51 protein-coding genes (1 of these 51 cut by a window edge) are annotated in these 57,671 nt (G+C 35.8%); 33 read left to right on the top strand and 18 right to left on the bottom strand.

Translation table 11 applies throughout. The annotated features are described in order from the left end of the window. The 3 genes in view from M900_RS11300 to M900_RS11290 are tightly spaced (at most 54 nt apart) and all read left to right on the top strand, a layout consistent with a single transcriptional unit that may run on beyond the window. Window positions 1-576, top strand: the 3' portion of a protein-coding gene (locus tag M900_RS11300) for an EI24 domain-containing protein (RefSeq protein WP_021274937.1). 132 nt of this gene lie to the left of the window's left edge; only the last 576 of its 708 coding nucleotides appear in the window; its start codon lies off the left edge, out of view; it ends in the stop codon at window positions 574-576. Beyond that, complete coding sequence (locus M900_RS11295) at window positions 569-1,525, top strand: hypothetical protein (protein ID WP_021274972.1); 957 nt, start codon at window positions 569-571, stop codon at window positions 1,523-1,525. The genes M900_RS11300 and M900_RS11295 overlap by 8 nt, the downstream gene beginning before the upstream one ends. 54 nt (window positions 1,526-1,579) lie before the next feature. Further along, window positions 1,580-2,119, top strand: coding sequence for a GNAT family N-acetyltransferase (locus tag M900_RS11290; RefSeq protein WP_021274928.1), 540 nt, complete (start codon window positions 1,580-1,582; stop codon window positions 2,117-2,119). A 305-nt stretch (window positions 2,120-2,424) separates the two neighbouring features. Here M900_RS11290 and M900_RS11285 read toward each other — a convergent pair whose 3' ends face one another. The 5 genes from M900_RS11285 to M900_RS11265 form a co-directional block, all read right to left on the bottom strand. Next, entirely contained in the window at window positions 2,425-5,079 is a 2,655-nt protein-coding gene (locus M900_RS11285) for a valine--tRNA ligase (protein ID WP_021275013.1), read from the bottom strand. A gap of 82 nt (window positions 5,080-5,161) precedes the next feature. Continuing rightward, window positions 5,162-6,040 carry a hypothetical protein gene (locus M900_RS11280; RefSeq protein ID WP_021274985.1) on the bottom strand — a complete coding sequence of 293 codons (879 nt, stop codon included), beginning with the start codon at window positions 6,038-6,040 and terminating at the stop codon, window positions 5,162-5,164. After that, the gene (locus tag M900_RS11275; protein ID WP_021274861.1) at window positions 6,037-7,089 is read right to left on the bottom strand and encodes a hypothetical protein; all 1,053 of its coding nucleotides are present in this window, start codon (window positions 7,087-7,089) and stop codon (window positions 6,037-6,039) included. The genes M900_RS11280 and M900_RS11275 overlap by 4 nt, the downstream gene beginning before the upstream one ends. Next, window positions 7,076-8,977 (bottom strand): hypothetical protein, encoded by a 1,902-nt coding sequence (locus tag M900_RS11270; protein ID WP_021275033.1) that lies wholly within the window; start codon window positions 8,975-8,977, stop codon window positions 7,076-7,078. The genes M900_RS11275 and M900_RS11270 overlap by 14 nt, the downstream gene beginning before the upstream one ends. Then, window positions 8,970-11,000, bottom strand: a complete 2,031-nt coding sequence (locus M900_RS11265; RefSeq protein ID WP_021274926.1) for a (Fe-S)-binding protein — start codon at window positions 10,998-11,000, stop codon at window positions 8,970-8,972. Before M900_RS11265 ends, M900_RS11270 begins: the two co-directional genes overlap by 8 nt. A 171-nt stretch (window positions 11,001-11,171) precedes the next feature. Here M900_RS11265 and M900_RS11260 point away from each other — a divergent pair, with 171 nt between their 5' ends. After that, complete coding sequence (locus M900_RS11260) at window positions 11,172-12,089, top strand: hypothetical protein (RefSeq protein WP_021275004.1); 918 nt, start codon at window positions 11,172-11,174, stop codon at window positions 12,087-12,089. On the opposite strand, the gene M900_RS11255 is transcribed toward M900_RS11260, so the two are convergent. Next, a complete protein-coding gene (locus M900_RS11255) occupies window positions 12,090-12,944 on the bottom strand; it encodes an Hsp33 family molecular chaperone HslO (protein WP_021274903.1) in 855 nt (284 codons plus the stop codon). Between the two features lie 67 nt (window positions 12,945-13,011). Here M900_RS11255 and M900_RS11250 point away from each other — a divergent pair, with 67 nt between their 5' ends. The 10 genes from M900_RS11250 to M900_RS11205 all read left to right on the top strand — a co-directional run bounded on the left by M900_RS11250 (window position 13,012) and on the right by M900_RS11205 (window position 28,609). Further along, window positions 13,012-15,306: a PD-(D/E)XK nuclease family protein gene (locus tag M900_RS11250; protein ID WP_021274971.1), complete on the top strand. Its 2,295-nt coding sequence runs from the start codon at window positions 13,012-13,014 to the stop codon at window positions 15,304-15,306. Further along, window positions 15,299-18,484: an exodeoxyribonuclease V subunit beta gene (locus M900_RS11245; protein ID WP_021274865.1), complete on the top strand. Its 3,186-nt coding sequence runs from the start codon at window positions 15,299-15,301 to the stop codon at window positions 18,482-18,484. Before M900_RS11250 ends, M900_RS11245 begins: the two co-directional genes overlap by 8 nt. 71 nt (window positions 18,485-18,555) lie before the next feature. After that, window positions 18,556-19,260 (top strand): outer membrane beta-barrel domain-containing protein, encoded by a 705-nt coding sequence (locus tag M900_RS11240; RefSeq protein WP_021274961.1) that lies wholly within the window; start codon window positions 18,556-18,558, stop codon window positions 19,258-19,260. Between the two features lie 10 nt (window positions 19,261-19,270). Next, the gene (locus tag M900_RS11235; protein WP_021274864.1) at window positions 19,271-20,674 is read left to right on the top strand and encodes a hypothetical protein; all 1,404 of its coding nucleotides are present in this window, start codon (window positions 19,271-19,273) and stop codon (window positions 20,672-20,674) included. Then, window positions 20,674-23,508, top strand: coding sequence for a lipopolysaccharide assembly protein LapB (locus tag M900_RS11230; protein ID WP_021275020.1), 2,835 nt, complete (start codon window positions 20,674-20,676; stop codon window positions 23,506-23,508). Before M900_RS11235 ends, M900_RS11230 begins: the two co-directional genes overlap by 1 nt. A 1-nt stretch (window position 23,509) precedes the next feature. Next, window positions 23,510-24,400, top strand: a complete 891-nt coding sequence (locus M900_RS11225) for a tetratricopeptide repeat protein (protein WP_021274929.1) — start codon at window positions 23,510-23,512, stop codon at window positions 24,398-24,400. Window position 24,401: 1 nt separating this feature from the next. Beyond that, window positions 24,402-24,647, top strand: a complete 246-nt coding sequence (locus M900_RS11220) for a hypothetical protein (RefSeq protein ID WP_021275008.1) — start codon at window positions 24,402-24,404, stop codon at window positions 24,645-24,647. A gap of 12 nt (window positions 24,648-24,659) precedes the next feature. Continuing rightward, a complete protein-coding gene (locus M900_RS11215) occupies window positions 24,660-26,591 on the top strand; it encodes an AgmX/PglI C-terminal domain-containing protein (RefSeq protein WP_021274955.1) in 1,932 nt (643 codons plus the stop codon). A gap of 6 nt (window positions 26,592-26,597) precedes the next feature. After that, window positions 26,598-27,356, top strand: coding sequence for an outer membrane lipoprotein-sorting protein (locus M900_RS11210; protein WP_021274900.1), 759 nt, complete (start codon window positions 26,598-26,600; stop codon window positions 27,354-27,356). Next, a complete protein-coding gene (locus M900_RS11205; RefSeq protein WP_021274885.1) occupies window positions 27,356-28,609 on the top strand; it encodes a hypothetical protein in 1,254 nt (417 codons plus the stop codon). Before M900_RS11210 ends, M900_RS11205 begins: the two co-directional genes overlap by 1 nt. Before the next feature lie 27 nt (window positions 28,610-28,636). Here M900_RS11205 and M900_RS11200 read toward each other — a convergent pair whose 3' ends face one another. The 5 genes from M900_RS11200 to trxA form a co-directional block, all read right to left on the bottom strand. Beyond that, on the bottom strand, window positions 28,637-29,149 hold the full coding sequence (locus tag M900_RS11200; protein WP_021274958.1) for a biopolymer transporter ExbD: 513 nt from the start codon (window positions 29,147-29,149) through the stop codon (window positions 28,637-28,639). 8 nt (window positions 29,150-29,157) lie between these two features. After that, window positions 29,158-29,688 carry a biopolymer transporter ExbD gene (locus M900_RS11195; RefSeq protein ID WP_021274866.1) on the bottom strand — a complete coding sequence of 177 codons (531 nt, stop codon included), beginning with the start codon at window positions 29,686-29,688 and terminating at the stop codon, window positions 29,158-29,160. Between the two features lie 23 nt (window positions 29,689-29,711). Beyond that, window positions 29,712-30,365, bottom strand: coding sequence for a MotA/TolQ/ExbB proton channel family protein (locus tag M900_RS11190; protein ID WP_021274858.1), 654 nt, complete (start codon window positions 30,363-30,365; stop codon window positions 29,712-29,714). Window positions 30,366-30,506: 141 nt separating this feature from the next. Then, on the bottom strand, window positions 30,507-31,088 hold the full coding sequence (gene gmhA, locus M900_RS11185; RefSeq protein ID WP_021274966.1) for a D-sedoheptulose 7-phosphate isomerase: 582 nt from the start codon (window positions 31,086-31,088) through the stop codon (window positions 30,507-30,509). Window positions 31,089-31,137: 49 nt separating this feature from the next. Next, a complete protein-coding gene (gene trxA, locus M900_RS11180) occupies window positions 31,138-31,461 on the bottom strand; it encodes a thioredoxin (protein ID WP_021275032.1) in 324 nt (107 codons plus the stop codon). Window positions 31,462-31,622: 161 nt separating this feature from the next. Between trxA and M900_RS11175 the strand changes: the two genes are divergently transcribed. After that, complete coding sequence (locus M900_RS11175; protein ID WP_021274973.1) at window positions 31,623-32,114, top strand: RDD family protein; 492 nt, start codon at window positions 31,623-31,625, stop codon at window positions 32,112-32,114. Here M900_RS11175 and M900_RS11170 read toward each other — a convergent pair. After that, complete coding sequence (locus tag M900_RS11170; RefSeq protein ID WP_021274974.1) at window positions 32,111-32,575, bottom strand: GAF domain-containing protein; 465 nt, start codon at window positions 32,573-32,575, stop codon at window positions 32,111-32,113. The two genes, M900_RS11175 and M900_RS11170, sit on opposite strands and share 4 nt — an antisense overlap. Before the next feature lie 76 nt (window positions 32,576-32,651). Between M900_RS11170 and polA the strand changes: the two genes are divergently transcribed. Next, the gene (gene polA, locus M900_RS11165; protein WP_021275030.1) at window positions 32,652-35,324 is read left to right on the top strand and encodes a DNA polymerase I; all 2,673 of its coding nucleotides are present in this window, start codon (window positions 32,652-32,654) and stop codon (window positions 35,322-35,324) included. A 19-nt stretch (window positions 35,325-35,343) separates the two neighbouring features. On the opposite strand, the gene M900_RS11160 is transcribed toward polA, so the two are convergent. The 3 genes from M900_RS11160 to M900_RS11150 all read right to left on the bottom strand — a co-directional run bounded on the left by M900_RS11160 (window position 35,344) and on the right by M900_RS11150 (window position 38,921). Beyond that, entirely contained in the window at window positions 35,344-36,237 is an 894-nt protein-coding gene (locus tag M900_RS11160) for a hypothetical protein (protein WP_052600810.1), read from the bottom strand. Between the two features lie 136 nt (window positions 36,238-36,373). Then, window positions 36,374-37,129, bottom strand: a complete 756-nt coding sequence (locus M900_RS11155) for a lipopolysaccharide assembly protein LapB (protein WP_021274863.1) — start codon at window positions 37,127-37,129, stop codon at window positions 36,374-36,376. A gap of 16 nt (window positions 37,130-37,145) precedes the next feature. Further along, window positions 37,146-38,921 (bottom strand): chloride channel protein, encoded by a 1,776-nt coding sequence (locus tag M900_RS11150; RefSeq protein ID WP_021274950.1) that lies wholly within the window; start codon window positions 38,919-38,921, stop codon window positions 37,146-37,148. Window positions 38,922-39,121: 200 nt separating this feature from the next. On the opposite strand from M900_RS11150, the gene groES reads away from it, so the two are divergent. Together groES and groL are read left to right on the top strand one after the other, a co-directional pair. Beyond that, the gene (gene groES / locus M900_RS11145) at window positions 39,122-39,412 is read left to right on the top strand and encodes a co-chaperone GroES (protein WP_021274878.1); all 291 of its coding nucleotides are present in this window, start codon (window positions 39,122-39,124) and stop codon (window positions 39,410-39,412) included. Between the two features lie 27 nt (window positions 39,413-39,439). Then, window positions 39,440-41,086, top strand: coding sequence for a chaperonin GroEL (gene groL, locus M900_RS11140; protein ID WP_021274967.1), 1,647 nt, complete (start codon window positions 39,440-39,442; stop codon window positions 41,084-41,086). 191 nt (window positions 41,087-41,277) lie between these two features. Here groL and M900_RS11135 read toward each other — a convergent pair whose 3' ends face one another. Beyond that, window positions 41,278-41,631: a hypothetical protein gene (locus M900_RS11135; RefSeq protein WP_021275023.1), complete on the bottom strand. Its 354-nt coding sequence runs from the start codon at window positions 41,629-41,631 to the stop codon at window positions 41,278-41,280. Window positions 41,632-41,769: 138 nt separating this feature from the next. On the opposite strand from M900_RS11135, the gene lepB reads away from it, so the two are divergent. From lepB to M900_RS11120, 3 genes are all read left to right on the top strand, one after another. Then, entirely contained in the window at window positions 41,770-42,525 is a 756-nt protein-coding gene (lepB, locus tag M900_RS11130; protein WP_021275010.1) for a signal peptidase I, read from the top strand. A gap of 209 nt (window positions 42,526-42,734) precedes the next feature. Next, on the top strand, window positions 42,735-43,694 hold the full coding sequence (locus M900_RS11125) for a hypothetical protein (RefSeq protein WP_021274938.1): 960 nt from the start codon (window positions 42,735-42,737) through the stop codon (window positions 43,692-43,694). A 70-nt stretch (window positions 43,695-43,764) separates the two neighbouring features. Beyond that, window positions 43,765-44,742, top strand: a complete 978-nt coding sequence (locus tag M900_RS11120; RefSeq protein WP_021274902.1) for a hypothetical protein — start codon at window positions 43,765-43,767, stop codon at window positions 44,740-44,742. Between the two features lie 241 nt (window positions 44,743-44,983). On the opposite strand, the gene M900_RS11115 is transcribed toward M900_RS11120, so the two are convergent. Continuing rightward, the gene (locus tag M900_RS11115; RefSeq protein WP_021274980.1) at window positions 44,984-45,799 is read right to left on the bottom strand and encodes a DUF6588 family protein; all 816 of its coding nucleotides are present in this window, start codon (window positions 45,797-45,799) and stop codon (window positions 44,984-44,986) included. 393 nt (window positions 45,800-46,192) lie between these two features. Here M900_RS11115 and M900_RS17740 point away from each other — a divergent pair, with 393 nt between their 5' ends. From M900_RS17740 to M900_RS11065, 11 genes are all read left to right on the top strand, one after another. After that, window positions 46,193-46,375: a hypothetical protein gene (locus M900_RS17740; RefSeq protein WP_157680640.1), complete on the top strand. Its 183-nt coding sequence runs from the start codon at window positions 46,193-46,195 to the stop codon at window positions 46,373-46,375. Between the two features lie 221 nt (window positions 46,376-46,596). Continuing rightward, window positions 46,597-47,040 carry a hypothetical protein gene (locus M900_RS11110; RefSeq protein ID WP_021275028.1) on the top strand — a complete coding sequence of 148 codons (444 nt, stop codon included), beginning with the start codon at window positions 46,597-46,599 and terminating at the stop codon, window positions 47,038-47,040. Window positions 47,041-47,053: 13 nt separating this feature from the next. Next, window positions 47,054-47,542 (top strand): hypothetical protein, encoded by a 489-nt coding sequence (locus M900_RS11105; RefSeq protein ID WP_021274941.1) that lies wholly within the window; start codon window positions 47,054-47,056, stop codon window positions 47,540-47,542. Next, window positions 47,535-48,206, top strand: a complete 672-nt coding sequence (locus tag M900_RS11100; protein WP_021274899.1) for a bifunctional 2-polyprenyl-6-hydroxyphenol methylase/3-demethylubiquinol 3-O-methyltransferase UbiG — start codon at window positions 47,535-47,537, stop codon at window positions 48,204-48,206. The genes M900_RS11105 and M900_RS11100 overlap by 8 nt, the downstream gene beginning before the upstream one ends. Window positions 48,207-48,253: 47 nt before the next feature. Further along, entirely contained in the window at window positions 48,254-48,940 is a 687-nt protein-coding gene (locus M900_RS11095) for a hypothetical protein (RefSeq protein WP_157680636.1), read from the top strand. A gap of 74 nt (window positions 48,941-49,014) precedes the next feature. Next, window positions 49,015-50,691, top strand: coding sequence for a peptide-binding protein (locus tag M900_RS11090; protein WP_232422288.1), 1,677 nt, complete (start codon window positions 49,015-49,017; stop codon window positions 50,689-50,691). A gap of 28 nt (window positions 50,692-50,719) precedes the next feature. Then, on the top strand, window positions 50,720-51,754 hold the full coding sequence (locus tag M900_RS11085) for an ABC transporter permease subunit (protein WP_021275012.1): 1,035 nt from the start codon (window positions 50,720-50,722) through the stop codon (window positions 51,752-51,754). Continuing rightward, the gene (locus M900_RS11080; RefSeq protein ID WP_021274998.1) at window positions 51,751-52,770 is read left to right on the top strand and encodes an ABC transporter permease subunit; all 1,020 of its coding nucleotides are present in this window, start codon (window positions 51,751-51,753) and stop codon (window positions 52,768-52,770) included. Before M900_RS11085 ends, M900_RS11080 begins: the two co-directional genes overlap by 4 nt. Before the next feature lie 15 nt (window positions 52,771-52,785). Next, window positions 52,786-53,571: an ABC transporter substrate-binding protein gene (locus M900_RS11075; RefSeq protein WP_021274951.1), complete on the top strand. Its 786-nt coding sequence runs from the start codon at window positions 52,786-52,788 to the stop codon at window positions 53,569-53,571. Next, window positions 53,568-54,287 carry an ABC transporter ATP-binding protein gene (locus M900_RS11070; protein WP_021274887.1) on the top strand — a complete coding sequence of 240 codons (720 nt, stop codon included), beginning with the start codon at window positions 53,568-53,570 and terminating at the stop codon, window positions 54,285-54,287. Before M900_RS11075 ends, M900_RS11070 begins: the two co-directional genes overlap by 4 nt. Next, on the top strand, window positions 54,284-55,219 hold the full coding sequence (locus tag M900_RS11065) for an iron ABC transporter permease (protein WP_021274897.1): 936 nt from the start codon (window positions 54,284-54,286) through the stop codon (window positions 55,217-55,219). The genes M900_RS11070 and M900_RS11065 overlap by 4 nt, the downstream gene beginning before the upstream one ends. Here the strand turns inward: M900_RS11065 and M900_RS11060 are convergent. Continuing rightward, a complete protein-coding gene (locus M900_RS11060) occupies window positions 55,216-56,295 on the bottom strand; it encodes a S1C family serine protease (protein WP_021274962.1) in 1,080 nt (359 codons plus the stop codon). The genes M900_RS11065 and M900_RS11060 overlap by 4 nt on opposite strands. 119 nt (window positions 56,296-56,414) lie before the next feature. On the opposite strand from M900_RS11060, the gene M900_RS11055 reads away from it, so the two are divergent. Next, window positions 56,415-57,314: a phosphatidylserine decarboxylase gene (locus M900_RS11055; protein ID WP_021275016.1), complete on the top strand. Its 900-nt coding sequence runs from the start codon at window positions 56,415-56,417 to the stop codon at window positions 57,312-57,314. Window positions 57,315-57,671: the final 357 nt, after the last annotated feature.

The following is a 57,671-nucleotide window of genomic DNA, read 5'->3' as shown; positions in this document are numbered from 1 at the left end:
TTTGGAGACCTTTTCAAATTAGGAGAGCAGTATCTTGCTGAAAAGTTCCAAGTTGAGGGTTGGGTCAGTACATTGCTTTTTTCATTAATTTCTATAATGTTCGCAGTTTTAGTAAATTGGACATTCTTTATTTTCGTATCCGTTATTGCAGCTCCATTTAATGATTTAATTAGCTCAAGAGTAGAGAAAATCTATCGACCATCAATTGAAACAAAGGACTCAGAAGGCTTTTGGAAGGGGCTTCCAAAAGTTTTTAAAAACGAAGCAAAGAAAGTTGCATTTGTAATATTTTTATCAGTTATCAACATCATTATTGGTTTTATCTTTCCTCCAGTGAGTTTCTTACTAGGGGCCCTTATTCTCGCAATATCATTTATCGACTACTCTTGGAGTAGAAATAATTTGGAATTTGGACTTTGTTTTCAAAATATGAGACATGGATTTTTATCCTACCTTCTTGGAGGAATCTTATTTATGTTTTTGATTTCGATACCCGTTTTAAACTTATTTTTTCTGCCTTTTGCGGTGGTGTTCTTCACAGTGATATACTGTGAATTGGATCAGAAGAATGCTTAATTTTTTGATTAGACTACATGGTACAGAAGAAGAGATGGTTGCGATATTACCACTTTTAGAGACTATTGTGACAATTCAAAATGATAATCGAGTAAATTTAATTCTCGATGAAAAGAGTGTTTATAATTCTTTCTGGTTTAAGGAAAGGATCAATATTTTTAATATTCCTGAAGAGAAAGAGAAGAGCGTTTTTGGAGTACATCATTTTGCAGCTAATCTTCATGACGTCTTCAATGTTGATTATTTTATTGACTACGTGAATGACTTTCATTCAGCCTTTATTGGACTGGCATTTAAAGCAAAGAAGCGTATTGGTCTTGCAGGCGGACCTAAAAGCTACTTCTATACTCATTCAATGGAGTCATTTTCAGGACTATTTCCTGACGAGAAGAAATTATCAGTGCTAAAGTTTGTTGAAGAATTAAAAAATTCAAAACCAATCAAGATGATAGCAGATACAAAGAAAGAATATCAAAAAATCTGTGTGGACTTAACTCGTTTTAATGAGGAACTTTACCTGGAGAGAATTGAAGCTTTGGTTTCAACCTTTGATGAAGTTGAGAAATACTTCTATGTTCCAGCTCATTTAGAAGAAGCTTTAGAAGAAGATGATCGAGAAATTATTAAAAAATTGAAAGCAATGGGCTTGTTTTTTCAGTCGCATGAAGATGAAATTATCTCAAAACTAGAGACTTTCGATCTTTTTATCTCTTCAAATCTACTCTTTACACAACTAGCTCATCTCAAAGGATGTCGAGCCCTACTGGTTAAGGAAATGGGTTTTAATCTTTCTCCTTGTGGTTACGTGGATAGCTCATTGATGATTCTTAAATATGAAGGTATTGATTTAGTACAATATGGAATTGATGAGGTTAAAAATCTGCGAGTTATATCTGAAGTCTATGATTATATTATAAACTTCTATTCTCTAAGACTTGAACCTTCGTAGATAACTGATATTTACCCTCTTGTCTCAAATAAGGAATATTGATAACCTTATAGTATGAGGTCTGACCAAATACCACCATCCATTGATACCTCTAAAATTCGACAAGCTACCTTCGAGGATATCATTAGTCTTGCCAGGGTTCACGTTGATAGCTGGTGGGAAACCTATAAAAATATCGTTTCAGAAAGTTATCTTTATTCATTGAAATACTCCGATCGTGCACAAATGTGGGCCCGCTTTATCCCGCGCAAAGAGAAGAAGTCCGGTACCTTCGTGATTACAGGTAGTGATGGTGATGTTATTGGCTTTTGCGATTACGGTATAGCAAGAGAACATGAGCACGGGATTGAGGGCGAAGTCTATGCCTTATATCTGTTAAAAAAATATCATGGGCAAGGTATCGGTAAAGCACTTCTTGATGCTGTTAAAAGTGAGTTTAAAAAACATGGAATTAAAGCTTTTTATGTCTGTGTTTTAGCAGCTAATCCATTTCGTGATTTCTACCTTAGGCAAGGTGGTGAATTTATCAAGTCTCAAATGATAGAAGTCGGAGACCGCACGTTACAAGAAGATCTTATCTGCTTTGAGTTGTAAAAAATAATTTTATTTGAAATTTTGTCGAGAGGTTTATATGACGTATGCCCATAGACGCGAAGGTTTTAGGGCATACGCCATACATAACCATTCACTTCCGTGTAAATGATACATAAATCATCCTTGATTTTAAGAGAGAATCCGTCCTCAATTCAAAAAAATGTTGTACTTAAATACTATAGATATTTTCTTGCGATTAAAACTGACAATTACTTACAAGTATTCGTAATTTTTAGGAAAGTTTGTGGATAAGATTTGAAAGAAGCTACCAGTCTACATTTTGTAAACTGATAGCTTTAAAAAAATTATTTGAACATTTGAATATTTTCTTTGATTGAGTTCATTTGGGCTTCAAACTCTGAGGCCTTGCCTTGAACTTCATTTCTAACTTCCTGAGGAGCATTTGCCATGAACTTTTCGTTATTAAGTTTTTTAGCAACTTTGTCGTACTCTTTCTCAACTTTAGAAAGTTCTTTCTCAAGTCTTGAAACCTGCTCTGAAAGATCAATAACACCTTCAAGTGGTATAAAGATTTCAGTATGCGCAGTTGCTTTAACAATAGCTTTACCAGGCTTATCAGCTGATCTTGGCTTAATGATTACTTCTTTAGATCTTGTAAGCTCTTTAACACCAGTCATTGACTCATTAATAAATGCGACAACATCTTGATCGTCAGTAAATAGGTTTAGTGAAATCTCTTCCTTTGGCTTGATGTTAACAGATTGCCTTAAGAATCTTGTATTTGAAACAATTTCAATAAGCTTATTCATACGCTCTTGTTCAAGAGGGAAGTGAAGGGCAGTATCAAACTCTGGGTATTCTTGGATGATCAGTAAGTCTTCGCTTTCATCTTTTAAGTGCGTCCATAGCTCCTCTGTGATGTACGGAGTTACTGGGTGGAGAAGAGCTACAATTTTCTTAAAACAGTATTTAAGTACCGTTACTCTCTTTGCTCTTGCCGCTTGATCATTACCACTTAGAATATTTTTTGAAAGCTCAATAAACCAAGAGCAGAAGCTGTCATAAACAAAAGAGTAAATAGCCTGGCAAGAGTCATCAAATCTAAACTCTTCAATCGATTCATTCATGATCTTAGCAGTGTCGTTAAGCTCAGATAGGATCCATTTCTCTTCAGAGTCAAGGTTTGTTGGAAGCTCATTCGAACCGGCCTCAAGGTGTGGTTGAATAAATCTATAAGCATTCCAAATTTTATTGATGAAGTTTCTATAGCCACCAATTCTTTCTGGATCGAGATTGATATTTCTGTTGTAACCAGAGCCAGCTGCTAGAGTGAATCTAAAAGCATCAGCACCATACTGCTCGATCATATCAATTGGATCAATTCCGTTATTAAGAGATTTACTCATTTTTCTTCCAAGCTTATCTCTTACAATGGCGTGAATATAAACTTTATCGAATGGAATTTGATTTTCAAATTTAAGTCCCATCATCATCATTCTTGCTACCCAGAAGAAGATGATATCAAAACCAGTTACAAGAACTGAGTTTGGATAGAAGTCCTTAAATTGTCTTTCGATCATTCTTTCTTTATTTGGCCATCCAAGTGTCGACATTGGCCATAAACCAGACGAGAACCATGTATCCAGTACATCTGGATCTTGTTCTAGAGTTGTTGCAGAACATTTTGGACATGCTGCTGGCGCGAGTTCTTCATCTGCCCATTCATGCTGACATGTTGTACAAGTGAATACTGGGATTCTATGTCCCCACCAAAGTTGTCTTGAAATACACCAGTTCTTTGGTTCTCTCATCCAAGAGAAGTATGTGTTCTCCCATCCTTTAGGGTAGAAAACAGTCTTGTCAGTTTCAACAGCATCAACGGCTTCTTTCGCCATATCTTTGACATCAACAAACCACTGTTTTGAAACAAGTGGCTCAATAACAGCACCAGATCTTTCTCCATGCCCAACTTGATGTACATGTTTCTCTTCTTTTACAAACTGTCCTAGCTCTTCCAGTTTTTCAACCACAAGCTTTCTGGCTTTCTTGCAAGTAAGACCTTGGAACTCAAGAGCTGTTTCGTTAAGAGTTCCATCTTTGTTTAAAATATTGATGATTGGAAGATTATGTCTCTTTCCAATTTCAAAGTCATTGAAGTCGTGACCAGGTGTAACTTTAAGGCAACCAGTTCCTTTTTCCATATCAACGTGCTCGTCGCCAATGATTGGCACTTCACGATTACAAATTGGAACGATCGCAGTTTTACCAATTAGGTGTGAGAATCTTTCATCATTTGGATTAACAGCGACGGCAGTATCTCCAAGTAGAGTCTCAGGTCTTGTCGTTGCAACTTCAAGAAGAGTGTCTTCTCCCTTTACTTTATAGTGGATATGATAAAAGGCTCCTTGAACTTCTTTGTGATCAACTTCAGCATCTGAGATTGCTGATTGTAAAACAGGATCCCAATTGATGATATAGTCTGATTGATAAATCAGTTTTTCATTGTACATTGTAACGAATGCTTTTCTAACGGCTTCATTCGCTTCTGGGTCCATTGTAAACATAAGTCTTGACCAGTCTGCTGATGCTCCCATGGCCTTTTGTTGGTTGATGATAAAATCACCGTATTCGTTCTTCCACGCCCAGATCTTTTCTAGAAATTCTTCACGAGTAAAATCATGTCTTGTCTTTTTACTTTCGTCCCAAACAAGTTGTTCAACTTTTGATTGAGTTGCAATACCTGCGTGATCGAGACCTGGTTGAAAAAGAGTTTGAAAACCCTTCATTCTTTTGAAACGAATTAGAGCATCTTGTGTTGTAATATCGAGAGCATGACCAGCATGCAGTTTTCCTGTGACGTTTGGAGGAGGGACGATAATGCAGAAGCTCTCAGCTTTTTTACCTTTTCGTGGGGCAAAGTAATTACCTTTTTCCCAAACTTGATACCACTTTTGTTCTACATCTTTTGGTTCGTAAGTTTTCGCCAGTTCGTGATTCATTTCGTTCCTCTATTTTTGTCTAAAATTGATATAATTTTATAACACAAATAGATAGGATCGACTAGCTTTGACGGTGTGCGTTCTAGTCTTGATCACCCCATTTATCAACAGGTTTTGGCAGTACTTTTGGAGGAACGTAGTCGGGGTCTGGCTCAGGGAATAATCGGTCCTTAGTAAGTGGAAGCCCATCTTCAATAATTGAATCATCTACAGGAATCCAGTCGTCAACACCTTGTGGTAATTCCTTTGGTGGAACATAGTTCGGATTCGGTGCTGGAGCGACTTCAAAAGCAAGGCCAGCGATTTCTTCTTTCGCTTTCTCTAGCCCTTGATCGATTTTCTCAATGAACTTTTCTTTTGTGAGGTTTTTAATCTCGCTTGTTCGTGTAATAAATCCCGAAGCCTTCTTGATTCTTTCAAGAAGAGATAAATTTATTTCATTGATTGATTTTGTAAACTCTTCAGGAGTGGACTCGAGAATTAACCTTAGCCATGGAGTTAGCATCCTGATTTTATTTTCGAAAGTTTTAAGACTATTAGTATTTATCCTCTGATTTTGCTTGTATAGAAGAACAAAGTTTCTATATTCAGGATCCGTTAGAAGTTCACCCAAATCATTTAGAAAAGATTGGTATATTGTCTTGGTAAATATTTTTGAGCTTGGTATCTGGTTGATTCTGTCTCTTGCAAGGTCAAAAAGTTTTTGGTCGATCATTTTATATGATTTTTTTAGGTCTGATGATTTTATTAAAATACTTTTTAATAAAAGATTATCAAGAAACGTCAGATCACTAGTGTATTGAGAGAAGATCAAGTTATAGCTGTCGATATCTCTATCGGCTAATTGATTTTCAAAGCAAATTTCTTTGAGAAGATTACTCGTCAATTTAGGAAGTTTTGTGATCTTCACATCAATCGCATTAACATTTAAAAAGAAGAGGAGTGAAATTAGATACTTCATTTAGTACTGACCTCATCTGTTAAAGTCTCTTTGAACTCTTTTGAAATTAACCAGTTTTTTTCTTTGTCTTGAGTAGCATAAATACTTCTTCTAAATGGAATATAGATATTATCTTCAAATTTAAAATAATTTGTCACGAAATCTAGGTCGGAAATTATATATGCTTTTTTCTGGGCCAGGTCGAACATGAATAATTCTGAGTATTCAGAGTTATCTCCAAAGTACTTGATAAAAAACAATTCATTATTTGTACAAGTTAATTGAGTTGCAGAGCCAGACTTTGAATCAAAAAGAAAATTCCTTTTTGCAATGTCCATCTCGTTTAAGGCTAAGTTATAAATGAATGTGTAGCCTTTCTTGTCATAGTTTGTCTCTAGAACATTAATACCGTTGTCATTGCGGCATATCTCATATTTTGTTTGAATAGATTCAGCTTTAGTGAGAACAACACGTTTTTGTGAAGGGAAATCGAGTTTTATTAGTCCCTCAAAGTTCTCATTACTTCTATCTGTATAATAAATATTATTTTCGTCAATGATTTCAACCTGTGGTCTAAAATTCACAATTTTAGAATTTAGTTTTATCTCGAGTTGATTATCTATGTTTAGTATTTTTCTAAAAATAATTCGATTAGATTCTGGATGAAAGTAGCTAATGAAGTTTCCATCTGCACTAAATTTAGGCTGAATGCCTGAACCAAGAGAAAGCAGTTTTTTCGTTTCTGAGTTAAAATAATAAATTGTCCCAGATGCAAGAGGAGTTAGTTTCTCAAATTGATTTGGGAAAGAGTAAATGAGGTAAGTTGAAGACTTACTATTTTTAATTACTCCAAACTCACTTATGTCTTTGTTCTTTAGAATTTCGAATGCCTTATAATTTGTCGACAAAGCGAGCGTGTCACTTCCCTTAAGGTAGAATGTTGTATCATTTTTTTTCGCAGAGTATTTGATATTAAAAATATTTTGCTTTGCTGTATATTCGAGAAGTAAAGACTTCGCTTGAATACTCATTGATAAAAGTATGGAGAGTGAAAATCTAGTTAAGACCATAGAAACTCCATAACTTTAATGGGTGTAATTTTGAGTGTCTTGCCACTGCACTCAGTATATTTGTCCAAGGAACGATTCTTGGAGAATGAACATCATCAAGACCAGTTCTTGTCACGAAATAAGTTTTCCCATCTAGTTCTTTTACTCCATCTACAATAAAAGGCAGAGGAGTACACTGATTAGGGTATTCAGATATGAAGAATTGCGGATAAAGATCCTGAGCACAGCCTTGACCTGCAATTATACCTTCCTTCTTTTTAGTCAGGAAAAATTTAGCACTAGTGAGGGATTGTATTTCTTGTATTTGAATCTGTTTTGTTTCTTCAATCATTTGTAGCAATGAGCGCATCGTCGTATTGTACTTTAGCTTTTCAAAAGGAAAATTTAGTTCTCCTCTTGTGTAAATATTTAGCGCTTCTTTGCCATCGAAGATGATTCTCATCGTGCACTTTTCAGAGGTACAAGACTCTTCGCTTGGAATAATCCAGCAGCCAGATCTAAATTTGAGTCTTGAAGGTTTATATTCATCACTGCTAACAACAGAGCATTTTGTTCTCGTTGGGCTTAGTCTTGATTTGTATAGAATACTCGTAATAACATTATTTTGAGACAGGCTGTAAGAGGGATGGTTTCCTGGAACATAGAGTTCACATACTTCTTTCTTTGTTACGGGATCAATATAGCAAAGACTAAGAGGCCATTTAGATTCCTCTTTAGATTCTTTAAAAATATCGAAGATACTTGCATATGATGGAAATACACAATCATTAATTTCTACTTCTTTTGTAATCTTTCCAAAATGTTTCATGATTCTATATGCCGTCACAATACCAGTGTTGGAGATTGTTGTAGGACAATCATGATAATCAGTTTTAAGTTTACTTAAAACAAGCGCTTCTGAAATCTGTGCACAATTAGGCATCGGAAGAAGTACTTCTCCTGGGAAAGAACCATTTGTTTCACAGATTGTTGGAGTATTTCTAAGTTTACTCATGCAGCTAAGAAGCTCAGGTCTCGTTAGCTTGTCTTTACCTGTAAGTACCTTGCACTTCCAAGAGAGCTTATATTCTGGAGCTTGGAAATTCTCGACCAGTTTCCAAATCTCATTTGTTCCATAATTTGAGCAAAAGAGGCTCTTTGAATGCATCTTACCACAGAACTTATTGAGAAAAGTATATTCTACATCATTAAAGCTTTCTTCGATGGCATCCCCTGTTCTGATCGCTTCATTAAGGGCTGCTCTTTGAGCAATCTCTATATTTGATTGGCTCTTTAAAATTGCTCTTTTGGATTTTGAATCATTTACTTTCCAGATCTTAGCGCATAGGTGAGGGGTGATTAACTTGGTTTTCCAGTTCTCAAGCGCTGCTTTACAACTTTCATCATCGTATGGAAGTTCAATCTTTTCTCTCTCAAGTGTCTTCTTGAGTCTCTCTGTACTCGTTAGCGAGAAGTAGTCATTTTGCTTTGAGCACTTATGTTTAAAGTAGAGTGTTGAGAAAAGCTCCCTCGAAATCTTCTTTTGTTCTTTCTTACCATTTGCATACTTAATATTTACTTCTAGTGCTTTGAGATCAATATCATTTAGAAACTGAACACCTTCTTTTAAAAAGACATAGAGAGAACATGAATTAGACATAAATAATTCAGAGTAACTTTCTGGTGCAAGAATGATGAGGTTTTCTATTTGTGCAGGTGTTAACTCAATTGAAGAAATTTCATTAGCATTATTTAATATTGAAGAAGAGTTTTCCTCAGATGTTAATTTCTTTGTTTTTAAAATAGTGTTTTTTACGAGATTTTCAAAAGAGAGGAGAATGGAATTATTAGAAAAGAAAGATTCTGACCAAGCGAAATTCGCCTGGCCAGAAATATAAAAACTAATCAATAGTTTTAGCAAGAATCGATGCAACGTCTTCAATTTCAAGGTTCTCTGTTCCTGTTTTATCACTAACTCCACCTTTAAAGTTAATCATACAGAAAGAACAAGCTGTCGCCAACTTTTCAACCTTCTTTTCTCCAACATGAGCGAGTCTATTTTCAACAAGGTGGTCTCCCTCTGGAAGTTCGTACCACATGTTTCCCCCACCCATACCGCAGCACAGGGCCGAATCCTTAGATTTCTCCATTTCCTTGATCTGAACACCTGAAGCTTCAAGGATTTCTCTTGGAGCATTGTACTCACCATGGTGACGTCCTAAGTAACATGGATCGTGGAAAGTAAGGTTTTCTTCTACTTTTCTTTCTGGTTTTAGTTGTCCACTCCTTAGAAGATCAGCTAGAAGTTCAGTGTGGTGAACTGTTTCAAAAGCTCCATCTTCAAACTTTCCATACTCTTTACCAATTGTATGTAAACAGTGTGGACAGTGAGTAACAACTTTTCCAAAGTCATATTGTCTCATATTCGCAATATTTTCGATGGCAACTTCATAGAATGAGTACTCGTCACCAAATCTTCTAATCGGGTCACCGTTACACTTCTCAGTTTTTCCCATAACAGCAAAGCTTACGCCTGCTTTCTTTAGAAGTTTGATTGTATCTTTAACAACTTGCTGGTTAGAAGCATCATAAGATCCTGCACAACCTACGTAGTAAAGGTAATCAACTTTTTTACCTGCTTCAATTACTGGAACATCAAGTCCATCGGCCCACTTGAATCTATCATCTTGAGTGATACCCCATGGATTTCCGTTAACCTTGATTTTGTTTACTGCAGTTGCAGCGTCCGCTGGAATGTCTCCAAGAGTTAGAACTTTATATCTCTTGGCTTCCATAATGATATTTACGTGCTCGATATTTGCAGGACATTCTTCCATACAAGCTCCACATGTCGTACATGCATCAAGCTCGTTTGAAGCGTATAGTGGATTTTCCCAAAGATCAGCATCTGCTTCGCCTTTGGCCGCTGTCTCATAAGCAAAGTCTCTTGCTTTTGTAATAATTTTCTTTGGATCAAGAATTTTTCCTGCTCCATTAGCTGGACAAACTTGAGTACAACGACCACATTCAACACATGTTGAAAGATCAAGTTTGTTCTTCATTGTTAGTTCTGAAAGTTTACCTAGACCAAATGTTTCAACATCTTCTGGAAGATTTTCAAAATCGATTGGATTAACTACTGCACCTCTTCTAACTGGAGTAACGAGAGCCGCAAATGGTAGGAAGAAAATGTGTGAAAATTTTGAGTAACCAATTGATGCAACAAAAGCCATTGTGTGGGCCATGTGTAAGAACCAAAGTGTTCTGTAAGTATTTCCCCAGACTTGATCACTTAAAGAAATTTTAGAAAAAATTGTCGCTAGAAACCATCCGACAGGTGACCATGTCGCTTCACCAACTGGCATTCCTGTTCCCATGATTCTTACACCTTCAATAAGGTAACCAATGATAACTAGACCCGCAAGCATCGCGTACATGAAAAGCTCTTGTTTTGGATTTGTTGCTTCTAAGTAAGCAGGCTTGTCGATATATCTTCTCTTGTAAGCAAGTGCTAGACCTGTCAGGACCATTAGACCTGCAATATCTGCGAGGAAAGATATAACGATATACACATTTCCTTTGTATATTTTAAAAGGAGTGTCGGCATGAACAGCAACAAGATCAGTTGCGATCCAAAGAATAAAGAACCCCCAAAAAATTAATCCGTGGAAAATTGCCACGTTCTTAAATCTTGGAACCTTTCCTGTTAAGAAAAGAGTCTTAAAAAAAGCAGACCAGTTTAATTTTTCTGGAAGAACTTTTTTTAGTCCTTTAATTCCTTCACCATTTGTGATGAATAAAATTTTCTTGTTTAGCCCCTTGCATAGAAAAAACAGAGACGTAAAAAATAATAGGTACATTGCAACTTTGAATTCTGATGGAATATTCCAAAAGATCTCACGCGTCGCAAGGTTCGCGATTTCTCCACTCATGATTTGCCCTCACATGTATGAATTTGTTTATTTGTCTTATCTTTATTATTCTATAAGATATAACGTAGATTTAAATATATTTTTCCTTATATCTTACATATTTAATAAGATATTAAGAAGTAAAATTCTTGTATAATTAGTAACATAGTCGGAATTTTAAAAGAGATCTTAATGAACATCGCCAAAAAACTAGTACTAGCGGCACTTTTACTTACTTCTTGTACAAAAGTACCCACAATTAATCTTACTGAGCACCGATTCAACCAGAGTCCTGAAAGGATGGTTGTTGTTCAAATTCCGGGCCTGAAAGAGGAATCGTTTTCCTTTTTGAAGTATCGAGGTCCTGAGGCGACGAAGAAAGTTGCCACAGAATTCTTCGCTTGCTTTGGAAAAATGTGGAAGTTTAATCATTTTGAGATGGAGCCGAGGATTGAAGATTCTCTAGTTTCGCAGATTTCTGGTTATCCTCGTAGTGAAAAGTCGTGCGAAAAATATCAAGACCCAAGGGTTTGGGATGTATTGAATGATATCGGATTTTCCACAGCACTCTACCATCGTGGAAATGATAAATTTTTGGATGAGGCGCTAAGTTGTAATCCACGTTTATTTTATAAGACGAGATTATTTGTATCGAGAGATGCAAAAGCTTTTGAAGGGGAGAGCTTTCATTTTGAAAAATCTCGTTCATATCTGACTGGTTTAAAATATAAAGATGAGAGTTGTTCAAATGGGAAATGTTTTTCAACAGTAAAAGATAATTTCGACCATATTTGGAAGTCGATGTCGCAGACGAGTAAAAAATTAGTTGTTATTCGTGATTTTGACTTACTAAAACCTGGAGTGGAAAAAACTCAGTATATTGAAAACTTAAACCGCTTCCTTTTTTATTTGGTGCATGACTTTTCAATCGCAAACCCTCAAACGACAATTGTTGTTTCTGGAGTACCAACGAGTGCTGATTTATCTCCAGTGTGGGCAAATGGGCCACTTGCTGAAAACTTCTGTGGCCAATTTAATGAATACGATATGTTTAAAAGGTTTTTCTGGAAATCTCAGAAAACTTCAATCCCTCTTGTAGAGGGACTTTAGTTATTGCTTTGAGATTTTAAGGATCTCTTCTATTTCTTCGTAAGTGATGAGGTAGTTTGTATTACAGTAGTCACACTTTGCTTCTAGACTTTTCTTGCCGTCGAATAGATCGTTAAGTGTTGTCCCTCTGGCAACACTTGCGACACCAGTTAGCATTCTTTCTCTCGAGCAGTTGCATTTGAATTCAATATCTTTTGAAGTTAGAAGTTCGAATTTTATTTTTTTAAATTCTGTTGTGATTTTTTCGTAATCAGTTTCACCGTCTTTTAGGAAATTAGTAAGGTGATCCTTGATTGAATTGCTGTAGTCTTCAAGACTGATTCGCTCTGTAGTTTCTTTTTTATTAACATTAAGATCTGGAAGTCTTGAAATTAGAACTGATTGATCAGAGTCATCAGAGATAATAACTTTAGAATTCATCTGATATGAATCTTTTAATACATCATTAACAATCTCTTTAAGTGATTTATTTTTTACAGCAATAATTGATTGGTATGGCGTGTGACTATTTGGCATAAGCTTAACAAGTCTTACGTTCCCAGAAAATGTCTTCGGGTTTTCTTCAAAGTTTGCCGGAAGAAGAAGTGTTCTCATATAGCCATCAAAGTTCATTTCAATTTTTAAACGGAAATATGGTTCTTCAGAATCGATGAAAAATCCAAAGTTTTCTCCTGGCTTAAGGTAGTTGATTAGCTGAAGGCCAGAAAGAACACTGTCACGGAAGAAACTGAACCCATTACCCTTGACGTCATGTATCATCGCAAGCTCTTGGATAACTTTTTGTCCCTCGAGGAACGAAATTGTAAAACCATTTTCAGAATCAATGAAATTATATAAACGACTTTGTGGTAGCATGAACTATTTCTCCTTTCAAAGAATAGGATATACAATAATGACTGAAATGTGTCACCTTGGAAAATAGATGTTAGATGTATTGTTATATGACTCCGCGTTAGAGGATTGTCTAAAAGAAATTAATATAACTAATCAAATAACAGCAATTTGCCCAAGTCCTGCGAAAGCCGATATCTTCAGGGAAATCCTCATCGACTCGGGGCTTGGAAATAAAATTTCTGTTACAACAATTAGTAATTATATCTCTTCAAATCTCATTGAGGAGTATGAAGATAAAATAAGTTCGAAGTCTCGATTACTTATGGAGTTTTGGACTCTTTGGAAAATGAAGATTTCTCATAGCTACAGTGAGTTTCGCCACTGCTATGATTTGTTTACAGATATTCGAAGCTTCTCAGTATCGACTGATATTTTCGATGAGATAAAGGCATATATTACTGAGGCTGAGTACAATGGACTTGAACTCTTTTGGAAATATATCGAGTCGAGTAATATTGTAGACGAGCAAAAATCATATCATTTAATCGATGAAGCAAAGCTTCAAAGTGATGTTTTATTTTGGGGCTTTGATCATTTGAATGCTAATCAGCTGGACTTGGTTAAAGTAATCTCAAACCATGTAAATGTTTATATTCCGATTAATAAGGAAGTAATGTCTCAGTGTAATAACTTCGATTGGCCAACGTGGTTATCTACAGAGAGTGATGTAAAAAAGTCAGATGACAAAAAAGAATTATTTGCAAATACAGTGACGATACCGGAAGGTCGAATCACAAAATATTTAAGTTCATTAGTTGAAAGTGGTTATAAGAATACGTTCTATCTTGGGGACGCAACAGATATTCTACGTATTAATAGTTTAGTTTCTAATAAAACACATTTAAAAACAAATTTTGATTTGTTCTTGGCCAAGAGAAATATAATTTTTGATGAGCTTAGAGAGACTAATCTAGAAAATATTTTAGAGTATGTAGCACAAGCAACACAAAAAGCTTTTAGAAGTAATGATATTGTTCAATTAAAAGTGTTAATTCAGTTGAAAGAACTTGTCGTTGAATTTCAAGAATTATCGACAATAAATGAGAAGCTTGTACTTGATGATCTTCTTTGTTTAAGTGAGAAGTTGATTCTGGATCTTCCACGTGTTTCATTATTGTCTCTAGCAGAAAGAGAAGAGCAAAAAGTCTTAACGGCAGATCTATTAAATTTAAAAAAGAACTATGCTTCCAGTTATGTTTATATCGATAAGGATACAATCTCAAGTTATCAAAATACAGTGAAGTATAGTCCAGAAATAATGAGAGTTCTTGTCTCTTATGGACCAGTTCAGTCTCAGCATTTCCCACTATTGAATGTTCAGAGTTTACTGGCGGGGTATCTCTCTGATGGCCACCTTATGGTTATTGAAGATGGCGCATTTGAAAATAGTGTTGAGTGGGAAGATTTTCACAAGGACTTAAAGACAGAAGAGTCAGCGATCTCACCCGCAGAGAGAAGAGCGGCCATGATTGCCCAACTTGATGTTGAAAATAAGGAAATTCCAAAATCTGCAACGGCCTTTCAAAATTATATGGATTGTCCGCGCAAGTACTATTACTCATATATTGAAAAATTAGATTTACGAGTAAAAGGCAGTGAAACAATTACCCCTGATGTAATTGGGGTTTGTGAGCACGAACTGATCGAAAAGTATGTTACTGAATATGATGAGTATGATGAGAATCTATTTAAATCATGTGCCGAAAGTATTTTAAAAACGAAGCTTGCGGAATATCGAATCGCCCCAAAGAAAACCATGAGAGAGAAAGTTCTCGCAGAAATAGTAGGTCTAACTACTCCGATTTCAACTTACTTAATTGCAATTAAGAAGCTCGATGGTTTTGTATTGGATTTCGAATTCCCAATTAAGAAAATAGACGATAATTATACGGGTAAGATTGACCTTGTTATTAGAACGCCACATGGAAGCTATATATTCGACTTTAAAAGATCTAAATCAAGCATACCTTCATTTAAGAGTTTGAGCGATGTAGAAAAGATCCAACTTTGGTTTTATGCCCATGCTTTAAAAAAACGTGGTGATCAGATTCTTGCCGTTGGTTATATTAATTTATCAGATTTGACGGAATCTTTGATCGTCTCAAACACTGACTCATCTCTTATTCCCGAAACTAAAAACACTACTCATGAAGAGCTGGATCAAAAAATTGTGGACTTTAAAGTGTTTCTAGAAGAGTTAACTGAGAAAATTAGAAATGATAGAACATTTGATATTGCTCCGGCTTCTGCTGGGGTATGTTCATATTGTTTAGCTAATTCGATATGTCCAAAAAATGGTGTTGAAGGAGATAGTGATGAGTAACGCTAATAGTGAACAGCTAAAAGCTATACAACATCATGGTGGAGTTTTATTAAACGCTGGAGCTGGTTCAGGAAAAACTTTTGTTCTTATCGAGCATATTAAATTTCTCATCGATGACTTTTTTAAAACGAAGTCATCGCTTATAAGTAATGAAAGAGCTTTGCAGTTAGAGTTACAAACATATCTTTCTAAGATTGTTCTGATGACGTTTACTAATGAAGCGGCCAAAGAACTAAAGGTGAGACTATATCGTAAATTTGAGGGACTTGAAGATTATCCTCATTCGTTAGTTTATGATTGTTTGAAGTTTATTAATGTTTCAACAATTCACGGATTTTGTCTAAAGCTTATTAAGAGTGGATTAATTAAAAATGTTCCAAGTGAAATAAATCTTGTCGATCAGGCTCAAATTGACTTGAAGGTTGCAAAGCTCGTTGAGAAATGGTTTGAAAATAATCAGGATCTTCAAAATCGTGAAATATTTGTTAAAAATTTTCAATCAATCACAGATGCAATGATTAAAATCTTTTCTTCTCCAGAGTTACGTGCTGAATGGGCAAGCAGTCTAGAAAAAGAGCACGATATACTTGATGAACAACAATATTTTAAAGAAGTATTACAGATCGAAGGGGTGCTTGAATCTTGGGAGAGTCAATTTGACTTGAGCGAGTATGATGACAAGTACTCAGATAAAAATTGGTATAAGCTTGTTCAGCGTGCAAACACTGTTAAAGGTGATCTCTCTTGGAGCTCATTAAAAACGATTATTCTTGCCTATCAAGAAGCTGGCCGTGTAATGCCGCCAAAAATTGCAGAAGTAAAAGAAGAATTAGATTCATTAAAAGCAATAAGAGAATTTGCCAAGAAAAACGAAGAAGATTTTGACTATTACTTTAATAATCAAGCTGATTATCAGACTTGGTTTTCGACACTGAAGTCTTTGTTTAGTTTTGTAGATGAGGCTTATTATAAGTACGAGGGATTAAGTTTTTCTGATTTAGAATACCTTGTTTATCAAACAGTGAGTTTTGATAAGTCTGTATGTGAAGAAATTGCAAAGAAGTATGAGTACTTTATTGTCGATGAGTATCAAGATACCTCTCATATTCAATATGAGATTATTACATCTTGCTTACAGGGAAAATTTGAGAAACTATTTTGCGTTGGGGACAAGAAACAAGCGATTTATGGATTTCGTGGTGGAGAGCTTGGTGTATTCATCGAGACATCTAAGAAGATTCCACTAAGTCTCTCAATGACAAATAATTATCGTTCAGAAGAAACCGTTGTAAAGTTCAATAATGATTTATTCGCAACGCTTTTTCCAATGGGGAAGGACTTTGAGGGGGCTGATAACTTTACTGTGAAAGTAGATGCCCAAACATATCCGGATACAAAAGAAGGTGGTCAGGGGAGTATTGAACGTATTGTGGTTGATGTAACTGATGAAGAGATAAAAAGAATTTCGTCAGGAGAGATTGGAGTTGTTGAAGGTCGATACATTCGTAAAGAAATACAAAAGAAACTTGAGGAAGGCTCGGGAGATGTATGTGTTCTTTACCGAAATCTTGGCCCAAGTAAGTTCTTGATACAAGAGCTACTTGAAAATAATATTCCATTTGAAGCACAGGTAAAGATTCCTTTTAAGGAAGATCCGATCTTTATTATTTTTAGGGCGTTAATCGATGCACTAATTTCATACAAACTAGATGAAAAGATTGAGTCTAGTTTAAAGTATTTAAATTTTTATATAGAAGGTGTGTTATCTCATTACAATATTCAAGTTGAGACAATCTCTGAAGAGACTTTTTTGAAATTTGCAAACGAAGTAGAGACTGTTGGAATCAAGCTTATCTTCTATAAACTTATATTCAAGTTAGGAATAGCAAATTCCCTATTTAAACAGAATTCTGCAAAAGTAGATGAGGCAATAGATATTAATAATGGAAATATCGATAGCATTTGGGATTATATTAAGAAATTTGATTCTGAGAATTATTCTACAAAATTTTACTCGGGGACAAATTCGCGAGTAAAGATTATGACTACTCACGCGTCTAAAGGTTTACAGTTTGATTATGTCTTTCTTGGTGGAATTCATAATAATGGCAAGACAATGCCAAATCTTGAAACTCTAGGGAAGCTCCCTGGGTCTTTTCGCTGGAGTTCTAATCTTCACCGTAAGAAACTTTATAAGTCACCACTATTTATCTACGAAAATTTGGTGTCGAATTTAAAAGAATTCGCTGAATCAAAACGCCTTTTCTATGTAGCCTGTACTAGGGCAGTGAAGTCGATAACTTGGTGTGATCTTTCTTTTAATAATAAATTGGTATCTCTTTCTAAAAGTAGTTGGATATGTGGTCTTAGAAAGTTTGATTCGGCCGATATCGAGATAGAAACAAATCAGGACGTTCTAGGTGAGGGGAGTATTGATGCAACCCCACTATATTTTAAAGATGATCTCGGCGTTTCCTTGGGAAGTGAAAATTTAATAGGATTAATTTCTGAATTATCTGTGACAAAACTTGCAACTCTTGCTCAATGCTCGAGAAAATTCTTTTTAAAGCAGTTGTTGAAATTTGATGAGCAATGGAAAGAGTTTGCTTCTGAGAATGAAATTGAAATACCCTCAAAAATTGGAATTTCAGACAAGGATCGTGGTATTGAGATCCATTATCAGATTGAGAATATTATTAAAGGTAAAGAGTATTCAAGTAAGTATAAAGATGTCATTGACTGGATTCATCCAATATTAACAGAGCTTAAAAATAGTGGATGCGAACTTCGATCTGAGGAAGAAATGAAGTTTTCACTTTTTGGACAAATGATGACAGGTATTTCTGATCTTTATATTGAGAAAGACGGCGAACTTACAGAAATTTGGGATTTTAAAACTGGAGTAATTGATTCAACTGATCTCGAAACATATTTCTTTCAGCTAATGTGTTATGCACACGGTTTACAACAAATACACGACTTAAATGATCAAAAAAATATTACACTTAAGATTTTAGCTCTTGATCTGAAGAAAATAGAGGAGAGAACTTTATCTCTAGGAGAAATTCGCTCTGAATTATTTAAAACCTGGCAAAAATTGTCAGACTTTTCCGCAAATAAAATAAACCATTGCACTGTGTGTGAGTACGGAAATTTGTGCCACCAGGTGACGCAATAATTAAAACTTCCTGTTTATGATAAAATAACCTTGTGTAAATCTAGGTATTTGAATAGCAGGAAGCTTTGTCTATGGTTAGAAAATTTTTAAAATTATCATTATTACTTACGTGTTCATTTGTTTGGGGAGCAGAGTCTGACTTATATGATTTCTCTTGGCTCGACAAAGATAAAGAAGTTTACGTTTTACAAAACCGTAAATTTAAAAAGAAGGGTCGCTTCTCTTTAAGTGCTGGATATGGAAAAACAACCTCTGGAGCTTTTGTTGATGCTTCAGCAATCCAAGGACGCTTTGGTTATTTCTTCACTGAAGAGTTTGGCTTTGAAGGGATATATTCTAAAAACAGTGGTTCTGAAAATGATACTGCAGCCTCTGTAAGAAGCTCTGGGAGTGGCTCTGGGACAATTCCATTTAGAAGGATCGTTGATGGTTATTACGGGGCAATGCTTTTATGGGCTCCATTCTATACAAAAATAAATACATTTAACTCAATCATCTATCTTGATTTTATTTTTGGTCTTGGAGCAGTGACGCTTGAAGAAACAAATAATAGAGCACAATTTGATGACTTCGATTCAACAGCTGCAGATGTAACAGAAACACACTCTGGAGTTATTTGGAACTTTGGGACAAAGTTTTTTGTTAATGAAACATGGAATGTTAGATTTGATATCAATGGTGTTCACTATCAAGCGAAGAAAGCGATTGCAAATGCAACTGGTGATGCTTGGTATGAAAATATTGATATGACGCTCGCGATTGGAATTGATATCTAGGAAGCTTGAAATGAAAAAAATATTATTGCTAAGTCTTTTATCATTAAATAGCTTTTCGATTGATTCTATTTGGACCAATTTAACAGCTAGGGGAAATCATGTTGATAGATATCCTGCGATTATAAAAGAACTTGTAAGTCAGAAGTTATTTCACACTTCTGTACCTTATATTAAAGAATATCTTGTCTCTTCTTCAAAAGTTGATAGAGCGAAATTTGATTCTTTATTAGAAGAAGTAATCTCACATGTTGGGGATAGACAATTCGTACTCCTTCCTGAGGAATATTTAGAAAGATCATCTTCTCCAACATTGAAGTATCTCCTTGCTAAAAAGCTTTTAAGAAAGAGAAAGTATGATGACGTTTTAAAAGTGTTGAGAGGAGCGATTCCCTCTGATCACCCAGTGAAACCATTTGCTCTGCAACTAGAGGCAATGGTATTTTCTTTGAGGGAAAGTGGGCAAAGTGCAATTAATACATTTGATAGATGTATTAAGGAATCAAACTCTCAACTTGGAAGAGCTGAAACACTTCAAAAGAAGAGACAGCTACTTATCAATAGGGACACTTGTATCGTTGGCCTTGCGAGAACTTATTATTCTGTAAAACAATATGATAAAGCTGAACTGGCTTATCTCGATCTTGATAAAAAATCATATGTTTGGCCAGAAATTCTAGTGGAAGAGGCATGGAATAGTTTTTACAAGGAAGATTATAATAGAACACTTGGAAAGCTTGTAACATACAATGCGCCAGTTCTTCAGTATATCTTCAATCCTGAAATCGATGTTCTAAGGTCAATGTCATATCTTAAAATGTGTCTTTACGACGATGCTACCAAAGTTGTTGAAAACTTTTATTCTAAATACGAAAAGGATACAGGAAAGCTTGATACATTAATCTCTAAGAATAATAAAGATTTGAAATTCTTTTTCTTGCTAATAAATAACTATATCCAAGGAAGAAAATTTTCAGTGGATCTTGTTAATGAACTTCTTGCATCGACAATGAAAGACCCTGCATTTCTTAACCTTATTGAGAGTTACTCTAACGGAAAGAATGAATTAGACCAAATTAAAACTATTTCGAATAAGAGATTAGCAAAAGTTCTTGCTAATAATCTAAAGGACTCGCTTGTCCTACAGCAAAGACTTATAGGGTCATACGTTAAGAAGAATCTTAGAATCTCTCTTGCAGAGCTTAATAAAGCGTTCATGGGAATGAGTTATATTAAACTTGAAATCTTAAACAAGAGAAAGAGCCTACTGTATTCAAATACAGAATTATCTTCGGTTAGGGGAGATGTGAAGTATCTGAAGAGAAATGAAAAACAATACTTTTGGACATTTAATGGTGAGTTCTGGGCCGATGAGCTTGGAGACTATGTTTTCGCTTTGAAATCGGAGTGTAATTAATGAAGTTTTTACAAGTCATCATTTTACTCGTTCTGACTTTAACAGTTAGTGCCAGCGATGATAGAAATGCAAAAATTATTTCAGTAATTGATATGGAGCTCTCTGAGTTATCTCGAATGAGTAGGGTATCAAATAATAGAGATCCGGAAATTTTACTTCGTATCGCTGAGCTATATCTTGAGAAAGCAAGAGTAATTAGAGATTCTGAAAATCAGAGTTTTTTTAGTAAGTCGTTGGAAGAAAGACGTAACATAAATAAGAAGAAATTCTACGGACAGTCTCAGTCATATTTCTCAAAAGCTCAAGAAACAGGTTTGTTCATTTTAAAGCGCTTTAAAAATTTTAAAGGGATTGGAGATGTATATTATATTTTAGCTTTCAATGAGAAAGAAAATCAAAATATGAAAAAGTCTAAAGCTCTATTTGTGAATGCCATTAAGAGAACGAAAACAGGAAGTCCTGCAAATATTAAGTCTAGACTTGCTCTAGGGGATATATATTACTCTGAAGGTGATTTTAAACGAGCAAAGGGATATTACGATTCAGTTATTAGACAAATACGTGATGATAAGTGGTACACAAGATACTTATACAATCTCTCATGGTCAAATTTTAGAGTAAATAATAAGAAGACGGCAATCTCTCAGATGAAAACTGTTTTTGAATTAAGTAAGAACTCAAAATTTGTAGATAAAGGTGAGGCCGCTCAAAGAGATCTTGGATATTTCTACGCAGATAGTGGAAATGTAAAGGCCGCAAGCTCTTTTTATAAGACAATTGGTGGAGATCTCTCTAAAAATTTCTATGAAATGGGAATGCAGTTAAAAGATAAGCAGAAATATTCTGAGTCTTTAAATATGTTTAAGAGTGCATTTAATGGAACAGGTGATGAATATAAGATTAAGTCACTTCTTGAGCTTTTGAGTATCTATGACAAATACAATAGAAATGATGCATTCGTCCAGTACGCTAATGAAGTTGTGAAGCTTAAAGAAAAGCTAAGTGCTGAACAGACAAAAGAAGCTTTGTTTTATATCACTAAGCGTGCAGCATTATTGCAGAAAGAATTAGGGCTGAGTCATAATAAGAGTCGACCGTCTGTAATGAAGGAAAAATCAGGGCAAACGAAGGATCTTTATTACGCAGCAAAAGCGATAGATCCAAAGTTAACAGAGCAATCTCACTTCTATGCAGCTGAAGCACTTTATGCCGCGAATGACTTCGATAATGCTCTTGTTGAATACGATGCTGTTAGAAGTATTGGGAATGAAAGTTCTAAATTTTATCAAAGGTCTCTCGTTGGAATGCTTATCGCTATTAATGCGAAAGGTGTTAAGAAGGTTACTAGAGAAAAATATTTTGAAAAAATCTACCTTGATTACATCAAACTTGAATCAAATATCGATAAGAAAGGTAAGGCCGTCGAGAAATTATTTTCTTATTTAATTGATGAAAAGGGTGATGTTAAGGGGGCTATGCAAGTCTTCTTTCAGTACGTGAAAATCTTTCCAAAAAATATTAATAAGAATGAGGCGATGATTGGGCGTATTGTTGATCTTCATAAGAAGCAAAACAATAGAGAGGAACTATTTTCATTTGTTGAGCAACTTAAAACATTAAATGTTCCACTAAGAAGAGGATTCGTCGATGGCCTAAATAAAATTGTACTTCTTACTCAATTTGAAAATGTTCAAAAGGCAAATAGTAAGGGTGATAAAGTTTATGCTTTAAAAGGCTATTTAACTATTTATCAAGAGAAAAGCACTTCAGCTGAGGCGAAGAGAAACGCAGCTTACAATATCGCAGTACTATTCTATGAGAGTGGTAACATGAAGCTTATGTCACAATGGGCGCAAAGAGCGATTAGCGAGATGACTGTTAGCGAAGTTACAAAGTACATGGATTCATTCTCATTAATGACTAAAGAATTATATTTACGTCAACGTTTTGATGAAGGTCTAAAGGTTACTGAGGATATTCTTAATAAAACTTGCTCAGTTAAAAACTCACAAAAATACGAGTTGATAAATAATTACCTGATTATGGGGATCGCTTCTGGTAAGGAACCTTCTCTGACAAATTATCTAAGAAGCACTGAAAAATGCTCGATAGATAACAAGACTAGGTCAATGATTGCAGGACAGTTGTTCGATTATTACATTGAAGTTAAAGCTATAGAGCAAGCGGTCGCAATGTATTACCAGTTAGATAAGTATTCAAATGATAGTACAGTTCTCACTAGGAACTTAGGATCTCTTTTGATGCTTTTCGAGGAAAGAGGAAGTACGGGACCATCTGATCTTGTTAAGCGTTTCTATGCAAATTACAAGAGAGTTAAAAATAAATCTCTAATTGGTGTTGATGGTTTTGACTTTTATGCACTTCAAGAAATTAAGTCTGTTAAGAGATTAGCGGATTCTATATCTAGTATTAAATTAGTATTTCCAGTCGACAAATATAACCAATTACTTAAAAAGAAATTAGGAATGTTAAATCAATTAACTGGTCTTGCTGCACGTGTACTAGCTGTTGGTTCTGGAGAGGGGACTGTTCAGACATATGAAATTCTAATTAAAGCTTATACAGATATTGCAACGGAAATTGAAAATTTTGTTCCAGATAATAAGGAGCCAGAATTTTTAGCATCGTTTAAAAAAGGTATGGCGCCATTGATTACTCCTTTGAAAGGGAAAGCCTTTGAATTTGAAAAAGAACTTGCAGAGCAAGTCTTAAAGAATGAGGTACTTTCTAAAACATATGGGGCAAGGGCACGAAATTCAGTTGATTTCTACCACGATAATGAGAGCGTTCTTATGGATAAGAGAGGGTTATAAGATGAAATTTACACTACTACTAGCAATGCTATTTCTAGTTTCTTGTTCATCTTCACAAACTGAAAAAGAGCTAACGAAGTCTGAGTTACAGCTTGAGCTAGATAGTCTTACTAATGATGATTTTAAACCAGTTCAGCAAATAAGATATAATGAGAGAGGAGATTATCATGTAATTGGTGATCTTGTTGATGATGCCCTTAAAGATGAGACTCTTGCAAAAGTAGACTCTGGAAAAATAAAAGAGCTTGATGAGAAAATGACTGGAGTCTCTGGACTTTGCTATCTTGGAAAAACTCAAGAGGGAATGGATATGCTTGATAAGCTTTATCCAAAATATAAAGCGAATCCTTCATATTGGAACCAGTTAGCTTCTTGCTACTTAAAAAATGGCGAATATCGACGCGCAAAAGTATTTTTTAATAAGGCAATCTCGCTAGATAAGGACTACTTGCCAGCTTTGAATAATCTTGGTGTTGTTTACTTACGTGAAGGAAAAGATGAGAAAGCAGTTGCAGCTTTTAAACAAGCTTTGAATGTCAAAAATTCTGCAAAAACACCAATGTATAACCTTGCAAATGTTTATATTAAATATGGTCTTCTCGACAAGGCTAACGGAATGCTTGCAAGAGTTTTAAGAAGTGATGCTAAGGATAAGGATGTTCTTCTATCACTTGCTTATGTTGAACTTTATAAAAAAGATGCACAGGGTGCACTTAACTATCTTGCTAAGGTTCCTAGTGACCAATTGTCTCGAATCGATTTTTCTTTAGCACTTCTATATAGCTATAAGCTAGCAGGAAGTAAGAATGTAGAAAAAGTATCTGATTATTTACGTGGTCAAAATTTATCGAAGAAACAAAGCGATATTATGAATACAATTATGAGGCTTTAAAATGAGATTCTTATTAGTAGTAGCAACATTCATTTTTTCTGTATCAGCTTTTTCACAAGAAAAAGTTATCTATAAATATAAAAAATACGAAGAAATTAACCTTGGTGAAATTAAGGTTGAAGGGGAACTCGGTGCCCCTGGAGAAATTACTGTTTCAGAAAGATATTTAAGAAAATTTAAAAATAAATTACCTTCAAAGCCAAATTTTCATTTCGAAATGATGAGAGGGCTTGAGAAGATTCGTTAATAGGAGCCTCATGTGAATGAGAATAAATCGTTTCAACTAAATGATGGAAGTCGAGCATTAAGAATTCCTGTAAAGAAGAGATTGATTATTGGTTCAGGAGATACTGCTGATATTCAACTTAGAAAGGGGAATGTCGAACCAATCCATTGTTTACTCGAAAATGTTAATAATGATTGGAAACTATATAATCTTGCACCAAGTTCAATTGTTAAAGTGAATGGCCAGGACGTTGTTGCTACTTCAATTAAAGAGGGTGACCAAATCTCAATAGGAAACAGAGTGTTTTCTTTTGAAGTTGCAGCCAGCAAAAAGCTACCAAATCCACCACTTCCTCCAACTGCTCCAGTGATCGCAGAGGCTCCAGTTGTTTCTGAAAACTTCAATAAACCATTGCCGACTATGCCTGTTAGGGTTTTGAATAAAGAAGTAGAAGTTGAGTATGATGAAAATCATCCTTTGGAAGCTGATCCTGCATTTATGTTCAGTGAATATATTTTTGAAGATCAAGATGAAATATATCCAATTTTTAAATACACAGTTGGGAAGAAAGCCGCTGAAGTAGTTATACTTTTTAAAAACAAAGTTCTTTCAGTTGACTATCTTTCAATGGAGAATGGTCGCTATCACCTTGCTGGTGTTGCAAAGAAGTTACAAGATATTGAGTTCCCATATCTAGGTAAAGATGAGAAGTTACCGATTGTTGACATTAAAGGTAGCGAAGTATTTCTTCATACAATCCCAGGGTTTGAACACAAGAAATTTTCAGATGATAAGTCAGATAGTATGGTCTTAGGTGGTGATGATATTCACTTGTTTGAAAATGGTGATATTCGAATCTTTGTTCGCGGTGATGAAGCCCCTCCATTTGTTAAGTCAGCTCCAATTTTAAGAAGAGATACAGAATTTAAGAAGTACTTACTTCTATGTTTGATTTTTGTTACTGGTTTCGTTTCATTCATGAGTATGTTTGAAGTTGACCCTGAACTTGAAAAAGAGAAAGTTCCTGAAAGAATTGCGACAATTTTATATAAGCCAAAGAAACTTAGAGTTTCTAAACAAAATGAAGTTGTTAAAGAAATCGTTAAGGAAAAAGAAGTTGTAAAGAAAACTCCTGAAAAGCCTAAGGTTGCAGTTAAAGAGACTGCCCAGAAAGAGGTTAAGAGTAAGGGAGATGTTACTGCTAAGAATAATAATGCAAACACTCCAAAGAAAGGAAATCCAGTTAAAGGACCAAAAAATAATGTGACTAAAGTTACACAGACAAAGAAGTCTGCTGGTAAACCTGGAAAAACTACGGCTAAAACTACAACGAGAACAAACGTCGCCAATAAGAACTTTAAAGGGAATGTTGATACTTATAAGTCAGCTGACTTTAGCTCATCAATTTCAAGTTTAATGGCAAAGGGTGGATCTCTAAGTTCATCAACAAATACAGGAGGAGCAGCAGTATCATTTCAGGATAATAATGCTATTGCTTCGAATTCTTCAGCGCAAATCGAAAAGGCAAATGTTGATGCCAGTGTAGGATCGCTTACAAGTAGAACTAGAGGAACTCTAGAGTCTAGTTATGGAACTGATGGTCTTGTGCAGAAAAAACAAGTTTATATTGCCGGAGTTCCATATAAAGAAGTTATTCTTGGGTCAATCGATAGAAATGATATCTATAGAATTCTACTGGAAAACGCACCACAGTTTCAGTACTGTCAACAAAAAGAGCTTGATGTTAGGCAAGCTGCTGTTGAGGGTGTGTTGATGCTTAATTTCGTGATTGGGCCTTCGGGGCACGTAACAAAGGCATCAGCTTCTTCCAAAGGATCATCGTTGCCGAAAGCAACAAGAGATTGTGTTGTTAATCACTTAAAGACAATTCAGTTTCCACAACCAAAAGGTGGTGGTGAAGTTGCAGTAAATACACCACTAAATATTCAAGCGAAGCAGATGTAGGTTTATATGAAAAAGTTTATTGCATGTTGTTTGTTCTCTATTATGTCCTTGGCCTCAATGGAGAAGGGTTTAGAAATTGCAAAGAAGATGGATCTTGCAAACGATGGCTATGTCGGAGAAACTTCAAGTATGAAGTTAGTGTTAATTGACTCTTCAGGAAAGCAAATCGAAAGAGAAATGGAAGGAAGTTCAATAGAGCTTAAAGATATGGACCGAACAATTATGAACTTTGTAAAACCACTAGATGTGAAAGGTACAAAGCTTCTGACTTGGGCAAAGCAAGATGATGACGATGACCAGTGGTTATTTCTTCCATCTCTTAAGCGAGTAAAAAGAATCAACTCAAAGACGAAGGGAAGTTCGTTTATGGGGAGTGAGTTTTCTTTTGAAGATCTTGGCGGTCAGGCTATAGAGAAATATACTTTCAATTTTTTAAGAGAAGAAAAGTTAGATAAGCAAAAAGTTTGGGTTCTTGAAAGAGTGGCGAAAGGTAATAGCTCTTACAGTAAGGTTATCCTTTATGTCTCTGAAAAATATCTCACAACTATTAAGTCAGAGTATTACAATAAGCGTAATGAATTAGTTAAGATCGGAAAATTTTCGGATATTAAAGCCTATAAAGTTGGTAAAAAGACGATTTACCGCCCAAATCAGATCGAAATGAATAATGTTCAAAATAAAAAACAGTCTATTTTTATTTGGGAAAATAGAAAGCTTGGTGTGAAACTCTCTGAAGGGATTTTTACGAAGGATGCATTAAGATAATGAAACGTCTTATTGTTGTTGCTTCACTAATTGCTGGTCCTGTCTTAGCAGATTCTCGTGGAGAGATAGGCTTTAATTTTACCCGTTACATTCATGAGAAGTCGTCTCAAGATAATCAAATGGCTTTCTCATCATTTCAGGTGCAGGACTCTTCTGCGTTTCTTGGTGGTAATTTTTATGTGGATATCGTTGGTAAGGTAAACCAGACGAGTCGAGATAACTCATACATTAACTTTAATGAGCTATATTATAAGAGTACCGATTTTTTTGGTAATTCTTATACCGCAGGATACCAGGTCTTTACTTGGAGTAAAATGGAAGCATTTCATCCTGCAAATATTGTTAATTCTCGCTATTTTGACGGTGACCTTGAAGATTTTGATAAAAAGGGGGAGTTAACTCTTTCTTATTCTTTCAAGTCTTTACTCGGTGATCTTAAACTTTTTTATTTCCCATTTTTTGAAAAAAGCTTTTATCCAACTAAGTCTACAAGAATTACTGATGGAGTACGTCCTGAAAAGTCTTATCATTTTGATGGAAATAACTTAACTGAGAAAAAAGAATCTCATCAATATGGAATCTCTTTGCAGAAACAAATTGGTGATTTTGATTTTCACCTATTTGCCCTAAATCATATCGACAGAAATCGCCCACTGCTTGGGTATCATGCATATACTATCAATCCAACTCTCGGAGCAATTCCTTATGGGAATTTAGCTGCATATTACGGAGAGGTTCTTGATTACGGAATGGCCTCAACGTTATTTGTGGATGATAGTACATTTAAGTTAGAGTTCTTGGGCTCAAAATTTAAGAAGTCTGAGAAATTTGTTCTTTCTACTGGTGGCTTTGTTGGATTTAAGGATCAGAAAACGATTGCTATAGGACATGAGTACTCAAAGACATGGGATAATGGGTGGGATTCAACTTTCTTTACCGAATACCAGGCCGTATTTGCGGATGATAGTAGTCACAAGAGAGAGGAGCTTTCTGTTTTTCAAAATGATCTCTTCCTTGGACATCGTCTTTCTTTAAATGATGCTTATGGGAAGGAATTTCGTTTCGGTGTTTTCTATGACCTGCAAAGAAAAAATGAAATGTTATTTTTTCTAACATACGAACAGCGTTTAAACGATTTTTGGAAATTTAAAACAGGTATTAGAACTTTCACACATGACAGTAATGATAAACTAGGTCTCTATGTTCTTGAAAAAGATGATGAGGTTAGTTTTTCATTAACAAGATTCTTTTAGATATAAAAAAAGGCCAATTTCTTGGCCTTACATTTGTTCTTGTCCCATAACGACAAATTTATACTTTTGAAACCCAGCCTCAGCACAGGTGTGCATTAGCTTCTTTATGTAGGAGTATTTAACAGTTTTATCAATAACAAGATTAACAACACCGGAGAACTTGTCAGCATTAGGAGTTGTTTTTGCAATTCTTTGAACTTCGTTTTTCTTAGATACTAACTCATTGTACAGAGGTAGTATTAAGCGTCTGTCTGCGGAATAGATCTTCGATGTCGTCTCGTTGTTAACAACTTCTTTATCATCAACCCAAATATTTTTGGGAGAGACTTGAACAACAACACCATTGTTATTTAAAGAGCTAGATTGTGATGTTGGAATAACAATATCTTTCGGGATATTGAGAATCACACCAGCTGAGTCATAGCTTCTTAAAAGAAAAACTAGAAGGATTACGAGAATGTCGAGTAGGGAAGTGATATCGATATCGATAACCTCACGCTTCTTTCTGACTCCTCTGAATCGAATTGAACCTTTTCTCATATTTATTCCTAACTTTGTGTATCACCAAAGATGATGTTGTTGAAAAGTTTAGTCACTTTCTTATCATCACCAGCTTTTGTTTTTGTCCAGATCTCTGGATCAGTGTCTTTCAGATCTCTAACTGTATCCATGATTTTTACAAGTGTTTCGTAGTCGATATCAGCTTTTGGCATAAAGATTACTGTATCTTCGTCTGAGTGAGATTTCTTAATTTGAATTAACTTCTCTCTTAACTTGTAAAGGTCGTAGTCACCATTTTCATCCTTACCAACTTTAAAAATTGTTCTCTCATTGTTTCCTGAGTGAAGGGTGATAGAACTTGCGTAAATTTTTAATGATAGATTGAGTGCATCTTTCTTTTCTTTTGGTGGTTCTTGGTCAGAGATAATTGGAACATCACTAGAGATTTCAAAAATCTTAACGAAGTTAGCTGACATCAGAAGAAAGAAGATGAAAATGAAGACCGAATCTAAAATAGGAATTAGATTCGGTTTAGTCATATTCTTTGATTTATGTTTTCTACTTGGTTTTCTGTACATTTTTCCTCAACGATAAAGAGCTATTAGTTTTTCTCTTTCTTTGTTGTAAGTAGGTCCATAAGCTTTACTGAAAATTCATCAATCTCATTAATGATTTTCTCTGACTTAGAGCTTAGGAATGTGTGAACCATCATAATTGTGATTGCTACTAGAAGTCCTAGGAACGTTGTGTTCATCGCTTTAGAAATCCCTGTAGCAAGAAGTTCTGCTTTTTGTGCTGGATCAGCTGCTGCTACTGCAGAGAATGATTCAATCAGACCTTGGATTGTTCCAAGTAGTCCAAATAAAGTTGAGATGTTTGCAATCATTTGAAGGTAGTTAAGTCTTAGTTCAACTTTTGGAATCACTTCAAGTGCAGTTGCATCGATAGCATTTTGAATTTGCTCTGGTGTACTTGTTGCTCTTTTAAGACCACTTTTAAGAACTCTTGGAAGAGCTGCTACAGAACCTGAACAAACTCTGATAGCTCCTTGGATGTCATTTGCTAGAACATATCTTTGAAGTTCATTCATGAATGATGCTCCATCAACGTCAAATTTAAAACTTAGTTTAAAAAATCTTTCTAGGGAAATTGCGATTCCAACTGCCCAAATAAAAAGAATAACCCACATGAACATTCCTCCGCCTTGGAAAAAAGCGGCAATCGTGTTGACTGTACCTAAAGTATTACCTTCCATATATCTCTCCTTAATTAGAATAGTTTTTATAATTCTATTTTAATGGATTTATATATAACTGTTTGAAATTTTTAAAATGTGGAAATCTCTGCCGGTTAATATAAAAGGCCGCATTGGAGCGGCCTTCGTGGCAATTTGTATTTAGTAATTCTGAGGGAAAATTTGGCGTTCAATACCTTCGATGAAAGTATGAATAATCTTAATATGCATTTCTTGAATTCGATCAGAAACAGTTGCATCGATAATGATAGGGAAGTCCACCATATCTTTCATTAGTCCGCCACCTTTTCCAAGAAGGCCGACAATTTTCATCCCTTTTGCTTTAGCCGATTTTACAGCTTCAATACAGTTTGGTGAATTTCCAGAAGTCGAGATTGCTAAAAGAACATCTCCATTTCTTCCATGTGCTTCAACATATTTTGAAAAAATATATTCAAAGCCATAATCATTCGCAACACAAGTAATATGGCTTGGGTCTGCAATTGCAACCGCAGAAAGTGCTGGTCTATCTTTTCTAAATCTTCCAGTTAACTCTTCTGCAAAGTGCATAGCATCGCACATTGATCCACCGTTACCGCAACTAATTACTCTTCCTCCGCCTTTGATGGCCGAGACCATTTCATTGATTGAGTCGCTCATTGTATCGATATTTTTTGGATTTGCTAAAAAAGATTCAAGTGTTGATTGCGCTGATGTAAATGCGTCTTTTATAAAGTCAGACATTGCCTCTCCTTGGCAAAAAGGCCTCTTTCGAGGCCTTTCAAGATATAAATTATGCTAGTTCTTCAAGTGATTTTTTGATTTCTTCTTTTGGTTGAACTCCAACAAGAGTTTTAGCTGCTTGACCATCTTTGAAGAAGATCATTGTTGGGATACCACGAATACCATATTGCTGAGCAAGCTCACCGTTTTCATCAACGTTAACTTTTAGGATTGTAGCTTTTTCACCTAATTCACCAGCAACTTCATCTAGAACTGGTCCTAGTGTACGACAAGGTCCACACCATTCTGCCCAGAAATCTACTAGTACAGGTTTCCCTGACTTAAGAACATCTGATTCAAAATTTGCTTTATCTGTTTTACCTACTGCACTCATATTTCCTCCAAGGCGTGACCCTTATTTTTATATTTTATGCTATAATTAATATAACACAGCTTTCAAATTGTATAGTTTGATCTATGTCAAATCTAGGTGATTTATTTGCTGTGCAAAATGTTCCCCATGTATTTGATAATACGATAGGTTAGAATAGAACTATGGATAGAAAATATTTATTAGAATCCGCAATTAAAGTTGCCCGTTTCTCTAGGCTGATGGCCAAGGCGATCGATCTATTTATTGTCTTAGTTCTGTCGATTTTCTTCTATCCAATTGGAATTATCATTTCTATTGCTTATATGTCTGTTGCAGATGCTATCCAAAATGGGCAATCAGTAGGGAAGAAGTTTATAGGCTTTTCTGTAATCTCACTTGAGGATGGAACGCCTTGTTCCGTTAAACAATCTTTCGTTAGAAATCTACCAATTATTATTCCACTCATTTTTGCGGTTATTCCATTCTTTGGATGGTTAATTGCAATTGTTATTGGAGTTCCATTTATTGCTCTAGAAGTTTATTTACTCTATAAACTAGACTCTGGGCACCGTCTTGGTGATGTAATGGCCGATACAACGGTCATGGCCAATGATGGGACACTTCTGCAAATAAAGAAGCGTAAGACATCTTGGTTTGAAGGTGAAAAAATTTAGAACGAACTATTTAGAATTTGTTCTAGATAATCTTTATCTATCTCGTTAAAAGCAGCGTATTCAGTACTATCGACATCGAAGACGGCAATGAGCTTATTGTCTGAATAAACAGGTACCACAATTTCAGAGTTACTCGCGCTATCGCATGCGATGTGATTTTGGATTTGGTGGACATCTTCAACTATCTGCGTCTCTAGGGTGGCTGCAGCAGCTCCGCAGACGCCTTTTCCAAATGGAATCCTAAGACATCCAAGTGTCCCTTGGTAAGGTCCAATTACCAGTTCTTGAGGTTTATTCGCGTCAACAATGTAGAAACCACACCAGTAGTAATATGGAAATTCTTGTTTAAGCATACAAGAAATTGTCGCCATTTTTGCGATATCATTTGTTTCACCGCTTAGTGTCGCAGCGATTTGCTTAACTAGTAGTTCGTATTTCTGTTTCTTTACATTATTATCCATAATTTAGACCAATCGCCCTTTGTCAGATTAGGGCATTTAGGGGTAGATTAGTGGATTCAACCATGGAGTTTATTGCATGTCTACTGCGAAGAAAAAATTAATTATCGTCGATGTTTCCAATTTTATATTTAGGGCCTTTTTTGCTGTGAGGCCATTGCACGCACCTGATGGAACACCTGTGAACGCTGTTCATGGTGTGCTTTCAATGTTTTTAAAATTGTTATCACAGTATAGACCAACGCACGTCCTTCTTGCTCGCGATACGGCCGGAGGCTCATTTAGAAATGAGATGTATTCAGAGTATAAAGCAAATCGTTCTGAACCACCTGAAGAGCTTGTTCCACAATTTGGTTTAATTAAGAGACTTGTGGATGAGATGGGACTGGTAAACGTGGCTGATGATAAGTATGAGGCCGATGATATTATTGGTTCTGCAGTAATGCAGTGGAAGGATCAATTTGATGAAGTACTTATTGCTTCGGGCGATAAGGACCTTATGCAATTTGTTGATGATAAAGTAAAAATGCTCGATACCATGAAGGATGTTATTTACGATGCAAAAGCTGTTTTTGCAAAAATGGGTGTTCGCCCAGATCAGATCGTTGACTACCTTGCTATCATTGGTGATACATCAGATAACATTCCAGGAATGAGAGGAATTGGTCCAAAGGGAGCAGCAAAGCTTCTTGAGGAACATGAGACTCTAGAAAAATGTATCGAGATGAAAGATACATTCAAAGGTAAAAAACTTGTAACTGCTTTTACTGAATATGTTGATAGCGCCATCCTTTCAAAAGAGCTTGTTAAGATCGTGACGACTGTTGATCTAGGTGTAACAGCTGATGATACTAAAACAACTTTCTATCCAAGTGATTCTTTGATTTCTTTCTTAAAAGAACTTGGTTTCAATACAATGATCAAGAGAATGGATGATCTCAAGTATCAACTTGCACAAGCGGATGCTGGAGACGGAGAAGGTGGAATGCCTGCTGCACCTAGCTTTTCGGTTACAATTGTTGATAACGATGAAAAATATTCAGAACTTAAAAAGTTATTAACAGAGAGTGAGAAATTCTCAATTCAAACAGAATTTGATTCAGAAGATATTCACGCAAGAAATTTGATTGCATATAGTTTTTCATTTGATGGAAAGTCAGCGCATTTTATCAAAGTAACTGAGTCTAATAGAGCTGAGCTTGTAAGGCTTACTTGGGAAAATGAAGCAAAAGTAATTTATACAGAACACTCTAAGCGTGATTATTCTTACAGCTTAAAAGAAGGAATTGAATTCAAAGCGACTTCTTTTGATGTTGTTCAAGCACACTTCGTTGCGGATGTGGGAACATCTCACAATATTGAAAATCTTGCAGCCTCAGTAAATGTAACTCTTCCAAAACTTGAAAAGAAAGTTGATTTCGTTACAGATATCGAAAATGAAGAAGCTTCTCTTTATAGTGGTTACCGAGCGATTGCGGTTCATAGACTTGGTGTTGACCTTGAAAAAGAACTTAGAGAAAAAGAACTTCTTGGTGTCTTTACAGATATTGATAGTCAACTGACTCCAATTCTAAGCGAGATGGAATTTGAAGGTATTCGTTTAAATATCAACTTCCTAAAGGAACTAGAAAAAGATCTTGAGTCTAAACTTGAGTCAATTCAAAATAAAATCAATACTTATAGTAAAGAAGTTGTAAATATTAATTCTCCAAAACAAGTTGGAGAATTTCTTTTTACAGAACTTTCATTTCCGGTTGTGAAGAAGACTAAAACAGGGTTTTCGACAGACTCTTCAGTTCTTGAAGAACTTAGAGATATGAATATCAACGAAGTGCCGGGATTAATTCTTCAATACCGTGAGCTAGGAAAGATTCTTTCGACTTATGTAAAGGCACTTCCTGAGCTTGTAAATGCGAAGACTGGAAAGATTCATACGACATTTAATCAGCACGTTGCTCAGACAGGTCGTTTATCTTCAGTGAATCCTAACCTACAAAATATTCCAATTCGTTCAGAGACTGGACGTCTGGTACGTAAAGCATTTATCGCAGGTCCAGGGAATCTTCTTCTCGCTGCCGATTATTCTCAGGTAGAGCTAAGAATTCTTGCCCACTATGCTGAAGATCCGACAATGATTCAGGCATTTAATGAGAATAAAGACATTCACGCACAAACGGCATCTGAAATCTCTGGGCATCCTTTGGAGAAAATTACTTCAGAAGAAAGAGGGAAGGCTAAGGCCGTAAACTTCGGTCTTATGTATGGACAATCTTCTTTTGGTCTGTCGCAAGCATTAAAAATTTCTCGTAAAGACGCGAAAGAATATATTGAAAAGTATTTTGAGAGATTTTCTAAGATTAAAGGACTTCTAGATGGTTTAAAAGAAGATGCTGAGAAGACAGGTTACTCGATCACTCTTTATGGTAGAAAACGTTTTCTTCATGACATCAATTCAAATAATAGAACAATCAAAGCAAATGCTGAAAGAATGGCAATTAACAGTCCAATGCAAGGAACTGCTGCTGACATTATTAAGTGTGCGATGATCAATATTAATAAAGAGCTGAAGAGTCGTGGGCTGAAGTCAAAAATGTTACTTCAAGTACACGATGAACTTATCTTTGAAGTTCCTGAAAACGAATTTGAGCAGATGAAAACAATCGTTCGCGAGGGAATGGAAAATGTTGTTAAACTCAAAGTCCCACTCAAAGTTGATATGGGGTTTGGAGTTAACTGGTATGATTTAAAATAATTATTTTAAACTGCTCCAGTTAAATGGGGATAGCTCCTTTCAAGTATATTAAATTAAAGTAGCTTATAAAAATATCGACATGCTTCTGAAGCATGTCGACTCTCTTTGTCGTACACCAACTTTTTCTCGCAAGTCGATTTATATTTGATCTAAACATCGCGCATGTATGATTCAGTGTAAAAAGAGGATCAAAGCGAAGTTTCTTAAGTTCCCCCTGACCGGCAACGCAACCCCTGCCACCTTTGTATCTTTTATATTCTGCTAATGGAAAATATTTTCTCACAAATTTTGGATATGCTTGGTGCTCATCTGATTGAATAGTTGCATCTTGATCGATAATATTTTTAATTTTCTCAAATACACTTTCTAACCCTCTTTCATGATCATTTTTTCGATATCCATATTTCTTGCGCGATTTTTCAGCGAGTAAACCAAAAGCGGGAATCCTTGAAACCTCTGCAGCAAGGACAAATCGGCGCTTCTTATCGACTGCTATTGTAATAGATAGAGGCTTCATCTTTGTATGTTCGATTGTAATTAAATCATCAAATTGCATCGCTTGAACTTTTGACTTCTCTAGCTTTTTAAGGAATTTCTTTTGGGCCTTTCTAGCTTTAAGTGCAAAATAATTAACACGACTTTGAATCGTCTTGTAATTAACTTTATACTTTCGACCGCATGATCTCATTGAATTGTTTGTAGCCAGATCAAGAAATAGTCTTCTATTGATCCTTCTTTTTTTCTGATACTTTTCAAGAGTTGAGGTTGCCCGAGAAAATTTTCTTCCACAGGTTTTACAGACAAAACGTTGAATTTTTCTCGAATCACTTCGTCGAAAAAAGAATCCATCTTTCGAGATTAATCTATTTTTGGTTGTTGAATGGCAGTCTAAATTTGGGCAGTGGTATATCATGACCAGCTTTGTGCAAGTCATGCCAATGTTCTAATCTTATAAATAGTTTAAATTAAAGGCCGAAAAAATACATAAATTCAAAAATTGAATATAAAAAGGGGATATTTTATCCCCATTTTACTGGACCAGTTTATAATTATTTCGTTGCTTCTAGCTCGGTACAAGCTCTTTCTTGTCCGAGCGAACATGCCTTATCTAAATAGCTTCTTGCTTCTTTCTTAAGACCAAGCTCTCTAGCATTTAATCCTATGTTTAAATAGATATCCTCTCGCGCAAATTGAATTCCCCCTTCATCGCTATCGAGGTAACCTTCAAGCTCCTTAAAGCTTGCGTATGACTTTTTATAGTCATGTTTCATAAATTGAAAGCCGGCCAGGTTGTACTTGCAAAGAGCGTTGTTAGGAGTGTTTTTTAAGCAAAGATCAAAATACTTCATGGCTTCTGGTGTATTAAAGAAGACATTAGTTAAATTTCCATTGCAAAGTTGATTTGTAGGGTAGAGCGACACACAAGAGATTAAAAGGTTCTTCGCTTCTTCTGCTCTATCAACTGAAAGCAGGTAATTTGAAAGGTTTGTGAGAATTTTTTCGCTCTTTGGATCTTTAGCCAGAGCTTCCTCTAGTAGGGAGACGATTTCATTTTCATTGGCCCTATCTGGCATTAAAGCTGTGGCACGATTGAAAAGGTTATTAATGCTTTCATCGACTGCCGCTTCTTCTTTTGCTTCGACAACTTTATTTGGAATAGAATTTTGTGCAATAACAGCGTCGATCAATGCCTTATCTTTACTTGAGACTGGCTCGTGTCCGTGGTGAATTTCTTCACCAAAGAAGAAAAACAGAGTAGATGTTAAAATTATTCCAGCTGCTAATCCTAAGCTAAATGACTTCATGTCTTATCCTTAATATCTATACAGGGTTTACTGGTGGTTCCATTGTATCAAGATTATCATCAATTTTCTTTTCTTCTTCTTTGATTTGGTAACCAAAGTTTTTAATGATATCTTGAGCCGTGATTATTCCAATTAAGTGCTTATCATCAAGACGACTTACAACTGGGAGTCTTGAAATCTGAAATCTCTTGAGACGGTGGAAGGCCACAAGCAGGGACTGATCTGGATAGATCTTGATAACCTTTTTCTCGCAAATTTGTTCCACTGTCTTTTCGCCATTTCCTTTGGCCATTTCGGTGTTGATGTCAGATCGTGAGACCATTCCGATAACTCGACCATTTCTTAGAATTGGAAAACCTGAAATTAAGCTTCCGCGATTCATTTGGTAAGCCTCTTTAATTTGCAGATTTGCATTATAAGTGATGAGGTCTGTCACCATGGCATCTTCAACAACCATTTGCTCAAGAGTCTCATGATCTTCTCGTGTTGGGAGGTGAATACCATCTTGCTCGGCGATTAGTTCGTATATAGATTCTTTTTCAATTCTTGAAGAGAGAACAAAAGCGACGATACTTGCAATCATTAAAGGAAGAATAATATTGTAGTCACGAGTTAGCTCGAAAACCATAATGATCGAAGTAAATGGAGCGCGAATAACGGCTGCAAAGAAAGCGCCCATTCCAACTAGAGCATAAGCTCCAGCACTAATATTTGCATTTTGAAAAAATTCTGAAGAGACTGCTCCAACGAAGCTTCCAAGTGTAGCACCCATAAGAAGGGTTGGAAGAAAAAGCCCCCCACTAATTCCTGAAGAGTAGCAAATAGCAGAAGATACAAATTTTAAAATGAATAAAGTTCCAAGAACTTTTGGATCAAGAATCAAAGAGAGAAGTGTGTTCTCAATTGTCCCGTGTCCACTTCCAATTACTCCTGGGTGAATTTGGGACATTAAACCAACCAGGACGAAGGCGATCATCATAAAAGTTAGCTTATGATTTTTCATTTTAGTTTTGTTGAATTCACGAAGTTTAATAACTGTCTTCATCCAAAGTGGACCAACAACGGCGGCGATAAGACCGATACCGAGATAGAAAATCAACTCTTTTGGATCATCTAACTTATAATGTAGTTGAGAAAAAAGTGGGCTATTTCCCGTAATCATCTGGGCAGTGATTGATGCAACAACGGCTGCGATCACAATCGAACCAAGAATTTTTGCGTTAAGGTCTCCAACAACCTCTTCGAGGGTAAAGACTACTGCCGTGATTGGCGTGTTGAAGGCCGCAGCAATACCGCCGGCAGAACCAACAGCAACGAGGGCCTTAACTCTCTTTTTAGACATCGAAAAGAATGTTCCAAGAAATGAACCGGCTCCAGAGGCAATAGAAACGATTGGTCCTTCTGGTCCAAGAGAAATCCCTGCACCAAGAGAGAGAATTGTTGTGACATATTTTGCGATCGTATTTTTTAAATCAATTTTTCCGTGGAATACGGCGAGAGCGATTCTAACACTCGGCACCGATGATCCCGCAGTCCAAGGATAGAGGCGAGTAGTGATCCATCCTGAAATAAATACTGCGATTCCCCCGAAGACGAAACTTTTCCAGGTAAATGTACCATCTGTATGAAGTAAATGCCTCAGCATTTCGACTAGGTGCTCAATACTTACAGCGATCAATGCGCCAACGATACCAGCGATGATAGTTAGTACTAGGTATGTTCTCTCCTCAGTGATTTCGTTCTTTAAGAACTTACCAATAAGAGAGAATCTTAGTTTTTGAGTAATTTTCATTGATTATTTCCAGTTATTTCTTGGAATACCATAATTTTTAGGATCATTAAACCTAAGATTACAACAATTTACTCTCAAATAATACGGGGCATAAAATATATTTTCGAAAATTTTTGCTTATCAACCTTGACAGTGGTTAGATACCTACCAAATTACAGACAAGTTAAATTTTAGAATAAATAATTTCTTTGGAGGAATTTATGCAAGTTAAACCACTTCATGACAGAGTACTAGTTAAAAGACTTGAAGAAGAGACAAAAACAGCTGGCGGAATCATTATCCCAGATAATCACGCTGAGAAGCCATCACAAGGTGAAGTTGTTTCTGTTGGAGAAGGTTATCGTCTAGATAACGGAACATTTTCAGCTCTTACACTAAAGGCTGGGGATAGAATCCTTTTTGGAAAGTATGCAGGAACAGAAGTTAAGTTAGAAGGTCAAGAATATCTCATCATGAAAGAAAGTGATGTTTTTGGTGTATTAAGTAAGTAATTAAAAAATTAAATAGGAGAAGTCATCATGGCAAAAGAATTAAAGTATAGCGAAGAAGCGAGAAAGTTAATCCTTGAAGGTGTTAATCAACTAGCGAACGCAGTTAGAGTAACTTTAGGGCCAAAGGGAAGAAACGTAGTAATCCAAAAAGCTTTTGGTGCTCCACATATTACAAAAGACGGTGTGTCTGTTGCGAAGGAAATTGAATTAGAAAACAACTTCCAAAACATGGGTGCACAAATGGTTAAAGAAGTTGCACAAAAAACTAACGAAGACGCTGGTGATGGTACAACTACTGCAACTGTTCTAGCTCAAGCAATCTACACTGAAGGTGTTAAGCTTGTAACTGCTGGTCACAATCCAATGGATCTTAAAAGAGGGATTGATCTTGCAGTAGAAAAAGTTGTTGCTGAACTTAAGTCTATGTCAAAAGACATCAAAACAAATTCAGAAATCGAGCAAGTAGGGACGATCTCTGCAAACAACGATAAAGAAATTGGTAAGCTTTTAGCTGAAGCAATGGATAAAGTTGGTAAAGATGGTGTTATTACTATCGAAGAATCAAAAACTGCTGAAACAACTCTTGATGTAGTTGAAGGTATGCAATTTGATAGAGGTTACTTATCTCCATACTTCGTAACTTCACCAGAAAAAATGGAAGTAAACTTTGATAATGCAAACATCCTTATCACTGATAAGAAAGTTTCAAGCATGAAAGAACTTCTTCCACTTCTTGAAAAAACAGTTCAAACTTCGAGACCACTTTTAATCATCGCTGAAGACATTGAAGGTGAAGCGCTTACAACTCTTGTTGTAAACAAGCTAAGAGGGACTCTAAACGTTGCAGCTGTTAAAGCTCCAGGTTTTGGTGATAGAAGAAAAGAAATGTTAAAAGACCTTGCTGCTCTTACAGGTGGTACTGTAATTTCTGAAGAGCTTGGAATGAGCTTAGAAACTGCTGGTCTTGAGAACTTAGGTTCTGCAAAGAAAATTACTATCGATAAAGAAAATACAACAATCGTAGATGGTGCTGGAGATAAAGCTGCTGTTGAAGCAAGAGTTGGTGAAATTAAGAGCCAAATCGCTAATACAACTTCTGATTACGATAAAGAAAAACTACAAGAAAGACTTGCTAAGCTTGTTGGTGGTGTAGCTGTTGTAAACGTTGGTGCTCCAACTGAAACAGAAATGAAAGAAAAGAAAGATAGAGTTGAAGATGCTCTAAACGCAACAAGAGCTGCTGTTGAAGAAGGTATTGTTGTTGGTGGTGGTTCTGCACTTGTTAAAGCTGCTAACGTTCTTGAAGGTCTAAAAGGCGCAAACGAAGAAGAAGCTTTTGGTATCAGAATCGTTAAGAGAGCAGTTGAAGCTCCATTAAGACAAATTTCTGTAAACGCTGGGCTTGAAGGTTCAGTTGTTGTTAACGAAGTAAAAAATCACAAGTCTGCAACTTGGGGATTTAATGCTCGTGAAGAAAAATATGAAGACCTAGTAGCTGCTGGTATTATCGATCCAACTAAAGTAACAAGATCTGCACTTCAAAATGCAGCATCTGTAGCTGGATTAATGCTTACTACAGAAACTATGATTGCTGATCTTCCAAAAGATGACGCTCCTGCTGGTGGAATGCCAGGTGGTATGGGCGGAATGGGTGGTATGCCAGGAATGATGTAAAAACTGCGGCAATGAGTGCCTAAGGGCACTCTTTTGGACGCAGTGTTAGCTCCCCATTTTTGAAATGAAAATTTTGAAAAAGGCAAAGGAGCAATCAATCTTGATATCCGCTGATAAGCAAACTCAGGCCGTTCTCTTAATGAGTGCGGCCTATACAAAAAAAGCACCGAATGGTGCTTTTTGTATTTTAACTATCTTCTTCTTTGTAAATCCCAGTCCATATTCCTAAAATTGTTATTCACGCAGTTCACAAAGCTACTATCAAGCTTGTCACCATAGTTATAACAGCTTGGGTAATATGCTCCTAGAATTCGTCCAGCTTGGTGGAAGTTGTTATTAACACAGCTTAGGTAACTGTAGTTTACTGTGTCACCATAATTTGCACAGTATGAAGGAATGATATTAAGTTCACGGCCAGCTTCTCTGAAGTTGTTGTTGATACAAGCTTGGTATGAGAATGACACTTTGTCTTCGTAATTGTAGCACGGTGGCATGTACGCAGCAGAAGCCGCAGACGTTAAAAGCATTAAGATTAGATACTTCATGTGATCTCCTTAAAATTGTTGTGAATATATTCTATTTAACGATAGGATCTCGCGTATTTATTGTCAAATTTTCGCAATAAGTCTTCCCCTCTGGCTTTTGTGAAATTATACTTTCGTAAATAAGGAAAAGGACGACAAATGTTTGGTAGTAAGAAAGAAGTTGTAAAACATCCAATGTTTTCAAAAGAATGGTTTAAGTACGAGCTATGGTCTTGGACATATATTATTTTAATCGTTTTTGGTTTTAGATCGACATTCATTGATCATTACCATATTCCATCGGGATCACTTCTTCCTACCAATGCTATTGGTGATTCAATTGTAGTTAGTAAAATGTCTTATGGGTTTAAAGTTCCTTTTTCTGAGTTCTTTAATCCTATGTATATTGGTGGTGAGCAAAAGGCTCCAGCTCGTGGTGATATTGTAGTTTTTGAATATCCTGTTGATCCAAGTATTCTTTTTGTTAAAAGAACTGTTGGTCTCCCAGGTGACACAATTGAAGTTTTCGATAATACACTTATTATCAATGGGCAGGAGATCACGAAAACAAAAATTGAAGACGATGCCAAGTACCGTGAGCTTTATGATGAGAAGCCAGGTCAAGACCCAAAAGATATGGTTTTCTATGAGCAACAACTTGGTGATAAGAAATTTGTTATTGGTGAGAACCCAACATTCTTTAGACACTTAGGACAAGATAAAATCACTGTTCCTGAGGGGCATGTTTTTGTAATGGGTGATAATAGAGATTACTCAAGTGATTCAAGAGTTTGGGGATTTGTTCCAATTAAGAATATTAGAGGTAGAGCATTCATGGTGTGGATGTCTCTCGTTTATCCTTGGTCACAAGAGAAGTTCCATTTCAGACCGTCAAGAATCGGTACACAATTATAAAAAGCAAGGGCCATCAAGTGGCCCTTTTTTTGTTCCTAAAAATCTGCCAGTTGAAAATCATTTAAGTTAAGAAAAATTATTCAAAAAATCCCATCTGACTTGAAGTATGCATAAGAATATCCTTTATCGGAATGAGTTAGTCATTCGTCTTTGTGAAAGTTATAAAAGTGATTATAATGTAAACTGTTTTTATGTTTAGGGAGTTGTTATTGAAAAATCTTATTAGATTGAGCCTGTTAGGATATTTACTTTCATGGTCTGTGCTTGCGAAGACAGGTATCCCTGTGAATATGCATGGGACAGAGAAATATTTTACTCCTCTTGAGATGAAACAGGCATTGACATGGAAAATATACTTTTCTGGAGATAAAAAAGATGGAGCTTCCAAAGTTTTGCCAATGAAGCTTTATGAAACTAAAGATTTGAATGGGAAAATAATTGGAGAAATCAGCGAGAATGGATTTTTCTTTAAAGGGAAAAAACTCTGTCATTTTGAGAAGGTCCATGGAGGTCTAAGTCTGTTGATCGATGAGAAACCTTTAAGAGACGGGGACTGGGATGTTGTAAAGAGTTTTGGTATGGAGACAAAGCATTTGTGTGAATCATACCCTTTGAGGAGAGATCTAGAATCATCGTATGATCTTGAAAAGTCGGAATATCAATTAGAAGTTCATGTAACAGATGGAAAGGTTGGAACATATGATCATGAAGGAACACCATACTATTTTAAAATTGATCATATGGTGAAAGAGGCATCTCGGATAGAAAAAGATACAGAGACAATCTTGAAGGAAAATCTTTCAGATGAAGAGATGAAGGCGCTGAACAAGTCCTTGGTAGAACTAAGGGGATTTTTAAAAACGGCAACACTTGAGCAGTTGTACGAAAAGGTACTCAACGGCAGGGATGGTAATAATGTATTAATCCATAAGAATATTTTTAATACAAATAACAAAAGTGAATTCTTTAAACTTGTGAAAAGTAGAGGGGATTTTATAAATGATGTTTTTAAAGTAACTTTTTTAAAGTTTTGTAAGCTGCCAAGAAAGAGAGTGGGCACAACTCTAAAAGGTAACAGAACATTTTTTGTCGAATCGGATAGTGTTTATATGGGAATGCAGCTTTTTGAGGGAAGATGGAATGTTAGCCAGCTCGCAACTTTAAAATGAGCATAATAGTATTTTTGCCATAGATCTAATGTCGTAAAAAATGAGACAGTTCTGAATTTAGGAGTCGTTATTGGGAAATCTTTTTAGATTGAGTCTATTGGGATATTTACTTTCATGGTCTGTTTTAGCGAAGACAGATATCCCTGTGAATATGGATGGAGCAGAGAAATATTTTACTCAAGAGGAAATGGATAGAGGGCAGAGTTGGTTAATATCTTTTGATGGAGGAAAAGAGCCTCATGCTTCAAAGATTCCTTTCATTAAACTGTATTCTAATAAAGAAGTCACGGGATTACATATTGGAGAAATTAATAAGGACGGAATGTTTTTAAACGGTAAGAAGCGTTGCCACTTTGAGAAAGTCTGGGGAGGAATGAGTATTCTGATTGATGAAAATTCATCTGTAGACAAAGTAAATTCCAAAGCTCGTACATATGGAGATTTAGATGAGCAACGTCGGCTATGTGAAGCATTTCCATTAAGAAAGCCAGATTATGACGATAGTGGTAACGAAGGAACCTCCTATGACATGAGAGTTAGAGTTTTTAATGGAAAGGTCGGACGATACACATTTGCAAACGAAAATTATTATTTTGAATTAAAAGAAATTTTGAAAGAATCTGCATACGTTGAAAAAGATACAGAGACAATTTTAAAAGAGAATCTTTCAGATGATGAGATGAAGGCGCTGAATAAATCTTTAGTTGAATTGAGAGATTTTTTAAAGACGGCAACACTTGAGCAGTTGTATGAAAGAGTGCGAAATGAGAGAGACGCTAGTGATGCGCTAGTACATGAAAGAATATTTTCAACAAAGAATAAGAAATTATTCTTTGATAAAATCAAGACTAAAGATGATTTTATTTATAGATTAACAAAATGTCTATTTCCAACTTATGTCGAAATTTATAACTTTGAAGGTCGAATAGGGGCGTATAATGGAAAAAAAATGGTATCTCTTATTTCATCCACAATGAAGATATCCTTCATTTTTAATGTAAAGAATTGGGAGTTATTTTCAATTTCGATAATTAATTCAAATAAGTAAGATACGTAGATTTAATCCTGAAATGAGCTGTTTTTTAGAAGTGACAATAAGGTGTACCTGTGAATAAGAAAAAAAATCATTATCAGAATATTACTTATAACTCTATTTACTCTACCTCTTTTTGCAAAGACAGATATTCTTTTAAATATTGAAGGTAATGGGGAGTATCTAGGTCGATGATTGATCTGACAGAAACAACCACAAAGGAAGAACTGTCAGATCTAATATAAATTTTTACTTATTAAAACGCCAAACTCAGTTTCATCGTATACTTCGTCACATCAATTACTTTCGAATACTCAACACCGAGTTTTAAAAGTAGGATACTTAACTGGCCACCTGCAAAGAGGTGAGAACCACTATGCTTTTTCTTTGCTTCTTTAGAAGACGTAAATGAAGTATCAAAGATTGTTCCTGAAGTCGCGTTAACTTTCATTGTATTATCAGTCCAAACATAACCTGCTCCAATATATGGTCTAAAAATAAGTAAATTCGCACCAACACTTGCATTAACTCCATATGAAGAACTTTCAACTGATACTTTTGAGTTCACAGGAACATCAGAAACGGAGTCACTTGTAGCATAACTTACTTCACCTGAACCAAAGTGAAATCTTGTAGCAATATCAATTAGTGGAATAGGAAGGATTGAATCTGTGAGATTCCACTTTGCGGCCATCGACATTGAATTAATCGTCACATCTCCAAATTTCTTCTCAGGAAAGAATGAACCCTCGAAAGATATTCCAAATGGAATAGTTACTTGTCCCATAATTCCTGCATGCGGTAGGTACTTCAGATCAGAGCTACTACTTATAGATTTAGAAATTGTTTCAATATTCTTTGCACGAGTAACCCCGCCAATAACTCCCACTTCAAATCCAAACAAAGCACCTAAAGAGTTTGGTGGCGTTACTGTAGTATGTACAAAGTTTGCTGCGAATTCTTTTGTTATCTTATTAAAGTCATCTTCTTTAATGTCTTGTAAAGCAGGTGCTGCTGCTAGTGTGGGTAGTGTGATAAGTGCCGAAAGGATGGCAATCATATAATTTTTCATTGTTAACCTCCATGGAATTTTCATTACAATTCCTATCACTATTAAACAGGTAAATAAGCATTTGTGTTAGTCGGAAATACGTGCCAGACGGCGTTTAAACAAAATGGCCATGGAGTCAAAAAGTTGAAACGACCATCCATTTTTGACACTGGTGATTTTTTGGTAACTCATTAGAATTCTGTAGGACCATTGAATTTTCGTAGGACCACCTCATGGCTTTTTGACACCGAGGCCTCTAACTAGCTGTTCTCGTGCATCCAAAAGTTGGCACGTCACCTGCAATGTATATTTACAAGAAGGGACACGGAAGTCCCGGACGAGAAGTTAGGATGATTTCTCAAAGAACGCAGGAAGATTGTTCAATTGTCATGGATGGCAAAAGGAGCTTGAAGCATGAAGGTTCAAGAAAATGTAGGGTTTACTACTTCACTTTGTTCACGTTGTTCAACGTTCACTAAACCTACCTCTAACCTTTCTTGTAAATTTCAAGAAACAGCGTCTGAAGCCAGTGCTTCAAGCTCCCTTTCTCTCCACCTTACTAAATCACTAAAGTTTTATTGGCCACGGATGGCCTAGAAGATACAAGGAAGTTAATAAATAAATTCTTCGGGGTGACATCCCTCTCTCCCTTAACTTACCCTGAGGAATTGAATTGAGATCGAGGACTTTTACAAACTTGGAATGCAAAACAAACTAAAGTCCTCGGTCTCTTTTTTTATTTTAGGCACATTTTTCCATTTAAATCATAATCCCTTAATATTCAAAACCTAGCTCTCCTTTATACCGATATGAATGGTATGAAAGGAAGTGTATACGTTCTATATTTACAGTTTGAAAAAAAGTTAGATGAAAAATTTCTAACTCTCTCACGTGTCTACAGCCAATACGGAATGACATTAGTTCCAATTAGTGTTGAAGACTTTAAAACGATGAGCTTTACTTCACCTCAATATGTTCTTGCGATCGTAAGAGATATTACTTCTTTAAAAGAATACAAATCACTACTAAAAAGATATTTAAATTATATGATGAGAACTGGAAAAGTTACTCTCTTTGAGTTGAGCTCTTTTGAAGTTATTCAAGAAGTTAAACTTTTAAAAGAGGGGAGAGTTTTCCAAGAGCGATTACCAATGACAATGTTTCAAACAGTTGATCTTGTCGGACGCAAAATTTATCTAGATTTAACTTCTGGTTCAAAAAGATGGCCAGGGGGAAGAAGAGCGAAGTTACCTTCGGTCTAAAAGAGAGAGTGGGATGAGAGGGATATCAGATGATTCATTGAGAATGCTTGTCATTCTTAGAAATGATTCAAAAAGATTATTTGAAAGAATTAAACATAGAGAAAAAGAATATCTAACAATTCTTTCTCTTAAAAGATCAAGAGAACACTTCAAAGATATTTTCAAATGCCTCTATGATACAATTACAATCGAGCAACTAAGACTTCTCTCTGAAGAAGTTCTAATCGCCTTAGATAATTTCTATACGAAAGTTGAAAAACTCAAGTGGTACCTCAATCACAGTGAAGACATGCCCGCAACAATGAGAGATAATGTTTCACTTCAAGTACGTGACATCGAAACAAAGTACGAAATGCTTTCTTTGTATCTCAATGCAGAGATGGGTGATGAAGATGAAGAGGAGAGCATTGTAGTTCCTCTAGCTGAAAATATTGAAATCGAAGAAAGTCAGTTTGACGATAACCTGACTTTACAAGAACACGAAGACGAAGACGATGTTTAATAAATTTTTTATATGCTTACTTTTAATTTCTAGCTCCTTTGCCCGCGAAAATATTTCAGGAAGCCGTTTTGAACTTTTAACAGGTGCAAGACGAACAGGAGAAACAAAAGGTTTTTGGGATAAGAAATTCGCTCAAAATAATTATGTCTATGGAAAGGCTCCTGCAAAATTTCTCGCAAAGAATTATGACTTTATTCCAAATGGATCAAGAGTTCTCGATATCGGAATGGGAGAAGGGCGAAATGCAGTTTTCCTAGCAACAAAAGGTTATAAGGTAACAGGAATCGATATTAGTAATGTGGCCATTAAAAAAGCCCGAATGCTTGCCCGCGAATTTGGTGTTCGTATAGATACAGTTCATAAGAGTGTAAATGACTACGATGTTCCTAATGGTTCAATTGATGCCATCATTTGTTTCTACTATGTTGATAGAGAGATCGTGAAAAAATTGATGGACTGGCTCAAGCCCGGTGGAGTTCTTGTTTTTGAAGGTTATACTCTGAAAGAGAAAGAAATGAATGGAATGAAGGAAAAGGATAGTTATCTTTTAAAGAATGACGAGCTTCTAACTCTCTTTCCAAAATTTAACATTCTAAAATACGAACAACCACTTCACCGTAGTGAATTCACGGCAAGTATCATTGTTCAAAAGCCAAAAGAGTAGTTTTTTCTGCAATGCAAATTTTTCGAATCCGTATTAAAATTTAGTTAATGAGAATAGCTACGTTTTTTCTGATTCTTTTAGTCAACCTTCAGGCCTGGACAAAAATGTCGAGTCCCGAAGATCTTGGTCATTTTACTGGCCGAGTCTCATCGTATTCAGAAGAAGCAAGACTTGTTAAATTCAAAGTAAATTTTGATAACGTAAAATACCTAAATAAACTTGATAAGGTCGAATTTTGGACTCAACACCAAAAGCAGGCCCGTTGTGAGGGTATCGTTCTTGGAAGATCTTCAGAGTATATTCTTTTAAAAGTTCCAAAATATGTTAACTGCACAAAGCTTACAACTTTTACTGTTGGGCGTTATTATTATTTCCAATCACAAGATTTAGTAAATAATATTTCCATGGGAAAAGAGTTGGTGGAAATTCTTGCTAAAAAACGTCTTGCGTTAAATTCAAAGATTAAAAGAAATGATAAAATTATTGAAACATATATGCAACGAGTCGACGGCGTTAATACTCGTTACGAAATTCTTCAGAAAAAACTTCAAGCAGAATGGCGCGAAGAGTTAGCTAAGCTTGAAAGCGATCAAACCGAAATCCAACGTAATAACGAAGGATTAAAAATTAGACTCAACGAAGTGCAACACAAATTAGAGCAGTATAGAGTTGAAGATCAAAACCTTTCTATTGATCGATGGTCACTCGATCCAAATTATTATTATTTAAAGTAGTGTCATCTTGCTACTAGTCAAAAGAGTGAAATACAAGTACAGTCTTGCTCTGGTATTATTGTGTTATTTTTTATATGTTAGAGTACTTAGGTGTTCACATTCAAAACAAGGAAGAACCGATGAAAATGATGAAAACTCTTTTTCTATTAATGAGTGTTTCTGCGGCGACTTTTACTTACGCTGTAGGAAATCCAAATGCTAAGCAAGGTGGAACTTTTTATTACAACTTAGGAAGTACGCCAACAACACTTAACCCACTATCATCATCAGATGCTTATGCTTCTAGTGTACAGAACTATGTTCTTGAGTCACTTGGGACACGTAACTCTGACACTTATAACTGGGAGCCAGCTCTTGCTACTTCTTGGACAGTATCTAAAGATGGTCTTCAATTTGATTTTAAAATTAGAGAAGGCGTAAAGTGGCATGATGGTAAACCATTAACAGTTGAAGACGTTAAGTTCTCTTTTGATGCAATTATGCACCCAGAAGACAAGTACCACACGGCTCACTCAAAACCATATTATGAAAATATTGAGAAAGTAGAAATTCTTGATAAGAACACTGTTCGTTTCTACGTAAAGAATAAGTACTTCGGAAACTTTGATGTTGCCGCTGGTTTAACAGTTGTACCAAAGCATATCTATGAAAATCCATCAGAAGCTCAAGAGAAGAAACTTAATAAAACTCTTATCGGTACAGGTCCATATGTATTTGAGGACTTCAAAAGAGGTAAGGGAATTACTCTTGTTGCTAACAAAGACTGGTGGGGTAAAAAAGTTGAATCTAAAAAAGGTGAAAACAACTTCGCGAAGGTTTACTTAAGATTCATCAAGGATTCTACAATTGCAATCCAAAGACTTGAAAAAGGTGACCTTGACTTCAACGCTTTAACAGCTGAAGAGTATGAAAAGAAAACAAGTGGAAAAGCTTGGGGGAAAGATGTTTTAAAAGTTAAAACAGAAAACAAGTCTCCAAAAGGTTACGGATTCATCGGTTGGAACTTACAAGATCCAATCTTTAAATCAAAGAACGTAAGAAAGGCTCTTTACCACCTAGTAAACAGACAAGAAATGATTGATAAGTTTAGATATGGTTACTCTGTTCCTGCAACAGGTCCAACTTATCTTCAGTCTGAATATGCTAATAAAACAGTTAAGCCAGTTATGTTTGATCCAAAAGCTGCACTTGAAATTCTTAGAAAAGAAGGATGGAAGGACACTGACGGTGACTTAATTCTAGATAAAGTAATTGATGGAAAGAAAACTCCACTTTCATTTACAATCCTTGAGCCATCTCAGGACTTCGTAAAATACCTAACGGTATTTAAAGAAGATGCTAAGAAAGCTGGTGTTGATGTAAAAATTAAAGTTATCGAGTGGAACTCATTCATCAAGGCCCTTGATGAAAGAAATTTCCAAGCAGTAAGACTTGCATGGTCAGGTGGATCTGTTGATTGGGACCCAAAACAAATTTGGCACTCTTCATCTGCTGATAACCAAGGTTCAAACTTCATCGGTTATAAAAACCCAACAGTAGATAAGCTAATTGATGAAGCACGTTTTGAACTTGATAAAGAAAAGAGAAAAGTAATTCTAAGTAAAGTATACAAAGAAATCGCAGAGGATTATCCATACGTATTCTTATTCAATGATAGATATACTTTCTATGGTTACACATCAAGAATGCAAAAAGTTAAAGATACTTTTACTTATGAAGTAGGTTTAGGTTACTGGTGGATTTCTAAGTAAGCATTACTTAGAAGTTTAGGAGAAGAAGTTGTTAAATTATATTATTAGAAGATTTTTGATTATGATCCCAACATTTTTTGGGGTCACAATTTTAATGTTTGGGATGATTAACCTCGCTCCAGGCTCGCCAATTGAACAGAAAATCCAACAAATGAGATTTGGTGGAATGGGTGATGCTGGTGCTGATATTGCTGGAGGCTCTCATAAGGATAGTGCTGTTTCAGAAGAAGTTATTGAAGCTTTAAAGAAACAATACGGTTTTGATAAGCCACTTTATGAAAGGTACTGGATCTGGTTATCTAATCTATCAAGACTTGATTTCGGAGAGAGTTTTACATATGAAGAACCTGTTCTTGATGTTGTAAAAGGAAAGTTACCTGTATCAATCCAATTCGGTGTAATTTCATTTTTCTTCTCTTACCTAATTTGTATTCCGCTTGGTGTCCTCAAGGCCATCAAGCATGGATCAAAATTTGATGTGACAAGTAGTTTCCTACTGTCAGCTCTATATTCAATCCCTGGCTTTATGCTTGGTATTTTACTACTTGTATACTTTGCAGGTGGAACATTCGTAGACTGGTTTCCTATTGGTGACCTCTACTCCGATAATTATGATGAACTTTCTTTCTGGGCCCAGATGGGGGATAGAGTGTGGCACTTCTTCCTTCCACTAGTCGCTTATATGGTAGGGCAGTTCACAGTTTTAACTCTTCTAATGAAGAACTCGATGCTTGAAGTAATTAGCCAAGATTATATTAGAACGGCAAAAGCAAAAGGTCTCTCGGATAAGATGGTTTATATGAAACACTGTCTAAGAAATGCCCTTGTTCCAATCGTTACTGGTTTTGGTCACTTCCTTTCAATGTTCTTCGCTGGTTCTCTTTTCATTGAGAGAATCTTTAACCTTGATGGTCTTGGACTTCTTGGTTACCAGTCACTATTAGAAAGAGATTATAACGTAATTATGGGATTATTCTTCATCCAAACAGTTCTGATGTTCGTAGGTAACTTAATCAGTGATATTTTGTATGTAGTTGTTGATCCAAGGATAGATTTCGAATGATAGAAAAATATATTGAAAATGAATTAACGCTAAAAAGATGGAGACGCTTTAAGAAAAGAAAAACTGCGGTAATCGCATCTATTCTTTTAGTTGTTTCTTTTATTTTAACTTTTGCAGCTCCTTTAATTGCAAATAGCAAACCTCTTTATATGAGTCACAATGGAAAGTCATACTTTCCAGCTTTCGTAGACTATCATCCTAAAGATTTTGGTATTGCTGATAGCTTTTATGTGGATTACAGAAAGATGGCCCTTGCGGAAGATTCTCTTGTGATTTGGCCTATCGTAAAATGGAATCCATATGAGAGTAACGAGGAAGTAGAGTCTTACCCATCAAAGCCAACATCATCAAACTGGTTTGGTACAGATGACCGTGGACGCGACGTCTTTACTCGTCTCCTTTATGGATATAAATACTCAATCGCATACGCGATCCTTGTTTGGATAATCTCAACAATTGTTGGGGTTCTTCTTGGTGGTCTTATGGGTTACTTTGGTGGGAAAGTAGATTTCTTTGGCCAGAGAGTTGTTGAAATTTTTAACACGGTACCGGTATTCCTCCTACTACTTACGATGATCTCGATTTTCAAACCGAGTCTCTTCCTACTCGTACTAATTTCATCTATCTTTGGATGGATGGGAGTGAGTTACTACGCACGTGGAGAGTTCTTAAAAAATAGAAACCTCGAATTTGTTGAAGCAGCACGTGGAATGGGTGCGAGTACTTCGAGAATCATCTTTAAGCACATTCTTCCAAACTCACTTGGTCCAATTATTACTTTTGCTCCATTCACGATTGCAGCGGGAATTTCTGGTCTCGCCGGTCTTGATTACCTTGGTTTTGGTCTGGAAGTTCCGACTCCTTCATGGGGAGAGCTCCTGGCCCAAGCACATAAGAACTTTACAATCGCATGGTGGTTAGCAACTTTCCCATCGGCAGCACTATTTTCAAGTCTATTCTTATTTGTACTTGTTGGTGATGGTGTAAGAGACGCTCTAGACCCAAAAATGCAATAATCAAAAGAGGGACGAATGAAAAATATTTTTCTACTTCTCTCCCTCTTTCTTTGTACTTCTACACTTTCAAAAGACTTACGAATAATTACTACAATGCCATCTCTCACTGAGATGGTTTATTTTTTAGATATGGAAAAATCCCTCGTCGGAGTAAGTCCATACTGCCTCTATCCAGAAGAAGCAAAAAAACTTCCAAAAATCGGCTCCGCAATTATGCTCGATCTTGAAAAGATTGTTGAACTAAAAGCTAATCTTGTACTTCTTCCAACAACAAAAGATTCAAGATCTTTGGACAACATCAAGAGATTAGGCCTAGACCATATTTTGGTTGGCTACGAAAGACTTGATGATATCATCACAAGCCTTAAGGAGCTTAATAAGAAATTCAACGCGCACAAAGAAGAAAAGATTTCTGACTTTGAAAGGTCATTTGTTCAGCACAAGAAAAATGATAAACGAATTCTCGTTATTATCTCTGAGGAAATTAAGTCAGGAAATATCGTCTCCGTTCGAGCCGCCGGAGCTACGACAATCTATGATGATTTACTTTTAAAGTTAGGCGCGACTAACGCCTTATCATCAGGATTCTCACTCTACCCTGAATTAAATCTTGAACAACTATTAAAGCTTAAATTTGATTATATTATAAGAGTTGGTGCACGCGAAAATAATGAGGCGCGCAGAGCTTGGGCGAAATCAATATTCGCTTCAAAAATTAGATTTATATTCAAAGACTTTGCTGTTGTGACAGGACCAAGATTAAACAAGCTCTTCGCAGAGCTTTTAAGAGTGATAAGATGATTGTTGCAAAAGACCTCTCCTTTTCAGTATTAGACAAAGTTATCTTGCATGAGACCGGCATCTCATTTGGGGATACTGGAGTCGTGGGCATTATCGGACAAAATGGTGCTGGCAAATCGACTCTTGCAAAAGCAATGTGCAATCTTCTCGACTTTAGTGGTGAGATTCTTATCAATGATAAGTCATTACGAGATATATCTGGATTCGAACGTGCTTCACTTGTGAGTTACTGTGGGGAAATGACTTCTGATATTGATTTATCTGCAGGGGAAGTTATTGAATACGCTCGAGTTGATGGATCAGAAAATAGCGATCTTCTTTCCAAAATTTATGAAATATTTGATATTGAAAAAATTAAGAAGCAAAAAATTTCAACATTAAGTGGGGGAGAGAGGCAGAGAATAAATCTTGCGGCCTCTTTTTATCAGGAAAGTGCAGCGATAATACTTGATGAGCCGACGAATTTTCTTGATCCTCTTCATATAGATATGCTTGAAAAGGCAATTGTTTTGTTTTCTAAAAATCATCTTGTAATTGTCATTTCACATAATATTAATTTTATCTCAAATATTGCAGGCTCAATAATTGGTCTAAAAAATGGAGAGGTCATCTTTAATGATGAAGTATCCAAATTACTAAGCGAGGGGTACTTAGATAAAATCTTTGAGCGTGAGTTTAAATACTTCTGCAATGAAGATGGGGTATTTATCAAATGAAAATAACTTTGTTATTAATTCTAATTTTAATTTCGGTATTTTCAATTCTGTTTGGAGATGGTGCACTATTAAATCCATGGCACTTAAATGATATTGAAACAATGATTGTACAAAGCTTGCGTATTCCTCGTATCCTGCTTTCAATCCTCATTGGCGCAACTCTAGCCAATATCGGCTGGACCTTTCAAATACTTTTTCGAAATAGTTTGGCCACTCCTTATACTCTGGGTGTTTCCTCGGTCGCAGCTGTTGCGCTAGCACTTTCTGAACTTCTATTTGAACTTGGATATACTACGAATAGAGTATTAATTTTCTGTTTACTTCTGATTCCTTTATTCTTTGTCTTATTAAAAATAAAAAAAGGAAATTACCGAAGTCAAATATTGATGTTTGGTGTTTGCATTGGAATTTTTTCTTCAAGTACCATTATCCTCATCCAATCTCTTCTTGGTAATGAGAGCGTCTCAAAACTTATTCGGTGGATGATGGGAAGCCTCAATGTTGTTGGAATGGGCGATATTTATTTTTTACTACCAATTCTAGGTCTCGCTTTTATTCTGATGGCCTTAAAAAGAAAACAATTAACCCTTTTATCTATCGGTGATATCTTTGCTCACTCTCGTGGCGTCGATACAAACTTTGTCTTTAAATATTATATTCTAATTTGCTCCATTGCTGTATGCACTGTTGTTTGGATCTGTGGACCAATAGGTTTTGTAGGCCTCATCATTCCACACTTTACGAAGAGGATGTTTGGTGCAGATATTTCAAAGTATCAGGTACATAATATTTTATTAGGAGCAATTTTCTTAGTGGGATGTGATTTTTTGTCTCGAAATCTCTTTGGGGAAATTCAGCTACCAATTGGAGCGATTACAGCAACAGTGGGCGCTCCACTGCTACTGTATCAAGTTTTAAAAACTAAGGCCTAACGAGCTTTGAGTGCCTCTAGCTTCACAGTCGCTTTCGCCTTTTTCTTATCTCTGATGTAGCTAACTTCAACCTTGTCGCCGATTTTGTATTCAAATAAAATATTGAATATATCATCAAAACTATCAACGCTTTTGCCATCAATGGCAGTAATAACATCTCCGACATAAATATTCTCCCTGTCTTGAGTCATTCCAAGAAGCCCAGCATCAGCTGCTGCACCATCTTTGAAAACGAATCCAATTGGTAATCCCTTTTCAACTTTAATTCCGTAGTAGTAAGCAAGTTCCTCGCGACTTATTGGGCGAATTCCAAGTCCTGCTCTCTTAACTTCTCCATACTTTATTAACTGTGGAACGATTGATTTAATTGTATTAATTGGAACTGAAAAACCAACACCGGCACTAGAACCAGATTTCGAGAAAATCATCGTGTTCATTCCGATAACTTCTCCACTCGAATTTAATAGTGGTCCTCCCGAGTTCCCCGGGTTGATTGATGTATCAGTTTGGATCATATCAAAAATTTTCACCCCTCCGATTCCGGTAATACTTCTACCTAGCGCGGAAACAATTCCCTGAGTGAGTGTATTGTCGAGCCCAAACGGATTTCCGATTGCAACGGCCTTTTGACCAACTTGTAATTCTTTTGAATCACCGAGTTTAACATTTGTAAGTGATGATGGAGCATCAATAAGTTTTAAAACAGCAACGTCTTTGCTCGGTTCTGTTCCGACAAGTTTTGCTTCATACTCTTTAGGATCTTTGTGAAGTTTCACGGTAAACTTTGATCCGCCTTGAACTACGTGGAAGTTAGTTACAATATAACCATCGCTATTCCAGATAAATCCAGTCCCTTCTCCTTCAACAACCTCCATTGGGTTGAGATCCATGAAGAATCCACGCCTTACTTTTTTAATATTAGAAATGTGAACAACAGATTTTACATTGTCCTTGAAAATAGAAATGGTGTTTTTTTCATTTTCGAGAAGCGCCTTATTTTCATTAATTTCGAACAATGCGTAGGTTTGAACCTGAAGTAGCGCGACCAATAGTGTGGCCAGACTTAGATTTTTCAACAATAGCCTCCTTTCTTTGACTGAGCTTCCTATATATATGTATAATTCTAATAAATTTTTTGCTCAAGCCAAGTTTTTGTCAAAACTTTGCAAGGTATCAATATTAAAAGGATAAGTGTTTGAAAATACAATATTTTAGCCGCCCAAATGGGCAAGTTGAAACGGAAAAAGTTTACGGTGATAGTGGAGTAAAATGGCTCTACGAATCCCTTGGTGGAAAGATTTTATCACCATTACTCGCAACGGCTCCAATCAGTGTTATTTACGGAATGATGCAAAGTTCTTCATCAAGTAAGAATAAAATCCCTGAGTTTATCAAAAATTTTGATATTAAAATGGAAGACTACATCCCTGAAAAAGGGCGACCGGAGAGTGATCCATATTCAAGTTTTAATAAATTTTTTATCCGCCAATTTAGAGAAGGAAAGAGAGAGTTTATTCAGACACCAAACGAAATGCCAGCATTTTGTGAGGCTAGATATTTTGGGTACGATTCAATCCGCGACGAAGATACAATTCCAGTTAAAGGCAAATTTCTAAATGCAAAGGAGCTACTTGCAAACGAAAAGTGGACTTCGACTTTTAACGATGGACCACTACTTCTTGCTAGGCTTTGTCCTGTTGATTATCACCGTTTTCATTATCCTGATAACGGTAAAGTTATCGACTACTATAAGGTTTCTGGAAAATATCATTCAGTTAATCCGATCGCACTTAAAAAGAAAAACGATATCTTTTCAACCAATATTCGTGAAGTGACAATTCTTGAAACTGAGAACTTTGGAAAGCTTGCTTACGTAGAAGTTGGAGCTATCTGTGTTGGTCGTATTGTCCAATCAACTGACCTCAAAGATTTCAAACGCGGACAAGAGAAAGGATACTTTCTCTTCGGTGGTTCAACAGTAATTGTGATCGGAGAGAAAGGTAAGTGGGCACCTTCTACTGACATTCTCGAGAATACAAAGAAGGGGATGGAAACATACCTACATATTGGAACTCAAGCTGGCCTGAAGCTTTAGCAAAAGTCTCCTGGAACCTTTTTTAAAAGGTTTGATCCAAAAATCCATTAGTGATAATATTTCATAAGGAAGAGGTGATGCGCGAACATCACCTCTATTACCTTAAAAATTTCTAACTTCTAGTATCCACAGCAAAAGCTGAAGAACTAAAATTAGAAACTTTAAGAACCTCATGAATTCGTCCATGATTTCCTCTTTGTAAAAGGTCACATCATTGTGACAAAGAAGAATGGAGAATTTCATGAGGTTTCTATGCAATTTAGGTTTTCTTTACTTTTCTATAACTTCCTATTTTCATTCATCTAATATTTAACCGTATTCAATTTTGTATTTTCAAAGTTCAAATTCTGATGTCAC

The sequence above is a fragment of the Bacteriovorax sp. Seq25_V genome, from assembly GCF_000447795.1.
Lineage (GTDB): Bacteria > Bdellovibrionota > Bacteriovoracia > Bacteriovoracales > Bacteriovoracaceae > Halobacteriovorax_A.
The sequence above is the reverse complement of the archived record's forward strand: the minus strand, read 5'-3'. Positions and strand labels throughout refer to the sequence as shown.

Coding starts and splice junctions, on each gene's coding strand:
- M900_RS11295 (WP_021274972.1), top strand. CDS start 569: ATGCTTAATTTTTTGATTAGACTACATGGTACAGAAGAAGAGATGGTT.
- M900_RS11290 (WP_021274928.1), top strand. CDS start 1,580: ATGAGGTCTGACCAAATACCACCATCCATTGATACCTCTAAAATTCGA.
- M900_RS11285 (WP_021275013.1), bottom strand. CDS start 5,079: ATGAATCACGAACTGGCGAAAACTTACGAACCAAAAGATGTAGAACAA.
- M900_RS11280 (WP_021274985.1), bottom strand. CDS start 6,040: ATGAAGTATCTAATTTCACTCCTCTTCTTTTTAAATGTTAATGCGATT.
- M900_RS11275 (WP_021274861.1), bottom strand. CDS start 7,089: ATGGTCTTAACTAGATTTTCACTCTCCATACTTTTATCAATGAGTATT.
- M900_RS11265 (WP_021274926.1), bottom strand. CDS start 11,000: ATGAGTGGAGAAATCGCGAACCTTGCGACGCGTGAGATCTTTTGGAAT.
- M900_RS11260 (WP_021275004.1), top strand. CDS start 11,172: ATGAACATCGCCAAAAAACTAGTACTAGCGGCACTTTTACTTACTTCT.
- M900_RS11255 (WP_021274903.1), bottom strand. CDS start 12,944: ATGCTACCACAAAGTCGTTTATATAATTTCATTGATTCTGAAAATGGT.
- M900_RS11250 (WP_021274971.1), top strand. CDS start 13,012: ATGTTAGATGTATTGTTATATGACTCCGCGTTAGAGGATTGTCTAAAA.
- M900_RS11245 (WP_021274865.1), top strand. CDS start 15,299: ATGAGTAACGCTAATAGTGAACAGCTAAAAGCTATACAACATCATGGT.
- M900_RS11240 (WP_021274961.1), top strand. CDS start 18,556: ATGGTTAGAAAATTTTTAAAATTATCATTATTACTTACGTGTTCATTT.
- M900_RS11235 (WP_021274864.1), top strand. CDS start 19,271: ATGAAAAAAATATTATTGCTAAGTCTTTTATCATTAAATAGCTTTTCG.
- M900_RS11230 (WP_021275020.1), top strand. CDS start 20,674: ATGAAGTTTTTACAAGTCATCATTTTACTCGTTCTGACTTTAACAGTT.
- M900_RS11225 (WP_021274929.1), top strand. CDS start 23,510: ATGAAATTTACACTACTACTAGCAATGCTATTTCTAGTTTCTTGTTCA.
- M900_RS11220 (WP_021275008.1), top strand. CDS start 24,402: ATGAGATTCTTATTAGTAGTAGCAACATTCATTTTTTCTGTATCAGCT.
- M900_RS11210 (WP_021274900.1), top strand. CDS start 26,598: ATGAAAAAGTTTATTGCATGTTGTTTGTTCTCTATTATGTCCTTGGCC.
- M900_RS11205 (WP_021274885.1), top strand. CDS start 27,356: ATGAAACGTCTTATTGTTGTTGCTTCACTAATTGCTGGTCCTGTCTTA.
- M900_RS11200 (WP_021274958.1), bottom strand. CDS start 29,149: ATGAGAAAAGGTTCAATTCGATTCAGAGGAGTCAGAAAGAAGCGTGAG.
- M900_RS11195 (WP_021274866.1), bottom strand. CDS start 29,688: ATGTACAGAAAACCAAGTAGAAAACATAAATCAAAGAATATGACTAAA.
- M900_RS11190 (WP_021274858.1), bottom strand. CDS start 30,365: ATGGAAGGTAATACTTTAGGTACAGTCAACACGATTGCCGCTTTTTTC.
- gmhA (WP_021274966.1), bottom strand. CDS start 31,088: ATGTCTGACTTTATAAAAGACGCATTTACATCAGCGCAATCAACACTT.
- trxA (WP_021275032.1), bottom strand. CDS start 31,461: ATGAGTGCAGTAGGTAAAACAGATAAAGCAAATTTTGAATCAGATGTT.
- M900_RS11175 (WP_021274973.1), top strand. CDS start 31,623: ATGGATAGAAAATATTTATTAGAATCCGCAATTAAAGTTGCCCGTTTC.
- M900_RS11170 (WP_021274974.1), bottom strand. CDS start 32,575: ATGGATAATAATGTAAAGAAACAGAAATACGAACTACTAGTTAAGCAA.
- polA (WP_021275030.1), top strand. CDS start 32,652: ATGTCTACTGCGAAGAAAAAATTAATTATCGTCGATGTTTCCAATTTT.
- M900_RS11160 (WP_052600810.1), bottom strand. CDS start 36,237: ATGATATACCACTGCCCAAATTTAGACTGCCATTCAACAACCAAAAAT.
- M900_RS11155 (WP_021274863.1), bottom strand. CDS start 37,129: ATGAAGTCATTTAGCTTAGGATTAGCAGCTGGAATAATTTTAACATCT.
- M900_RS11150 (WP_021274950.1), bottom strand. CDS start 38,921: ATGAAAATTACTCAAAAACTAAGATTCTCTCTTATTGGTAAGTTCTTA.
- groES (WP_021274878.1), top strand. CDS start 39,122: ATGCAAGTTAAACCACTTCATGACAGAGTACTAGTTAAAAGACTTGAA.
- groL (WP_021274967.1), top strand. CDS start 39,440: ATGGCAAAAGAATTAAAGTATAGCGAAGAAGCGAGAAAGTTAATCCTT.
- M900_RS11135 (WP_021275023.1), bottom strand. CDS start 41,631: ATGAAGTATCTAATCTTAATGCTTTTAACGTCTGCGGCTTCTGCTGCG.
- lepB (WP_021275010.1), top strand. CDS start 41,770: ATGTTTGGTAGTAAGAAAGAAGTTGTAAAACATCCAATGTTTTCAAAA.
- M900_RS11115 (WP_021274980.1), bottom strand. CDS start 45,799: ATGAAAAATTATATGATTGCCATCCTTTCGGCACTTATCACACTACCC.
- M900_RS17740 (WP_157680640.1), top strand. CDS start 46,193: ATGAAGGTTCAAGAAAATGTAGGGTTTACTACTTCACTTTGTTCACGT.
- M900_RS11110 (WP_021275028.1), top strand. CDS start 46,597: ATGAAAGGAAGTGTATACGTTCTATATTTACAGTTTGAAAAAAAGTTA.
- M900_RS11105 (WP_021274941.1), top strand. CDS start 47,054: ATGAGAGGGATATCAGATGATTCATTGAGAATGCTTGTCATTCTTAGA.
- M900_RS11100 (WP_021274899.1), top strand. CDS start 47,535: ATGTTTAATAAATTTTTTATATGCTTACTTTTAATTTCTAGCTCCTTT.
- M900_RS11095 (WP_157680636.1), top strand. CDS start 48,254: ATGAGAATAGCTACGTTTTTTCTGATTCTTTTAGTCAACCTTCAGGCC.
- M900_RS11090 (WP_232422288.1), top strand. CDS start 49,015: ATGTTAGAGTACTTAGGTGTTCACATTCAAAACAAGGAAGAACCGATG.
- M900_RS11080 (WP_021274998.1), top strand. CDS start 51,751: ATGATAGAAAAATATATTGAAAATGAATTAACGCTAAAAAGATGGAGA.
- M900_RS11075 (WP_021274951.1), top strand. CDS start 52,786: ATGAAAAATATTTTTCTACTTCTCTCCCTCTTTCTTTGTACTTCTACA.
- M900_RS11070 (WP_021274887.1), top strand. CDS start 53,568: ATGATTGTTGCAAAAGACCTCTCCTTTTCAGTATTAGACAAAGTTATC.
- M900_RS11065 (WP_021274897.1), top strand. CDS start 54,284: ATGAAAATAACTTTGTTATTAATTCTAATTTTAATTTCGGTATTTTCA.